At 60.1% G+C, this 57504-nt stretch carries 46 protein-coding genes, 2 rRNA genes, 1 other RNA gene and 1 pseudogene (2 of these 50 cut by a window edge); 28 read left to right on the forward strand and 22 right to left on the reverse strand.

Translation table 11 applies throughout. The features are described from left to right. The 8 genes from AB9L16_RS03125 to AB9L16_RS03160 form a co-directional block, all read left to right on the forward strand. A 23S ribosomal RNA gene (locus tag AB9L16_RS03125) occupies positions 1-2330 on the forward strand (it extends 564 nt beyond the left edge of the window). A gap of 154 nt (positions 2331-2484) precedes the next feature. Continuing rightward, positions 2485-2600: ribosomal RNA gene (rrf, locus tag AB9L16_RS03130) — 5S ribosomal RNA — on the forward strand. A 153-nt stretch (positions 2601-2753) separates the two neighbouring features. Beyond that, positions 2754-6206: an exodeoxyribonuclease V subunit gamma gene (gene recC, locus AB9L16_RS03135; protein WP_375123095.1), complete on the forward strand. Its 3453-nt coding sequence runs from the start codon at positions 2754-2756 to the stop codon at positions 6204-6206. After that, positions 6203-9889 (forward strand): exodeoxyribonuclease V subunit beta, encoded by a 3687-nt coding sequence (gene recB, locus AB9L16_RS03140; RefSeq protein WP_375123096.1) that lies wholly within the window; start codon positions 6203-6205, stop codon positions 9887-9889. The genes recC and recB overlap by 4 nt, the downstream gene beginning before the upstream one ends. Then, a complete protein-coding gene (gene recD / locus AB9L16_RS03145; RefSeq protein WP_375123097.1) occupies positions 9886-11994 on the forward strand; it encodes an exodeoxyribonuclease V subunit alpha in 2109 nt (702 codons plus the stop codon). Before recB ends, recD begins: the two co-directional genes overlap by 4 nt. Positions 11995-12113: 119 nt before the next feature. Continuing rightward, entirely contained in the window at positions 12114-12683 is a 570-nt protein-coding gene (locus tag AB9L16_RS03150; RefSeq protein WP_041477864.1) for a YfiR family protein, read from the forward strand. Beyond that, the gene (locus AB9L16_RS03155) at positions 12680-13948 is read left to right on the forward strand and encodes a diguanylate cyclase domain-containing protein (RefSeq protein WP_375123098.1); all 1269 of its coding nucleotides are present in this window, start codon (positions 12680-12682) and stop codon (positions 13946-13948) included. The genes AB9L16_RS03150 and AB9L16_RS03155 overlap by 4 nt, the downstream gene beginning before the upstream one ends. Beyond that, complete coding sequence (locus AB9L16_RS03160; RefSeq protein WP_191622424.1) at positions 13948-14448, forward strand: OmpA family protein; 501 nt, start codon at positions 13948-13950, stop codon at positions 14446-14448. The genes AB9L16_RS03155 and AB9L16_RS03160 overlap by 1 nt, the downstream gene beginning before the upstream one ends. Here the strand turns inward: AB9L16_RS03160 and AB9L16_RS03165 are convergent. After that, positions 14445-15392: a LysR family transcriptional regulator gene (locus AB9L16_RS03165; protein ID WP_016771799.1), complete on the reverse strand. Its 948-nt coding sequence runs from the start codon at positions 15390-15392 to the stop codon at positions 14445-14447. The genes AB9L16_RS03160 and AB9L16_RS03165 overlap by 4 nt on opposite strands. Positions 15393-15541: 149 nt before the next feature. Here AB9L16_RS03165 and AB9L16_RS03170 point away from each other — a divergent pair, with 149 nt between their 5' ends. Together AB9L16_RS03170 and mmsB are read left to right on the forward strand one after the other, a co-directional pair. After that, positions 15542-17068 (forward strand): CoA-acylating methylmalonate-semialdehyde dehydrogenase, encoded by a 1527-nt coding sequence (locus AB9L16_RS03170; protein ID WP_375123099.1) that lies wholly within the window; start codon positions 15542-15544, stop codon positions 17066-17068. A 10-nt stretch (positions 17069-17078) separates the two neighbouring features. Further along, positions 17079-17966: a 3-hydroxyisobutyrate dehydrogenase gene (mmsB, locus tag AB9L16_RS03175; RefSeq protein WP_016770578.1), complete on the forward strand. Its 888-nt coding sequence runs from the start codon at positions 17079-17081 to the stop codon at positions 17964-17966. Between the two features lie 200 nt (positions 17967-18166). On the opposite strand, the gene AB9L16_RS03180 is transcribed toward mmsB, so the two are convergent. Both AB9L16_RS03180 and AB9L16_RS03185 read right to left on the reverse strand, forming a co-directional pair. Continuing rightward, complete coding sequence (locus AB9L16_RS03180) at positions 18167-18517, reverse strand: cupin domain-containing protein (RefSeq protein ID WP_016770579.1); 351 nt, start codon at positions 18515-18517, stop codon at positions 18167-18169. Between the two features lie 41 nt (positions 18518-18558). Beyond that, on the reverse strand, positions 18559-19497 hold the full coding sequence (locus AB9L16_RS03185; protein ID WP_375123100.1) for a LysR substrate-binding domain-containing protein: 939 nt from the start codon (positions 19495-19497) through the stop codon (positions 18559-18561). 216 nt (positions 19498-19713) lie between these two features. On the opposite strand from AB9L16_RS03185, the gene AB9L16_RS03190 reads away from it, so the two are divergent. Further along, positions 19714-20478 (forward strand): sulfite exporter TauE/SafE family protein, encoded by a 765-nt coding sequence (locus AB9L16_RS03190; protein ID WP_375123101.1) that lies wholly within the window; start codon positions 19714-19716, stop codon positions 20476-20478. On the opposite strand, the gene AB9L16_RS03195 is transcribed toward AB9L16_RS03190, so the two are convergent. Then, a complete protein-coding gene (locus tag AB9L16_RS03195; protein WP_130927351.1) occupies positions 20468-20782 on the reverse strand; it encodes a putative quinol monooxygenase in 315 nt (104 codons plus the stop codon). The genes AB9L16_RS03190 and AB9L16_RS03195 overlap by 11 nt on opposite strands. 181 nt (positions 20783-20963) lie before the next feature. Between AB9L16_RS03195 and AB9L16_RS03200 the strand changes: the two genes are divergently transcribed. From AB9L16_RS03200 to AB9L16_RS03230, 7 genes are all read left to right on the forward strand, one after another. Further along, on the forward strand, positions 20964-21554 hold the full coding sequence (locus AB9L16_RS03200) for an NAD(P)H-dependent oxidoreductase (protein ID WP_315435343.1): 591 nt from the start codon (positions 20964-20966) through the stop codon (positions 21552-21554). Between the two features lie 108 nt (positions 21555-21662). After that, on the forward strand, positions 21663-22574 hold the full coding sequence (locus tag AB9L16_RS03205; RefSeq protein WP_252887289.1) for a LysR family transcriptional regulator: 912 nt from the start codon (positions 21663-21665) through the stop codon (positions 22572-22574). Between the two features lie 103 nt (positions 22575-22677). Next, positions 22678-23571: an NAD-dependent epimerase/dehydratase family protein gene (locus AB9L16_RS03210; RefSeq protein WP_252885290.1), complete on the forward strand. Its 894-nt coding sequence runs from the start codon at positions 22678-22680 to the stop codon at positions 23569-23571. Positions 23572-23936: 365 nt separating this feature from the next. Continuing rightward, the gene (locus AB9L16_RS03215) at positions 23937-25286 is read left to right on the forward strand and encodes a GntP family permease (protein ID WP_056786729.1); all 1350 of its coding nucleotides are present in this window, start codon (positions 23937-23939) and stop codon (positions 25284-25286) included. A gap of 16 nt (positions 25287-25302) precedes the next feature. Beyond that, positions 25303-26163, forward strand: a complete 861-nt coding sequence (locus AB9L16_RS03220) for a MurR/RpiR family transcriptional regulator (protein ID WP_375123102.1) — start codon at positions 25303-25305, stop codon at positions 26161-26163. Position 26164: 1 nt separating this feature from the next. After that, complete coding sequence (locus AB9L16_RS03225) at positions 26165-27622, forward strand: amidohydrolase family protein (RefSeq protein ID WP_375123103.1); 1458 nt, start codon at positions 26165-26167, stop codon at positions 27620-27622. Positions 27623-27798: 176 nt separating this feature from the next. Next, entirely contained in the window at positions 27799-28167 is a 369-nt protein-coding gene (locus tag AB9L16_RS03230) for a glyoxalase superfamily protein (protein WP_016771789.1), read from the forward strand. Positions 28168-28419: 252 nt separating this feature from the next. Here the strand turns inward: AB9L16_RS03230 and AB9L16_RS03235 are convergent, their stop codons facing one another. Further along, a complete protein-coding gene (locus AB9L16_RS03235) occupies positions 28420-28785 on the reverse strand; it encodes a DUF6124 family protein (RefSeq protein WP_375123104.1) in 366 nt (121 codons plus the stop codon). Between the two features lie 479 nt (positions 28786-29264). Continuing rightward, positions 29265-30281 carry an AraC family transcriptional regulator gene (locus AB9L16_RS03240; RefSeq protein ID WP_310220351.1) on the reverse strand — a complete coding sequence of 339 codons (1017 nt, stop codon included), beginning with the start codon at positions 30279-30281 and terminating at the stop codon, positions 29265-29267. A 188-nt stretch (positions 30282-30469) separates the two neighbouring features. On the opposite strand from AB9L16_RS03240, the gene AB9L16_RS03245 reads away from it, so the two are divergent. The 3 genes from AB9L16_RS03245 to AB9L16_RS03255 are packed head-to-tail and all read left to right on the forward strand — an operon-like array spanning position 30470 to position 35213. Continuing rightward, entirely contained in the window at positions 30470-32074 is a 1605-nt protein-coding gene (locus AB9L16_RS03245; RefSeq protein WP_375123105.1) for an FAD-binding oxidoreductase, read from the forward strand. Next, positions 32071-33666: a glycerol-3-phosphate dehydrogenase/oxidase gene (locus AB9L16_RS03250; RefSeq protein WP_375123106.1), complete on the forward strand. Its 1596-nt coding sequence runs from the start codon at positions 32071-32073 to the stop codon at positions 33664-33666. Before AB9L16_RS03245 ends, AB9L16_RS03250 begins: the two co-directional genes overlap by 4 nt. Further along, the gene (locus AB9L16_RS03255; protein ID WP_375123107.1) at positions 33663-35213 is read left to right on the forward strand and encodes an FGGY-family carbohydrate kinase; all 1551 of its coding nucleotides are present in this window, start codon (positions 33663-33665) and stop codon (positions 35211-35213) included. The genes AB9L16_RS03250 and AB9L16_RS03255 overlap by 4 nt, the downstream gene beginning before the upstream one ends. Before the next feature lie 478 nt (positions 35214-35691). On the opposite strand, the gene AB9L16_RS03260 is transcribed toward AB9L16_RS03255, so the two are convergent. The 13 genes and pseudogenes from AB9L16_RS03260 to AB9L16_RS03320 all read right to left on the reverse strand — a co-directional run bounded on the left by AB9L16_RS03260 (position 35692) and on the right by AB9L16_RS03320 (position 48970). Then, positions 35692-36555 carry a methyl-accepting chemotaxis protein gene (locus tag AB9L16_RS03260; protein WP_370593494.1) on the reverse strand — a complete coding sequence of 288 codons (864 nt, stop codon included), beginning with the start codon at positions 36553-36555 and terminating at the stop codon, positions 35692-35694. 42 nt (positions 36556-36597) lie between these two features. Continuing rightward, positions 36598-37476: pseudogene (locus tag AB9L16_RS03265) on the reverse strand (methyl-accepting chemotaxis protein); the annotation flags it as partial. Between the two features lie 282 nt (positions 37477-37758). After that, positions 37759-38346, reverse strand: a complete 588-nt coding sequence (locus tag AB9L16_RS03270; protein WP_375123108.1) for a GNAT family N-acetyltransferase — start codon at positions 38344-38346, stop codon at positions 37759-37761. A 238-nt stretch (positions 38347-38584) separates the two neighbouring features. Further along, positions 38585-39433: a hypothetical protein gene (locus AB9L16_RS03275; protein ID WP_375123109.1), complete on the reverse strand. Its 849-nt coding sequence runs from the start codon at positions 39431-39433 to the stop codon at positions 38585-38587. Continuing rightward, entirely contained in the window at positions 39430-39642 is a 213-nt protein-coding gene (locus tag AB9L16_RS03280) for a hypothetical protein (RefSeq protein ID WP_156388155.1), read from the reverse strand. Before AB9L16_RS03280 ends, AB9L16_RS03275 begins: the two co-directional genes overlap by 4 nt. A gap of 358 nt (positions 39643-40000) precedes the next feature. Beyond that, positions 40001-40389, reverse strand: a transfer-messenger RNA (tmRNA) gene (ssrA, locus tag AB9L16_RS03285). Between the two features lie 95 nt (positions 40390-40484). Further along, positions 40485-40760 carry a hypothetical protein gene (locus AB9L16_RS03290; RefSeq protein WP_016771781.1) on the reverse strand — a complete coding sequence of 92 codons (276 nt, stop codon included), beginning with the start codon at positions 40758-40760 and terminating at the stop codon, positions 40485-40487. A 207-nt stretch (positions 40761-40967) separates the two neighbouring features. Continuing rightward, entirely contained in the window at positions 40968-41249 is a 282-nt protein-coding gene (locus tag AB9L16_RS03295) for a hypothetical protein (RefSeq protein ID WP_056782851.1), read from the reverse strand. A 112-nt stretch (positions 41250-41361) separates the two neighbouring features. Continuing rightward, on the reverse strand, positions 41362-44172 hold the full coding sequence (locus AB9L16_RS03300; protein ID WP_375123110.1) for an FAD-binding and (Fe-S)-binding domain-containing protein: 2811 nt from the start codon (positions 44170-44172) through the stop codon (positions 41362-41364). Next, a complete protein-coding gene (locus tag AB9L16_RS03305; RefSeq protein WP_375123111.1) occupies positions 44169-44840 on the reverse strand; it encodes a lactate utilization protein C in 672 nt (223 codons plus the stop codon). Before AB9L16_RS03305 ends, AB9L16_RS03300 begins: the two co-directional genes overlap by 4 nt. Continuing rightward, positions 44837-46294 carry a LutB/LldF family L-lactate oxidation iron-sulfur protein gene (locus AB9L16_RS03310; RefSeq protein WP_150636049.1) on the reverse strand — a complete coding sequence of 486 codons (1458 nt, stop codon included), beginning with the start codon at positions 46292-46294 and terminating at the stop codon, positions 44837-44839. The genes AB9L16_RS03305 and AB9L16_RS03310 overlap by 4 nt, the downstream gene beginning before the upstream one ends. After that, the gene (locus tag AB9L16_RS03315) at positions 46291-47115 is read right to left on the reverse strand and encodes a (Fe-S)-binding protein (protein ID WP_056782857.1); all 825 of its coding nucleotides are present in this window, start codon (positions 47113-47115) and stop codon (positions 46291-46293) included. The genes AB9L16_RS03310 and AB9L16_RS03315 overlap by 4 nt, the downstream gene beginning before the upstream one ends. A gap of 160 nt (positions 47116-47275) precedes the next feature. Further along, complete coding sequence (locus tag AB9L16_RS03320) at positions 47276-48970, reverse strand: lactate permease LctP family transporter (RefSeq protein WP_375123112.1); 1695 nt, start codon at positions 48968-48970, stop codon at positions 47276-47278. Between the two features lie 263 nt (positions 48971-49233). Between AB9L16_RS03320 and AB9L16_RS03325 the strand changes: the two genes are divergently transcribed. Next, positions 49234-50001: an FCD domain-containing protein gene (locus AB9L16_RS03325; RefSeq protein ID WP_016771775.1), complete on the forward strand. Its 768-nt coding sequence runs from the start codon at positions 49234-49236 to the stop codon at positions 49999-50001. Positions 50002-50118: 117 nt separating this feature from the next. On the opposite strand, the gene smpB is transcribed toward AB9L16_RS03325, so the two are convergent. Next, positions 50119-50601, reverse strand: coding sequence for an SsrA-binding protein SmpB (gene smpB / locus AB9L16_RS03330; RefSeq protein WP_007953781.1), 483 nt, complete (start codon positions 50599-50601; stop codon positions 50119-50121). A gap of 119 nt (positions 50602-50720) precedes the next feature. Between smpB and AB9L16_RS03335 the strand changes: the two genes are divergently transcribed. The 3 genes from AB9L16_RS03335 to AB9L16_RS03345 are packed head-to-tail and all read left to right on the forward strand — an operon-like array spanning position 50721 to position 52873. Continuing rightward, on the forward strand, positions 50721-52124 hold the full coding sequence (locus AB9L16_RS03335; RefSeq protein ID WP_095180346.1) for a sodium-dependent transporter: 1404 nt from the start codon (positions 50721-50723) through the stop codon (positions 52122-52124). 7 nt (positions 52125-52131) lie between these two features. Next, positions 52132-52566, forward strand: a complete 435-nt coding sequence (locus tag AB9L16_RS03340; RefSeq protein WP_016771773.1) for a type II toxin-antitoxin system RatA family toxin — start codon at positions 52132-52134, stop codon at positions 52564-52566. Then, positions 52559-52873 carry an RnfH family protein gene (locus tag AB9L16_RS03345; protein ID WP_150636053.1) on the forward strand — a complete coding sequence of 105 codons (315 nt, stop codon included), beginning with the start codon at positions 52559-52561 and terminating at the stop codon, positions 52871-52873. Before AB9L16_RS03340 ends, AB9L16_RS03345 begins: the two co-directional genes overlap by 8 nt. Before the next feature lie 61 nt (positions 52874-52934). Here AB9L16_RS03345 and AB9L16_RS03350 read toward each other — a convergent pair whose 3' ends face one another. Continuing rightward, positions 52935-53462 (reverse strand): outer membrane protein assembly factor BamE, encoded by a 528-nt coding sequence (locus AB9L16_RS03350; RefSeq protein ID WP_016771771.1) that lies wholly within the window; start codon positions 53460-53462, stop codon positions 52935-52937. A 97-nt stretch (positions 53463-53559) separates the two neighbouring features. Between AB9L16_RS03350 and fur the strand changes: the two genes are divergently transcribed. After that, positions 53560-53964, forward strand: coding sequence for a ferric iron uptake transcriptional regulator (fur, locus tag AB9L16_RS03355; RefSeq protein WP_016771770.1), 405 nt, complete (start codon positions 53560-53562; stop codon positions 53962-53964). A gap of 76 nt (positions 53965-54040) precedes the next feature. Here fur and recN read toward each other — a convergent pair whose 3' ends face one another. Beyond that, positions 54041-55714, reverse strand: coding sequence for a DNA repair protein RecN (gene recN / locus AB9L16_RS03360; RefSeq protein WP_016771769.1), 1674 nt, complete (start codon positions 55712-55714; stop codon positions 54041-54043). Between the two features lie 240 nt (positions 55715-55954). Here recN and grpE point away from each other — a divergent pair, with 240 nt between their 5' ends. Both grpE and dnaK read left to right on the forward strand, forming a co-directional pair. Further along, the gene (gene grpE, locus AB9L16_RS03365; protein ID WP_039759570.1) at positions 55955-56521 is read left to right on the forward strand and encodes a nucleotide exchange factor GrpE; all 567 of its coding nucleotides are present in this window, start codon (positions 55955-55957) and stop codon (positions 56519-56521) included. A 102-nt stretch (positions 56522-56623) separates the two neighbouring features. Continuing rightward, a protein-coding gene (dnaK, locus tag AB9L16_RS03370; protein WP_042608859.1) for a molecular chaperone DnaK crosses the window boundary here: on the forward strand, positions 56624-57504 show its start. Its footprint extends 1036 nt past the window's final position; the window shows 881 of its 1917 coding nt (coding positions 1-881); it begins with the start codon at positions 56624-56626; its stop codon lies off the right edge, out of view.

The following is a 57504-nucleotide window of genomic DNA, read 5'->3' on the forward strand; positions in this document are numbered from 1 at the left end:
AATGGGTCAGCGACTTATTTTCAGTGGCGAGCTTAACCGAATAGGGGAGGCGTAGCGAAAGCGAGTCTTAATAGGGCGTCTAGTCGCTGGGAATAGACCCGAAACCGGGCGATCTATCCATGGGCAGGTTGAAGGTTAGGTAACACTGACTGGAGGACCGAACCGACTACCGTTGAAAAGTTAGCGGATGACCTGTGGATCGGAGTGAAAGGCTAATCAAGCTCGGAGATAGCTGGTTCTCCTCGAAAGCTATTTAGGTAGCGCCTCATGTATCACTGTAGGGGGTAGAGCACTGTTTCGGCTAGGGGGTCATCCCGACTTACCAAACCGATGCAAACTCCGAATACCTACAAGTGCCGAGCATGGGAGACACACGGCGGGTGCTAACGTCCGTCGTGAAAAGGGAAACAACCCAGACCGTCAGCTAAGGTCCCAAAGTTATGGTTAAGTGGGAAACGATGTGGGAAGGCTTAGACAGCTAGGAGGTTGGCTTAGAAGCAGCCACCCTTTAAAGAAAGCGTAATAGCTCACTAGTCGAGTCGGCCTGCGCGGAAGATGTAACGGGGCTCAAACCATACACCGAAGCTACGGGTATCATCTTCGGATGATGCGGTAGAGGAGCGTTCTGTAAGCCTGTGAAGGTGAGTTGAGAAGCTTGCTGGAGGTATCAGAAGTGCGAATGCTGACATGAGTAACGACAATGGGTGTGAAAAACACCCACGCCGAAAGACCAAGGTTTCCTGCGCAACGTTAATCGACGCAGGGTTAGTCGGTCCCTAAGGCGAGGCTGAAAAGCGTAGTCGATGGAAAACAGGTTAATATTCCTGTACTTCTGGTTATTGCGATGGAGGGACGGAGAAGGCTAGGCCAGCTTGGCGTTGGTTGTCCAAGTTTAAGGTGGTAGGCTGAGATCTTAGGTAAATCCGGGATCTTAAGGCCGAGAGCTGATGACGAGTGTTCTTTTAGAACACGAAGTGGTTGATGCCATGCTTCCAAGAAAAGCTTCTAAGCTTCAGGTAACCAGGAACCGTACCCCAAACCGACACAGGTGGTTGGGTAGAGAATACCAAGGCGCTTGAGAGAACTCGGGTGAAGGAACTAGGCAAAATGGCACCGTAACTTCGGGAGAAGGTGCGCCGGTGAGGGTGAAGGACTTGCTCCGTAAGCTCATGCCGGTCGAAGATACCAGGCCGCTGCGACTGTTTATTAAAAACACAGCACTCTGCAAACACGAAAGTGGACGTATAGGGTGTGACGCCTGCCCGGTGCCGGAAGGTTAATTGATGGGGTTAGCTAACGCGAAGCTCTTGATCGAAGCCCCGGTAAACGGCGGCCGTAACTATAACGGTCCTAAGGTAGCGAAATTCCTTGTCGGGTAAGTTCCGACCTGCACGAATGGCGTAACGATGGCGGCGCTGTCTCCACCCGAGACTCAGTGAAATTGAAATCGCTGTGAAGATGCAGTGTATCCGCGGCTAGACGGAAAGACCCCGTGAACCTTTACTATAGCTTTGCACTGGACTTTGAATTTGCTTGTGTAGGATAGGTGGGAGGCTTTGAAGCGTGGACGCCAGTTCGCGTGGAGCCATCCTTGAAATACCACCCTGGCAACTTTGAGGTTCTAACTCAGGTCCGTTATCCGGATCGAGGACAGTGTATGGTGGGTAGTTTGACTGGGGCGGTCTCCTCCTAAAGAGTAACGGAGGAGTACGAAGGTGCGCTCAGACCGGTCGGAAATCGGTCGTAGAGTATAAAGGCAAAAGCGCGCTTGACTGCGAGACAGACACGTCGAGCAGGTACGAAAGTAGGTCTTAGTGATCCGGTGGTTCTGTATGGAAGGGCCATCGCTCAACGGATAAAAGGTACTCCGGGGATAACAGGCTGATACCGCCCAAGAGTTCATATCGACGGCGGTGTTTGGCACCTCGATGTCGGCTCATCACATCCTGGGGCTGAAGCCGGTCCCAAGGGTATGGCTGTTCGCCATTTAAAGTGGTACGCGAGCTGGGTTTAGAACGTCGTGAGACAGTTCGGTCCCTATCTGCCGTGGACGTTTGAGATTTGAGAGGGGCTGCTCCTAGTACGAGAGGACCGGAGTGGACGAACCTCTGGTGTTCCGGTTGTCACGCCAGTGGCATTGCCGGGTAGCTATGTTCGGGAAAGATAACCGCTGAAAGCATCTAAGCGGGAAACTTGCCTCAAGATGAGATCTCACTGGAACCTTGAGTTCCCTGAAGGGCCGTCGAAGACTACGACGTTGATAGGTTGGGTGTGTAAGCGCTGTGAGGCGTTGAGCTAACCAATACTAATTGCCCGTGAGGCTTGACCATATAACACCCAAGCAATTTGCTGACCTGAAAAGGCACCAGATTGCGGTGTGTGAAGACGAAACGAACCGAAAGTTCGAAATTCACAAACACCTAGCTGTCACATACCCAATTTGCTGAAGCGAGGCCGTCTGGTCCCGAGTCAGTACCCGAATTTCTTGACGACCATAGAGCGTTGGAACCACCTGATCCCATCCCGAACTCAGCAGTGAAACGATGCATCGCCGATGGTAGTGTGGGGTTTCCCCATGTGAGAGTAGGTCATCGTCAAGATTAAATTCCGAAACCCCAATTGCGAAAGCAGTTGGGGTTTTGTTTTGCCTGCGAGAAAGTTCTTACAGCCTTCGCAGACCTCGTCCGGCTGTCACAGCCGGCCGACAATGCTAAGGTTCTGCCTCGGCTTTAGCGATTTTCCAAGGAATCCATATGTCGGACGCCCAGTCCCTCAACGCTGCATTCATGGTGGTTCAGAGCAACAGTCTCGATGAGTTGCGCAGTCTTGTGGTCAGCATCATGCGGCGCTACCCACTGGCACCCCTGGAAAACGAAATCGCTTTGGTGCAAAGCAACGGCATCGCCCAATGGCTCAAACTGGCATTGGCCGAAGATCCTGAAGACGACGACCTTGGCGGTTGCGGGATCGCTGCGGCGATTGACGTTCAACTACCCGGCAGTTTCATGTGGCAGCTGTATCGCATGGTATTGGGACGAGAAGAAATTCCGGCGAAATCCCTGCTCGATAAAGCTCCGCTGACCTGGCGTCTGATGCGCCTCTTGCCACAGGTAATCGATCGCCCCCATTTCGAGCCGCTGCAACGCTTCCTCACTCACGACAGCGATCTGCGCAAGCGCTATCAGTTGTCAGAGCGTCTAGCCGATCTGTTCGACCAATATCAGGTCTACCGGGCTGACTGGCTGGAAGATTGGGCTGAGGGGCGTCATCAACTGCGCAATGTCAGAGGTGAAATAAAGCCGCTGCCAGCGACCAGTTGCTGGCAGGCAGAGTTGTGGCGAGCGCTGCTGGATGACGTCGGCGAACAAGGCATGGCGCAGAGTCGTGCCGGCGTGCATCAACGCTTCATGGAATGCATCAACATACTCGACAAGGCCCCGGCTCCGCTGCCGCCGCGCGTGATCGTCTTTGGCATTTCTTCATTGCCCGCACAAGTTCTTGAAGCGCTCGCCGGTCTGGCACGTTTTAGCCAGGTATTGCTTTGCGTACACAATCCCTGTCGCCATCACTGGGCCGATATCGTCGCCGACAAGGACCTGCTGCGACATCAATACAAGCGGCAACAACGCAAAAGCGGGATGCCAGTTGTACTTGATGCCGAGACCCTGCATCAGCACGCACATCCGTTGCTGGCCGCTTGGGGCAAACAAGGTCGCGACTATATCAACCTGCTCGACAGCTACGACGATCCCAACAGCTACCGCGCAGCCTTTCGTGACGGCCGCATCGACCTGTTCAGCGAAGCCCAGCCGCACAACATGCTTAACCAGCTTCAGGACGACATCCTCGAATTGCGCCCCCTCAACGAGACTCGTGCGCTCTGGCCCGCTGTCGACCTGACGCAGGACCAATCGATCCGGTTTCACATCGCCCACAGTGCCCAGCGTGAAGTCGAAATCCTGCACGATCAACTCCTGGCGCGTTTCAGCGCCGACCCGGCTCTACGCCCACGGGACGTGATCGTGATGGTCCCTGATATCGACAGCTACGCACCGCATATCCGCGCGGTTTTCGGTCAGCTCGATCGATTTGACCCGCGCTTCATTCCGTTCACTTTGGCGGACCAGGGCCAGCGAGGACGTGATCCATTACTAATCGCCGTCGAGCACCTGCTCAAGCTGCCGGACAGCCGTTTCCCGGTCAGCGAGATTCTCGACCTGCTCGATGTTCCAGCTCTGCGTGCTCGCTTTGGCGTAGAGGAACGTGACCTGCCAACCCTACACCGCTGGATCGAGGGCGCCGGCGTGCGTTGGGGCATGAGTGCCGAACAACGGGCCGGTCTCGGATTGCCTGAGGAACTGGAGCAGAACAGCTGGCATTTCGGTCTACGCCGAATGCTGCTGGGCTACGCCGTCGGCAGTGCCGATGCATGTGCAGGTATCGAGCCTTACGACGAAATTGGTGGACTTGATGCTGCCCTGATCGGGCCATTGGTGGCGCTGCTGGATGCCTTGGAAATCGCTCATCAGCAACTCACGCAACCGGCTCAACCGAAAGAGTGGGGGCTGCGCTTGCAGGCGCTGATGCAAGTGTTCTTTCAGGCGAGCAACGAGCACGACGACTACCTGCTGACCCAGCTCGAAGAGCTTCGCGAGACCTGGCTGGAAACCTGCGAGGCGGTCGGCCTGACTGACGAATTGCCGCTGACTGTCGTGCGCGAAGCCTGGCTCGCCGGGCTGGATCAGGGCCGATTGTCGCAACGATTCCTCGCCGGTGCGGTGAATTTCTGCACCTTGATGCCGATGCGTGCCATTCCTTTCAAACTGGTATGTCTGCTGGGCATGAACGACGGCGATTATCCGCGCGCCCAGCCACCGCTGGACTTCGATCTGATGGGCAGCGATTACCGACCTGGGGATCGCTCACGACGTGAAGACGATCGCTACCTGTTACTCGAAGCGCTGTTGTCCGCACGCTCTCAGCTCTATATCAGTTGGGTCGGTCGCAGCATCCGTGACAACAGCGAACGACCTGCCTCGGTGCTCATCGGCCAGTTGCGCGATCACCTCGCCAGCGGCTGGCGTTCAATCGACCCAAGCCAGGATCTATTGGAAACGCTGACCGAAGAACACCCCCTGCAGCCTTTCAGTGCCCGCTATTTCCACGAAGGCGAGCAACTGTTCAGCTACGCCAGCGAGTGGCAGGTGTTACATCAAGAGAAACCGCAGCAAAGCGAAGCACCGTTACTCGCGCCATATGTTCAAGAGGAACCGTTGACGCTGGCATTTCTACAGGACTTTCTGCGTAATCCGGTTCGGCATTTTTTCACACAACGTCTCAAGGTCTATTTCGAGGCGGCGCAAGCGCCGTTGGCAGATGAAGAACCTTTCGTGCTGGACGCCCTACAGCGCTACACGCTGAGCGACAGTTTGCTGGAAGCCGCACTCAGCCAGCCGGACAATATCGATCAGGCGCTGCAAGCCCGGGCGCTGCGCCTGCAAAACAGTGGTCTGCTGCCTATGGCCGGTTTTGGCGAATGCCTACAGCGTGAACTGATCGAACCGCTGCCGGATCTTCTGCAACGTTATCAACAGTTGCTGACGTTATGGCCGACGCCGTTGACCAGTGCGATCCCGGTCAGTCTCGACCTGCAGGGTTTGCGGCTGGAGGGCTGGCTCGCAAACCTGCATCAACGCGCCGATGGCGGCCTGCTGTCGGTCACGACCATTCCCAATAGCATCGGCTCGATCAAAACTCGCAAGTGGCATCGGCTGACCAAATCGTGGGTTACCCATCTGGTCGCCTGCGCCAGCGAGCATGCTCTGACCACGGCATTGGTCGCCAGTGACGACACGTTGTTGCTTGAGCCAATGGAGCGAGACCGAGCGTTGCGTTTGCTCGGTGACCTGCTTCTTGCGTGGCAATCAGGCATGCGCCAGCCCTTGCCGATTGCGATAAAAACCGCGTTCGCCTGGTTGTCTCAAACTGACCCGGTCAAAGCCGAAGCCGCTGCGCGAAAAGCCTATGACGGTGACGGCCAGACCAGCAACGGCGAGCGGCGCGAAAGCCCGGCACTGCTCCGGCAATATCCCGACTTCGATGCATTGTTGGCAGACGAAACCTTCACCGGCTGGTGCGACGCCTTGTACCGCCCATTATTCGAAGCGCCGTGGCGTTCCTCGTCCAGCGAAGGTGCGCGCGCATGAGTACCAAAGCACCGTTGGCTCTGGCCTTCCCGCTGCGCGGCAGTCAGTTGATCGAAGCAAGCGCAGGCACCGGCAAAACCTTCACGATTTCGGCACTTTATCTGCGGTTGATTCTCGGCCATGGCGGCGAGACAAGCGGTTTTGCACGCGAGCTGCTGCCGCCGCAAATCCTCGTAGTGACGTTTACCGACGCTGCTACCAAAGAGTTGCGTGAACGCATTCGGACACGCTTGGCTGAGGCCGCGCGGTTCTTCCGCGATGAAATTACTGCCCCGGACGGATTGATTGCCGAGCTGCGCGATCAGTTCGATCCGCAGCAATGGCCGGGCTGCGCCAACCGCCTCGATATTGCCGCGCAGTGGATGGACGAAGCCGCCGTCTCGACCATTCACAGCTGGTGTCAGCGCATGCTGCGCGAGCATGCGTTCGACAGCGGCAGCCTCTTCACGCAATCCCTGGAAACCGATCACAGCGATCTGCTTGGCGAAGTGTTGCGCGATTACTGGCGACTGTTCTGCTACCCGATGCAGGGCGATGCGCTGAACTGGGTGCGCAGCAATTGGGGTGGCCCCGCAGCGCTGTTGCCTCGGGTACGTGGCTTGTTTGCCAGCGAGCGTGACACCGATGAAGGCAAGGCGCCTGCGGAGCTGATCGCCGAGTGTTTACTGGAGCGGCGGGCGGCGTTGGTCGAACTGAAAGCGCCTTGGCGTGACTGGGCAGACGAGCTGCTTGCTCTCTGCCATGAAGGCGTCGCCAGCAAAACCGTCGATGGCCGCAAAATGCAGGCGCGTTATTTCGAGCCCTGGTTCGAGAAACTCAAGACCTGGGCGGAAGACGAGTCGCTTGAGCAACTGGACATTGGCACCGGCTTCACCCGATTGACGCCCGATGGCATGGCCGAGGCCTGGAAAGGCCAGGCTCCCAGTCATCCGGGGCTGGACGCCATGTCCGGACTCAAGTCGAGCCTGGATACCTTGCCGACGCCCGATGCTGCTGTTCTGCAACACGCTGCCAAGTGGGTCGGCGCGCGTTTTGAAGAAGAGAAGCGCCGTCGCGCAGAAATGGGGTTCGACGACATGTTGCTGCGTCTGGATGCCGCGCTGCAATCGGAGGGCGGCGAGCGTCTGGCAACGCTGATCCGCGAGCAGTTCCCGGTCGCGCTGATCGACGAATTCCAGGACACCGACCCGGTTCAGTACCGCATCTTCGAGAGCATTTACCGCATTGAAGACAATCACCCTGACACCGGCCTGTTCCTGATCGGCGACCCCAAGCAGGCGATCTATGCCTTTCGTGGTGCCGACATCTACACCTATCTGCGCGCACGTCAGGCCACTACCGGCCGTTTGCATACACTAGGCACCAACTTCCGCTCCAGCCACGGCATGGTGACAGCGGTCAATCACGTGTTCGAACGCGCCGAGTCCCGAGAGCAGGGACGAGGCGCGTTTTTGTTTCGCGAAAGAAATGGCGAGAACCCGGTACCGTTCCTCCCGGTCGAGTCTCAGGGACGCAAGGAAACGCTGCGGATTGCCGGGCAAGACGTCGCGGCACTCAATGTCTGGCTACTGCCTAGCGATCAGCCGCTGTCCGGCGCGGTTTATCGCCAGCAAATGGCCGCCGCCTGCGCCAGTCAAATCACCGCACTGCTCAATGGCGGGCAAACCGGCAGCGCTGGTTTCTTTCAAGCAGACGACTTCAAAGGTTTACGCCCTTCGGACATCGCGATCCTCGTCCGCGACGGTAAGGAAGCCCAAGCCGTACGCGCCGAACTCGCCGCCAGAGGTGTGCGCAGTGTTTATCTCTCGGACAAGGATTCGGTGTTTGCCGCCCAAGAGGCGCACGATCTGCTGGCATGGCTGAAGGCTTGCGCCGAACCCGATGTCGAACGCTCGCTCAAGGCTGCGCTGGCTTGTACCACATTGAACCTGCCGCTGATCGAACTGGAGCGCCTGAACCAGGATGAAATGGTCTGGGAAGCCCGGGTCATGCAGTTCCGCGGCTATAGAGAGCTCTGGCGTAAACAGGGCGTGTTGCCGATGTTGCGACGCCTGCTTCACGACTTCCACCTGCCGCAAACCCTGATGCAGCGCAGTGACGGCGAGCGCGTGCTGACCAACCTTTTGCACCTGTCGGAGCTGATGCAGCAAGCCGCTGCTGAACTGGACGGCGAGCAAGCGTTGATCCGCCATCTGGCCGAGCTGCTGGCACTGTCCGGTCAGGCCGGTGAAGAGCAGATTCTGCGTCTGGAAAGCGACGAGCAACTGGTTAAAGTGGTGACCATCCACAAATCCAAGGGGCTGGAATATCCGCTGGTGTTCCTGCCATTCATTTGCTCGGCGAAACCGGTGGATGGCAGCCGTTTGCCGCTGCATTACCACGACGTTGCGGGCAAGGCGCAGATCAGCCTCAAGCCGACCCCCGAGTTGATCGCGCTGGCTGACGATGAGCGTCTGGCCGAAGATCTGCGTCTTCTGTATGTCGCGTTAACCCGCGCGCAGCATGCCTGTTGGCTGGGCGTCACTGATCTCAAGCGCGGCAATAACAACAGCTCGGTGCTGCACCTGTCGGCGTTGGGTTATTTGCTCGGTGGCGGTGCCGCTTTGGGCGAGTCCAGCGAACTGAATCGCTGGCTGCGGGATCTGCAGCAAGACTGCCCGGCCATCGGCATCGGCGAAATGCCTCAGCCCACTGACGAGCATTACCAACCGCCGCGCAATGAAGCAGTGCTACGAGCGACGCTACGGCCCAAGCGCAAAGCCAGTGAAAACTGGTGGATCGCTTCCTATAGCGCTTTGCGCATCAGCGACATATTGAGCGTCGGCAGCGATGAAGCACCGGACAGTCCGCAGGCGCAAAAGCTCTTCGACGACGAGCGCCTCGATCCCGACGCGCCACATGAAATCAGCAGCGGTGGCGCCGATATCCACCGTTTTCCTCGCGGACCGAATCCCGGCACGTTTTTGCATGGCTTGCTCGAATGGGCGGGCGCTGAAGGTTTTTCGGTTACCCGCGAAGCGCTGGAAGATGCAATTGCCCGGCGTTGCAACCTGCGCGGCTGGCAAGGCTGGATCACCACGCTGACTGACTGGCTGCAGCATTTGCTCAAGTCACCGTTGCCGATCGCTGGCGGGCAACCGCCGGTGGTTCTTGAGCAGTTGAAGCAATACCGCGTCGAGATGGAGTTCTGGTTTGCCAGCCACAAAGTCGACGTGCTCAAGCTCGACGAACAGGTGCGCCAGCACACCCACAATGGCGTCGCCCGGGTGTCGGCGGAGCCGGTACAACTCAACGGCATGTTCAAGGGCTTTATCGACCTGACCTTCGAGCACGCTGGCCGCTATTACGTCGCCGATTACAAATCCAATTGGCTCGGCGTGGATGATCAGGCCTACACGGTGCAGGCGATGGAGCAGTCGATCCTCGACAACCGTTATGACCTGCAATACGTGCTGTATCTGCTGGCACTGCATCGCCAGTTGAAGGCGCGGCTGGCGGATTACGATTACGACCGTCACATCGGCGGGGCGCTGTATCTGTTTCTGCGCGGTACGCGTGCGGAAAGTCGTGGCATGTACTTCGTGCGTCCGCCACGGGAATTGATCGAACGCCTCGACCGGATGTTCCAGGGCAAACCCGAACCCAAGTCCGAACCCGCCTGGGAACAGGGAGTCCTGCTATGAGCCGCACATTCGCCGATCTGCTGCCGACGCCGCTGGAAGCGGACAGCCTGTCGAAACTCTCGCCGCTGACCCGCGCCGATGATTTGCTGTTGTTGCTGAGCCGTTGGGTCGAGCGCGGCTGGCTGCGCGCGCTGGACCGCGCCTTTGTCGCGTTCCTGCATGAACTCGAGCCCGAGACCGATCCGCTGGTGTTGCTCGCGGCGGCGTTGACCAGTCACCAACTCGGCCATGGTCATGTGTGTCTGGACCTGTTTGAAACCCTCAAGGCGCCGGATTTTGCACTGTCATTGCCGCCCGAAGGCGACGTGCAGGGCGGTGTGTTGCTGCTGCCCTCGCAACTGCTCGAAACGCTCGATGGAGCCCATTGGTGCAAAGTGCTGGCAAGCAGTCCATTGGTGGCCCTGGTCGCTGACCCGAGTGAAACAGCGCAGACACGTCCGCTGGTGCTGTCCTCGAAACGCCTGTACCTGCGCCGCTACTGGACCTACGAACGCCGCATCGATGCAGCGTTGCGCCAACGCTTGATGCAGCAGGAGCCGACGCCGGATGATCTGCCGCAGCGTCTGAACGAATTGTTCGGCGGCGCGGAATCCGCAGCTGTCATCGATTGGCAAAAACTCGCCTGCGCCATCGCTACGCGCAGCGCCTTCAGCATCATCACTGGCGGCCCGGGCACCGGGAAAACCACCACGGTGGTGCGCTTGCTCGCGTTGCTGCAGGCACCGGCCGTCGAGGCTGGCCATCCGCTGCGCATTCGTCTGGCGGCACCGACCGGCAAGGCCGCTGCGCGTCTGACCGAGTCGATCAGTCAGCAAGTGCAATCACTGCAGGTCGCCGAAGCGGTGCGCGCGGCGATCCCCAGCGATGTGACCACCGTGCACCGTCTGCTCGGCAGTCGACCGGGCACCCGGCATTTCCGTCACCATGCCGGCAACCGCCTGCCGCTGGATGTGCTGGTGGTCGATGAAGCGTCGATGATCGACCTGGAAATGATGGCCAACCTCCTCGACGCCATGCCGGCCCATGCTCGGCTGGTGCTGCTGGGCGACAAGGATCAGTTGGCCTCGGTCGAGGCGGGCGCGGTGCTGGGCGATCTGTGCCGTGACGCCGAGGGCGGTTGGTACAGCCCGCAAACGCGACAATGGCTGGAGTCTGTCAGTGGCGAGTCGTTGCAGGGTAGCGGTTTGCATGAAGACTGCGACGGCACCCATCCGTTGGCGCAACAAGTGGTGATGCTGCGTCACTCGCGCCGCTTCGGCGAGGGCAGCGGTATCGGTCAGCTCGCGCGCCGGGTCAATCAGCAATTGGCCGATGAGGCGCGACAGTTGCTCGCCGCTGGCGGCTACGACGACGTGTATTCGCTGCCGCTCAAAGGCGAACACGATCACAAGCTCGAACGCCTGTTGCTCGAAGGTCACGGCAACGGCCCGCAAGGTTACCGCCATTACCTGAGCGTATTGCGCGATCAGCGTCCACCGTCAACGCGGCCACTTGAGCATGCGGACTGGATCGATTGGGCGCGCGAAGTCTTGCAGGCGTTCGACACGTTCCAGTTGCTGTGCGCGGTGCGCAAAGGGCCATGGGGCGTTGAAGGTCTGAACCAGCGCATTACCACTGCATTGCTCAAGGCGCGTCTGATCGAGAGCGATCAGCAGTGGTATGAAGGTCGGCCGGTGCTGATGACACGCAACGACTATGGTCTGGGCCTGATGAACGGCGACATCGGTATCGCCCTGAAACTGCCCGAGCGTGAAGGCGCAGAAATCGGCAAAACGGTTCTGCGCGTGGCCTTTCCGCGTAACGATGGTCAGGGCGGCGTGCGCTTCGTGTTGCCGAGTCGACTCAATGATGTCGAAACCGTGTACGCCATGACGGTGCACAAGTCCCAGGGTTCGGAGTTCGCCCACACGGCGCTGATCCTGCCGGATGCGCTGAATCCGGTACTGACCAAGGAGTTGATCTACACCGGAATCACTCGCGCCCGGCACTGGTTCACCTTGATCGAGCCGCGTGCCGGCGTGTTTGAAGAGGCGGTGCTGCGCAAGGTCAAGCGGCTGAGCGGGCTGATGCTGGAGCTGGAGGAGGGTGCCGAGCTTCGGGGATGAACCGCTGGATGATCAGCAACGATTACTGACCAACCGGTCAGAGGCAGGCGCCTCGCTGGCGTTTCGGCGCTGTGCTATCGTTGCGGCATCATTTCGTTACGCTCCAAGAGAATCACTCCATGAAGGTGGCCGTCTGGGCGACACAGCGTGTGGTGGCCTGCCAGCACGCATTGCTGATCGTTTTGCTCTGGTTGTTCACGGGCAGCGCCATCGCCCAAGCGCAAACCGGGCCGGCCGAGCAACGGGCCAAAGCGGTCACACAAGTGGTTCTTGGCATCCTCAGTTATGCACGCTGGCCGGTGGAACCAGCGCAATTGCGTCTGTGCATCGTCGGCCCCACCGAATACACCGATGACCTGGTCAAAGGCACCACCCAAGCCACGGGGCGACCGGTGGCTGTGCGGCGCCTGCTGGCAGACAACCCGGCCATCGTCAGCGAATGCGATGCGGTGTACATCGGCAAGCTGACCGCCGACGAACGCAGTCGCCTGTTCGCATCGTTGATCGGGCATCCAGTGCTGAGCATCAGTGAAGCCGACGATCAATGCACCGTCGGCAGTCTGTTCTGCCTGCGCGTCGGCGATGAACAAGTGTCGTTCGAGGTCAATCTCGACTCCGTGGCTCGCAGTGGTGTGCGCATTCACCCCAGCGTGTTGCAGTTGTCCCGTCGCAAAGCGGCGGCGCCATGAAGCTGTTCAGTTGGAAGGCTCGCCCGACCCTGGGCTCGGTCATTGGCCGTGGGCATTTGATTGTCGCGCTGGTGGCGGTAGCGATGGCCAGTGTTTCGCTGACCTTGCTGGGCGTGCTCGCGCTGCGGGTGTATGCCGATCACAACCTGCATTTGATCGCCCGTTCTATCAGCTACACCGTCGAAGCGGCCGTCGTGTTCAATGACAAAGCGGCGGCAACCGAGGCGCTGGCGATCATCGCCGCCACCGAGGAAGTAGCGGATGCCCGAGTGCTCGACGCGCAAGGCCAATTGATCGCGCAATGGCAGCGCGCCGAAACCGGCTTGTTCTCCGAGCTGGAAATGCAGATCACCCGCGCTCTTCTGGAAAAACCGGTCAGCCTGCCGATCGAGCATCAGGACCGCGAAATCGGTCGCGTCCTGCTCATCGGTCACGGCGGCAGCCTGATGCGCTTCCTGCTCAGCGGCCTGGCCGGGATTGTGCTCTGCACCGCGATCAGCGCCTGGGTCGCGCTCTATCTGGCGCGGCGGCAGTTGCGCGCGATCATCGGCCCGTTGCACAGCCTCGCCGCCGTCGCCCACGCCGCGCGCAGTGAGCGAGCGCTGGATCGGCGCGTGCCGCCGGCGCAAATCGCTGAACTGGATAATCTGGGCAATGACTTCAATGCCTTGCTCGGCGAACTCGAGTCGTGGCAAACCCATCTGCAAAACGAAAACGAAACTCTCGCTCACCAAGCGACCCACGACAGCCTCACCGGTTTGCCCAACCGCGCGTTTTTCGAAGGCCGCTTGATGCGCGCCTTGCGCAACGGCAAAAAACACGATGAGCGGGTCGCCGTGCTGTTTCTCGACAGCGACCGCTTCAAAGGTATCAACGATAACTTCGGCCACGCCTCGGGCGACGCCGTGCTGGTGGCCATCGCCAATCGCGTGCGAGCGCAATTGCGCGAGGATGATCTGGTCGCGCGGCTGGGCGGCGACGAGTTCGCCGTGCTGCTTGCGCCACTGCACACGGTCGAAGACGCTGAGCACATCGCTGACAAGATTCTCGCCAGCATGGACATGCCGATCACCCTGCCCGGCGACAGCAGTGTGGTGACCTCGCTGAGTATCGGCATCGCCGTTTACCCCGATCATGGCGCCACGCCGGGTGCCTTGCTCAACGCAGCCGACGCGGCAATGTACCAGGCCAAGCGCCTGTCGCGTGGCGCGCAATTCACCGCCGGGTCGGAGCGCCCGGTCGATTCCGTTCACACCAGGAGCTGATGTCCGTGTTCACTCTTCCCGTTCGACTTTTTTCCGCATTGCTGATGATCGCCGCGCTGACCCTGAGCGGTTGCCAGACCGCCCCGCAGAAAGGCCTGACACCGGCGCAGGTCGCCGTGCTCAAACAGCAGGGTTTCGAGTTGACCGACGACGGCTGGGAGTTCGGCTTGTCGGGCAAAGTGCTTTTTGGCAGCGATGTCGAAAGCCTGAACGCAGCCAGCACGGAAATCGTCGAACGCATCGGCAAGGCGTTGCTCGGCGTGGGGATCGAGCGCGTTCGGGTAGATGGCCACACCGATGCGTCCGGCAAGGAAACCTACAATCAGCAACTGTCGCTGCGCCGGGCCAAGAGCGTCGCCAACGTCCTCGGCACGGTCGGCATGAAGCAGGAAAACATCCAGCTGCAAGGCCTGGGCAGCAGCGAACCGGTGGCTTCCAACGACACCGCAGCGGGGCGCACGGAAAATCGCCGGGTGTCGATCGTGGTCAGCGCCGACTAATCGGCAAAGCGCATCTCCCGCGTTTCACCCATCAACAACGCCTGATTACGTTCAGTCACCTCACGGATGTAATCCCACAACAACGTAATCCGCTTCAACTTGCGCAAATCCTCCCGGCAGTACATCCAGAACTGCCGGGTGATGTCGATTTCCTCCGGCAGCACCGGCAGCAATCGCGGGTCTTGTGCGGCGAGAAAGCACGGCAGGATCGCCAGCGAGCGCCCCTGCTGTGCGGCGACGTATTGCGCGATCACGCTGGTGCTGCGCAAGTTTGCGCTGGCGCCGGGCAGCACGTTGGCCAGGTAGAGCAGCTCCGAGCTGAACGCCAGGTCGTCCACATAACTGATGAATTGATGCTTGCTCAAATCGGCCGGGCGGCGGATCGGTGGGTGTTTGTCCAGATAGTCCTGGGTTGCGTACAGCTGCAAACGGTAGTCGCAGAGTTTGCAGCAGACGTACGGCCCGTGCTCCGGCCGCTCGAGGGCGATGACGATGTCGGCCTCGCGCTTGGACAGGCTGATGAAGTGCGGCAGCGGCAGGATGTCCACCGAGATTGCCGGGTAGGCGTCGACGAAATGGCTCAGTTGCGGGGTGATGAAAAAACTGCCGAAGCCTTCGGTGCAGCCCATGCGCACATGGCCGGACAGGGCCACGCCCGAGCCCGAAACCTGCTCGCAAGCCATGTGCAATGTGCTTTCGATCGACTCGGCATAACCGAGCAAGCGCTGGCCTTCAGTGGTCAGGACGAAGCCGCTGGTGCGGGATTTCTCGAACAGTAATGTGCCGAGCGCCGCTTCCAGCGAACTGATCCGTCGCGACACCGTGGTGTAGTCGACGGCCAGGCGTTTGGCGGCGGTGCTGGCCTTGCGGGTGCGGGCGACTTCGAGGAAAAACTTCAGGTCGTCCCAGTTCAGCGAGCCTAGCGAGGTGATGTTTTTTTGCATGATGGTCGGGCTTATATGTGCGTTCTTATTAGAAGTTTGCACATCTATACTCCAAAAACAGTCCGACAACCAATTCGCGACACACGCCTCATCTCAAGGCGAACCTTTCGCCTTGGCTCCTACGATAAAAACAAGTTCTGGAGACCAGCATGAACGCATCGCTTACGCCCAACGACACCACGCTGCAAAAGGTCAAACTGCTGATCGACGGCGAGTGGGTCGAGTCGCAGACCACCGAGTGGCACGACATCGTCAACCCGGCCACCCAGCAAGTGCTGGCCAAGGTTCCGTTCGCCACCGCCGCTGAGGTCGATGCCGCTGTCAGCGCCGCCCAGCGCGCGTTCCAGACCTGGAAACTGACCCCGATCGGCGCGCGGATGCGCATCATGCTCAAGTTGCAAGCGCTGATCCGCGAGCACTCCAAACGCATCGCCGTCGTCCTGAGCGCCGAGCAGGGCAAGACCATTGCTGACGCCGAAGGCGATATTTTCCGTGGCCTGGAAGTGGTCGAACACGCGTGCTCGATCGGCACCCTGCAAATGGGTGAATTCGCCGAGAACGTCGCCGGCGGCGTCGACACTTACACTCTGCGCCAGCCGATCGGCGTCTGCGCCGGCATCACGCCGTTCAACTTCCCGGCGATGATTCCGCTGTGGATGTTCCCGATGGCGATCGCCTGCGGCAACACCTTTGTCCTGAAGCCTTCGGAACAGGATCCGCTGTCGACCATGTTGCTGGTGGAGCTGGCGATCGAAGCGGGCGTCCCTGCTGGCGTGCTCAACGTGGTTCACGGCGGCAAGGATGTGGTCGATGGTCTGTGCACGCACAAAGACATCAAAGCCGTGTCGTTCGTCGGTTCGACCGCTGTCGGCACCCACGTTTATGACCTGGCCGGTAAACACGGCAAACGCGTGCAGTCGATGATGGGCGCGAAAAACCACGCTGTGGTACTGCCGGACGCCAATCGCGAGCAAGCGCTGAATGCCTTGGTCGGCGCCGGTTTCGGTGCGGCCGGGCAACGTTGCATGGCCACGTCGGTGGTGGTGCTGGTCGGTGCCGCAAAACAGTGGCTGTCAGACCTGAAAGCGCTGGCGCAGAAGCTCAAGGTCAACGCCGGCAGCGAGCCGGGCACCGATGTCGGTCCGGTGATTTCGAAAAAGGCCAAGGCGCGGATTCTCGAACTGATCGAAAGCGGCATCAAGGAAGGCGCCAAGCTTGAACTCGATGGTCGCGACATCAGTGTGCCGGGCTACGAGCAGGGCAACTTTGTCGGCCCGACCCTGTTCTCCGGTGTGACCACCGACATGCAGATATACACCCAGGAAATCTTCGGCCCGGTGCTGGTGGTGCTGGAAGTCGACACCCTCGACCAGGCGATTGCGCTGGTCAACGCCAATCCTTTCGGCAACGGCACTGGCCTGTTCACCCAGAGCGGTGCGGCGGCGCGTAAATTCCAGACGGAAATCGACGTCGGTCAGGTCGGTATCAACATCCCGATTCCGGTACCGGTACCGTTCTTCAGCTTCACCGGCTCGCGCGGTTCGAAACTCGGCGACCTCGGCCCGTACGGCAAGCAAGTGGTGCAGTTCTACACGCAGACCAAAACGGTCACGGCGCGCTGGTTCGATGATGACAGCGTCAACGACGGCGTGAACACCACCATCAACCTGCGCTGAGGATTCGATCATGAAAATCGCATTTATCGGGCTGGGCAACATGGGCGCGCCGATGGCGCGCAACCTGATCAAGGCCGGCCACTCCCTGAACCTGGTCGACCTGAACAAAACCGTGCTGGCGGAACTCGAGCAACTGGGCGGCACCATCCGCGCTTCGGCCCGCGAGGCGGCGGAAGATGCCGAACTGGTGATCACCATGCTCCCGGCCGCGGTGCATGTGCGCAGTGTCTGGCTGGGTGAAGAGGGCGTGCTCGCTGGCATTCGCCAAGGCGTGCCGGCGGTGGATTGCAGCACCATCGATCCGCAGACCGCCCGCGATGTCGCAGCGGCCGCCGCCAAACACGGCGTGGCCATGGCCGATGCGCCGGTCTCTGGCGGCACTGGCGGTGCGACGGCCGGGACCTTGACCTTTATGGTTGGCGCTACCCCAGAACTGTTCGCCACCCTGCAACCGGTGCTGGCGCAGATGGGCCGCAACATTGTGCATTGCGGTGAAGTCGGCACCGGCCAGATCGCCAAGATCTGCAACAACCTGCTGCTGGCAATCTCGATGGTCGGCGTCAGTGAAGCGATGGCGTTGGGCGATGCGCTGGGGATCGACACCGGTGTGCTGGCCGGAATCATCAACAGCTCGACCGGCCGTTGCTGGAGTTCGGAGATGTACAACCCGTGGCCGGGCATCGTCGAAACGGCGCCGGCCTCGCGCGGTTATACCGGTGGTTTCGGCGCGGAGCTGATGCTCAAGGATCTTGGGCTGGCGACGGAAGCGGCGCGGCAGGCGCATCAACCGGTGGTGCTCGGCGCGGTGGCGCAGCAGTTGTATCAGGCGATGAGCCAGCGCGGTGACGGTGGGAAAGACTTCTCGGCGATCATCAACAGCTATCGCAAGCCGCAGTAACGCGATCAGCCCTTTGTGGCGAGGGGATTTATCCCCGTTGGGTTGCGCAGCAGCCACCTGGATTGTGTCAGGTAAACCGAGTGCTCAGGGTTTGCGACTGCTGCGCAGTCGAGCGGGGATGAATCCCCTCGCCACAGGTTTTAGCAACGCCGGGACATTTGCCGGGAAATCACGTCGGGTGATTTCCCGGCTTTTTTGCATCAGGCGAAGACGAAATACTTGCGCACGGTCTCGACCACTTCCCACGTGCCCTTCATGCCCGGCTCAACGACGAAGATATCGCCGGCGCGCAGGTGGATCGGCGCCATGCCGTCCGGGGTGATCACGCAGTAGCCTTCCTGGAAATGGCAGTACTCCCACTTCACATAATCGACGCGCCACTTGCCCGGTGTGCAGATCCAGGTGCCCATGATCTTGCTGCCGTCTTCGCTGGTGTAGGCATTGAGGTTGACGGTGTGCGGGTCGCCTTCGAGTTTTTCCCATTTGCAGGCGTCGAGCACTGGCAGCGGGTGGGTGTCGCGCAGAACGGTGATAGGGGCGGTCGCGGTCATGGGGACTCCGGGCAGGTGGACTTGAGAATTGAAGTCGCACCCTATAGCGGCCGGTCGCCGCTCAGTTGTCTGGGGTCGACATCGGAGTGCTCAGAAACGCGCGCAGCGCTGAGCGCTTGTAACAATGCCTGGGCATAACCCGGCAGCGCGGCGAAGTCTCTCGCGCAGAGCAATAACGTGCGGCGCGCCCACGGTTCATTGAGCGCCACACATTTGAAGCGTTCGACCGTCGCGCGTTCGACAGCGGCCAAGGGCACGATGGCCAGTCCCGCCCCTCGGGCGACCATACGCATCGCGCCATCAAAACCATCGGCGCGAATGCGCACCTGCATCCGCGCGCCGCTGTGCAGCGCCTGTTCTTCCAGATAAATCGCCAATGCGCTGTCGGCGCTCAATCCGACAAAATCGTGCTGCAACGCGTCGCTGAAACTGACCTCGGCAACGTCAGACAACGGGTGATCAAGCGGCAGAATCAGCACCAGCGGATCATCACGAAACGCCTGGGTCTGCAGGCCGTTGGTGTCGACCGCGTCGGACACAATCCCCAGATCCGCTGCGCCTTCACGCAAGGCATGAGTAATTCGCGCACTGGGCAGTTCCTGTAGATCGATGTCGAGATTGGGATGGCTGCGCAGGAAATCCGCGAGCACTTCCGGAAGGTACTCGGTAATCGCCGTGGTGTTGCATAACAGCCGCACCTGGCCTTTGACGCCATGCGCATAATCGGCCAGATCCTGCTGCATGCGTTCGGCCTGTTGCAAAAGAATGCGCGCATGGCGGGCGAGGGCTTTACCGGCCGGGGTCGGGGTGACGCCACGCCGACCACGTTCGAGGAATTCGGCGCCCAGCGAGGCTTCCATCGCGCGGATTCGGGCGCTGGCGGCGGCTAGGGACAAGTGGCTGCGGGCGGCGCCGGCGGTGATGTTGCCAGTGTCGAGAATGTGCAGGTAGAGGCGCAGGTCGGTGAGGTCGAAGTGCATGGGGTTTGCCTGTGGTTTCGCGGTGGCTGGGCTGGCCCTTTCGCGAGCAGGCTCGCTCCCACAGGGACTTATGTACAGCGCAGATCCCGTGTGGGAGCGAGCCTGCTCGCGAAGAGGTCAGATGCCTCAAAGCCGATGTCAGCCTCTTGCAAAGGAAGAGGCTGCCTAAGTATATGGCAGATTTTCCCCCAGCCCGGATCAGTGCACATTACCCCAATGCACACACTGACCGACTTCTACCAAACCCTCGGCCTGACCCTTTCTCTACTGGTCATCGCCACCTTCCTCCTCGCCGGCACGGTCAAAGGCGTGATCGGCCTCGGCCTGCCCACTGTCGCGATGGGCCTGCTCGGTCTGGCTATGGCGCCGGCGCAGGCAGCCGCGCTGTTGATCATTCCGGCGACCCTCACCAATTTCTGGCAACTGGCCTTCGGTGGTCACCTGAAAAGCTTGATCAAACGCCTCTGGCCCATGCTGCTGCTGATCTTCCTCGGCACCGGCATCGGCACCCTCTGGCTCGGCATGGCCGGCGGCCATTGGGTGGTGCGCGGACTTGGCGCGGCGCTGTTGCTGTATGCATTGAGCGGATTGTTCTTGCCCACGCTACACGTCAAATCCGCGCATGAATCGTGGCTCGGCCCGCTGAGTGGCCTGATCACCGGCGTCATCACCTCCGCCACCGGCGTCTTCGTGATTCCGGCGGTGCCGTACCTGCAAGCGCTGGGGCTGAGCCGCGATGAGCTGGTGCAGGCGCTCGGCCTGTCCTTCACCGTCTCGACCCTGGCGCTGGCCGCTGGGCTGCTCTGGCACGGCGCACTCGGCGGTAGCGAATTGAGCGCCTCGCTGCTGGCGCTGATCCCGGCCATGCTTGGCATGTGGCTCGGTCAGTGGCTGCGTCAGCGCATCAGTGCGGTGCTGTTCAAGCGGGTGTTCTTTATCGGACTGGGCGCGCTCGGCGCCCATTTGCTGATCAGCGGCTAGCCGACGATTCGCTGAGCATGTCGATCGCGCGGATATCGAAATCGCGCTCCAGATAGTCCATGCGCCTGGCGAAAAACGCTTTCATGTGCGGCAATGCCGAGTGCTCATCCAGATGCGCCTGGCTGGCCCAGATCTCGTAGAAGATAAACAGTGTCGGATCCTGCTGGTCGCGCAGCATGTGGTACTCGATGCAGCCCGGTTCGGCGCGGCTCGGCTCGACGTAAGCGCGGAACAGCGCTTCGAATTCGGCGGCTTTTTCCGGGCGGGTCTTGGCGTGCAGGATAAAACCCTGGCGTTCACTCATCACAACTTCCTCAAAAGCAGAAAGCGGCGATGCTACGGCAACAATTGGCGATCGATTCGTGCGTTTTGATCAAATGTATTTTGCGTCGATGTGGCTGTTTCCGCGCGAGATCGATGGTTAATCTGCGGCCATTCCAATTCTTGATTCAATCCAGCCTCAAAGGCTGCGCCGAGGTTTTCCGATGAAGAAAGTGCTGTTGCTCAATGGCGGTAAAAAATTCGCCCATTCCGATGGCCGCTACAACGCCACCTTGCACGAAACCGCGCTGAGCGTGCTCGATCGCGGCGGTGTCGACGTCAAGACCACGTTTATCGACGAGGGCTATGACGTTGCCGAAGAAGTGGCGAAATTCCTCTGGGCCGACGTGATCATTTATCAGATGCCGGGCTGGTGGATGGGCGCGCCGTGGACGGTGAAAAAGTACCTCGACGAAGTCTTCACCGAAGGTCACGGCAGCCTCTACGCCAGCGACGGCCGCACCCGTTCCGATGCTTCGCAGAAGTACGGCAGTGGCGGTCTGATTCAGGGCAAGCAATACATGCTGTCGCTGACCTGGAACGCGCCGCAGCAAGCCTTCGATGACCCGACTGATTTCTTCGAAGCCAAAGGCGTGGACGCGGTGTACTTCCCGTTCCACAAGGCCAACGAGTTTCTGGGCATGACCGCGCTGCCGACCTTCCTCTGCGTCGACGTAATGAAGCGTCCGAATATCGAAAACGATGTGGCGCGTTATGAGCAGCATCTGACTGAGGTGTTTGGCCTCAAGGCTTGAGGCTTTCAGGCTAATATCGGGGTCACAGCAAAAGATCGCAGCCTTCGGCAGCTCCTGCAGAGGGCATGGCGATTGGTTGCGATCTTGGCGATTCCAAAGAGGACACCCGTGAAAGCCAGATCCGATGAGTTGCAGATTTTCGTCTGCGTGATCGAGTGCGGTTCGATTTCCGCCGCCGCCGAGCAGGTCGGCCAGACGCCGTCGGCCGTCAGTCGCACGCTGTCGAAGCTCGAAGCCAAGCTCGACACCACGCTGATCAACCGCACCACGCGACGCATGGACCTGACCGAGGAGGGCAAGTATTTCTTCGAACAGGCCAAGTTGATTCTCGACCAGATGGATCAACTCGAAGAACGCCTGTCCTCGCGCCAGCAGACCCCATCCGGGCGCCTGCGCATCAACGCTGCCTCGCCGTTCATGCTCCACGCCATCGTTCCCTACATCGACGAATTCCGGCAGCTGTACCCGGACATCCTGCTCGAACTCAACAGCAATGACCTGATCATTGACCTGCTGGAACAAAGCACCGACGTCGCCATCCGCATCGGCACCCTCGCCGATTCGACGCTGCACGCGCGTTCGCTCGGTTGCAGTCCGTTGATGATTGTTGCCAGCCCCGCCTATTTGAAAAAGCACGGTGCGCCACGACAAGTGGCGGATTTGAGCGAACACACGTTGCTCGGCTTTACCCAGAACGAAGGCCTCAACCAGTGGCCGCTGCGCTATGTGCATGGCGACCGTTGGCCGATCACCCCGGCAATCAGCGCCTCCAGTGGTGAGACCGTGCGCCATTTGGCACTGGAAGGGCAGGGCATTGCCTGTCTGTCGCACTTCATGACCATCGACGACATCCGCGCCGGACGCCTGAAAGTCCTGCTCGGTGAATTCAACAGTGGCTATCGCCAGCCGATCAACGCCGTGTACTACCGCAACTCGCAACTGGCGTTGCGCATTCAGTGTTTCCTCGACTTTATCCAGGGCAAACTCGCCGCCTATGCCAGCGCCGAATTCAAGGGCTGATTCGTGATCCCTGCGCAAGAGTGAATTGGCCGAGGGCGGGTTTTTCGCCGGGTTTCATCGGCCGATACTCGCTGCATCACTTATTCACGCAGGGAGTTTCTCCATGAACGTATTCGTCACCGGCGCTGCCGGTTTTATCGGCGGTTCCATCGCCACCGGCCTGGTGCAGGCCGGGCACACAGTTACAGGTCTGGTGCGCAGCGCCGAGCAGGCTGATGAGCTGAAAGCATTGGGCATGAACGCGCTGATCGGCACCCTTGATGACAGCCAGTTGCTGGCGCAACAGGCGCGTGCCGCCGATGCGGTGATCAATGCTGCGAGCAGCGATCATCGCGGTGCGGTTGAAGCGTTGCTCGACGCTTTGCGCGGTTCTAATAAAGTCTTTCTGCACACCAGCGGTTCGAGCATCGTTGGCGATGCCTCCGGCGGCAAATCCAGCGATGTCATTTATTACGAAGACCACCTGCCGGAACCGACTGTCGATAAGGCCGATCGCGTAGCCATCGACAACCTGGTGCTCGCTGCGTCGAAGGATGGCGTGAACTCGGCGGTGATCTGCAACACCTTGATTTACGGCCACAGCCTGGGCGTCAAACGCGACAGCGTGCAATTGCCGCGACTGCTCAAGCAGGCGCGCAAAAGCGGCGTCGTTCGCCACGTCGGGACAGGGCAGAACATCTGGTCCAACGTGCACATCGAAGACGTCGTCGCCTTGTATCTGCTGGCGCTGACCAGGAATGTGCCGGGCACTTTCTACTTTGTCGAGAGCGGTGAAGCCTCGTTCATCGACATGACCACCGCCATGGCCGAAGCCCTCGATCTGGGCAAACCGCAAGACTGGCCATTGCCTGACGCCGAAGCCGAATGGGGCTACGAAATGGCCAACTACGGCCTCGGTTCCAACAGCCGCGTACGCGGCAAACACGCCCGGGAACTGCTGGGCTGGACGCCGAAGCGCACGTCGGTGGTTGAATGGATTCGTAACGAAATGGTGTGAGTCCAGCGCGCACCGAGTGAAGCCATTCGCGAGCAGGCTCGCTCCCACAGGTGACCGCGTTCTGCCTGGAAAAATGTAATTCCTGTGGGAGCTGGCTTGCCAGCGATAGCGGTGGATCAGTCGCCACCCATGTTGAACGTGGCGCCGTCATCGCTGGCAAGCCAGCTCCCACAGGGACTTTGTGGTGGCCAGGAAGCCATGAAAATCCCGCCCTCCGATTTTCATTAATCACGACACCCCATACCCATCAGCGACACCTCTTGTCTCTCCACGAAAATTACTTTCATGCGGTTTGAAATCTCTATCTCGAAATGATTTATGAGTTTCACAACCCATTCGAACGTGACCCTTTCGAGGAGTACCGCATGACGCCTTCCTTCGGCTATTGGCTGCTGGTCTACGCCGCTGTGGCCATCATCGCGCTGATCGTGTTGATCGCCCGTTACCGGCTCAATCCGTTCATTGTCATCACCCTGATTTCCCTGGGCCTGGCGCTGGTGGCCGGGATGCCGCCGTCGGCTGTGGTGGGTGCGTATGAGGCGGGTGTCGGCAAGACGTTGGGGCATATTGCGCTGGTGGTGGCATTGGGGACGATGCTCGGCAAGATGATGGCCGAGTCCGGCGGCGCCGAGCAGATGGCGCGCACGCTGATCGACAGATTCGGCGAAAAGAACGCGCACTGGGCGATGGTCTGCATTGCGTTTCTGGTCGGTCTGCCGCTGTTCTTTGAAGTCGGTTTCGTCCTGCTGGTGCCAATCGCCTTCACCGTCGCCCGCCGCGTTGGCGTGTCGATTCTGATGGTCGGTCTGCCGATGGTAGCCGGCCTCTCGGTGGTGCATGCGCTGGTGCCGCCGCACCCGGCGGCGATGCTCGCGGTGCAGGCCTATCAGGCCTCGGTCGGGCAGACCTTGCTGTTCGCCATCGCGATCGGCATTCCGACCGCGATCATCGCCGGGCCGCTGTACGCCAAGTTCATCGTGCCGCGCATTCAATTGCCGGCGGACAATCCGTTGGAAAAGCAATTTCTCGAGCGCGAGCCGCGCGACAGATTGCCGGGTTTCGGCATCACCATGGCAACCATTCTGCTGCCGGTGGTGCTGATGCTGATCGGCGGCTGGGCCAATCTGATTTCCACCCCTGGCAGCGCTTTCAACCAGTTCCTGCTGTTCATCGGCAATTCGGTGATCGCGCTGTTGCTGGCGACTTTGCTGAGCTTCTGGACGCTAGGGATTGCCCAAGGTTTCAACCGCGAATCGATCCTCAAATTCACCAACGAATGCCTCGCGCCCACCGCCAGCATCACCTTGCTGGTCGGCGCTGGTGGCGGCTTGAACCGGATTCTGGTGGATGCCGGCGTCACCGATCAGATCGTCGGCCTCGCTCACGAATTCCACCTGTCGCCGCTGATCATGGGCTGGTTGTTCGCTGCGCTGATGCGCGTTGCCACTGGCTCGGCCACCGTGGCGATGACCACCGCATCAGGCGTTGTCGCGCCGGTGGCCATCGGTCTGGGTTATCCACACCCTGAGCTTTTGGTGCTGGCGACCGGCGCGGGCTCGGTTATCTTTTCCCACGTCAACGACGGCGGCTTCTGGTTGATCAAGGAATACTTCAACATGACGGTCGCGCAGACGTTCAAGACCTGGACTGTGCTCGAGACGCTGATTTCGCTGGTCGCTTTCGCGCTGACCGTCGGCCTTTCCTACCTGCTGTAACCGGAGCCCGCCGCCCATGGACATCCTCTACCAGATCCGCGCCCGCCAGGACTCCTTCAGTGCCGGCGAGGGGCGCATTGCGCGGTTGATGCTCGACGATGTCGGCTTTGCCGCCAGCGCGAGCCTCGAAGACCTCGCACAACGCGCAGAGGTCAGCACCGCTACGCTGTCGCGCTTTGCCCGCACGGTCGGCTGCCGCGACCTGCGTGATCTGCGCCTGCAACTGGCCCAGGCCAGCGGCGTTGGCAGCCGTTTTCTGGACCCGGCGGGCACGCCCGAGCAGTCGGCGTTCTACGGGCAGATTGTCGGCGACATCGAAACCACGCTGCGCCAGCATCTGGCCGGTTTCGATGAATCGCGCTTCGCCGACGCAGTGAAATTGCTCAGCCAGGCGCGGATGATTCACGCGTTCGGCATGGGCGGTTGCTCGACCCTGTGCAGCGATGAATTGCAGGTGCGTCTGGTGCGCCTCGGTTACCCGATCGCGGTGTGCCACGACGCGGTGATGATGCGCGTCACCGCCGCCAGTTTGAACGCCGAGCAAGTGCTGATCGCCTGCTCGCTGACCGGCATCACCCCGGAGCTTTTGGAAGCCGTGGAGCTGGCGCGCAATTACGGCGCGCGCATTCTCGCCATCACTCGCGGCGATTCACCACTGGCGGAACTGGCCGACGTCGTCCTGCCGCTGCAAGGCGCGGAAACCTCGTTCATCTACAAACCGACGGCGGCGCGCTACGGCATGCTGTTGGCCATCGACGTGCTCGCCACCGAACTGGCGCTGGCCAGCCCTGAAGACAATCAAGAACGTCTGCGGCGAATCAAACTCGCCCTCGACGAATACCGTGGCGGCGACGATCACCTGCCGCTGGGAGACTGACATGCAGTACGACACCCTGATCCGCAACGCGCTGGTTATCGACGGCAACAACACGCCGGGCTACCGCGCAGACGTGGCGATTCTCAATGGCCGCATCGAGCGCATTGGTGGCCTGACTGACGCCCGCGCCAGCGAAGAAATCGACGCCGCCGGCCGGGTGCTGGCGCCGGGTTTCATCGACGTGCACACCCACGACGACACCGTGGTCATCCGCCAACCCGAGATGCTGCCCAAGCTCAGCCAAGGCGTGACCACGGTGATTGTCGGCAATTGCGGCATCAGCGCTTCGCCGGTCACTTTGAAGGGCAATCCGCCGGACCCGATGAACCTGCTCGGCAGCGCAGCGGCGTTCGTTTACCCGCGTTTCAGCGACTACCGCGCCGCCGTCGAAGCGGCCAACACCACGCTGAACGTTGCGGCACTGGTCGGCCACACCGCGCTGCGCAGCAACCACCTCGACGACTTGTTCCGCACTGCAACGCCCGGCGAAATCGCCGCCATGCGCGAGCAACTGCGCGACAGCCTCGAGGCCGGCGCGTTGGGCTTATCCACAGGCCTGGCCTACGCCAGCGCCTTTAACGCCTCCACTGATGAAGTCATGCAACTGACCGAAGAACTGACGGCGTTCGGCGCGGTGTACACCACCCATTTGCGCAGCGAATTCGCCCCGGTGTTGGAGGCGATGGACGAAGCGTTTCAGATCGGCCGCCACGCGCAATCACCGGTGATCATTTCCCATCTCAAATGCGCCGGCGTCGGTAACTGGGGGCGCAGTCCGCAATTGCTCGAAGCTCTGGAAGAGGCAGCGAAAACCCACCCGGTCGGCTGCGATTGCTATCCCTATGCGGCGAGTTCTTCGACCCTGGATTTGAAGCAAGTCACCGACGCGCACCGCATCACCATTACCTGGTCAACACCGCATCCGGAAGTCAGCGGGCGCGACCTGATCGACATCGCTGGCGAATGGAAACTGTCGCTGGAAGAAACCGCGAAACGGCTACAACCGGCGGGCGCGGTGTACTACGGCATGGACGAGGCCGACGTCAGAAGAATCCTCGCTCATCCGCTTTCGATGGTCGGCTCTGACGGACTGCCCGAAGACCCGTTCCCGCATCCGCGCCTGTGGGGCGCTTTCCCACGGGTGCTGGGCCATTTCAGTCGCGACGTCGGGTTGTTTCCGCTGCACACCGCCGTGCATAAGATGACCGGCCTGTCGGCGGCGCGTTTTGGCTTGCAGGAAAGGGGCGAGATTCGTGAAGGGCATTGGGCGGATCTGGTGTTGTTCGATCCGGCGACCGTGCGTGACGTGGCCGATTTCAACGAGCCGCAGCGGGCGGCGCAGGGGATTGAAGAGGTGTGGGTCAACGGCGTTTTGAGTTATCGCGACGGACAGGCGAATGGCAGCAGGGCAGGGCGGTTTCTGGCTCGCGAAGGTAATTTGCGCGAAGGATTTTATTGATGATGATGGCGCCAAAAGATCGCAGCCTTCGGCAGCTCTTACAGGAGATCGAAGGCTGCGATCTTTTGATCCATGTCTCATAGTGGCACTGTGCAATTAAAGAAAGCCATCCACAAGCCGATTTGCTGACATCCTCCCCGTCTACATTGTGGGGCCATTCAGTCAGGGAGCACCCCATGAGCTTCGGCAAAACCACCCCGATCCTGCGGATCTTCGATGAGGCCAAGGCTGTCGAGTTCTACGTCGATTTTCTCGGTTTCAAGATCGACTGGCAGCACCGCTTCGAAGCGAATTTTCCGCTGTATCTGCAGGTGTCGCGCGGTGAGTGTGTGCTGCATCTGTCCGAGCATCACGGCGATGCCTGCCCGGGTTCGGCGCTGCGTATCGAGACCGATGAGCTGGAGGCGTTTCAGCAGCAACTGATGGCCAAGGATTACAAGTTTTCCCATCCGCAGATTCAGGCGATGCCTTGGGGGAGTCAGGACATGACCATTGCCGATCCGTTTGGCAATCGGTTGGTGTTTACCAATGCGATCAGTCTTTGATCTGCATGCCTGAGATCAAAAGCCCCTCACCCTAGCCCTCTCCCGGAGGGAGAGGGGACCGACCGAGTTGACCGTGCTTCAAACGTCTACCTGAACGACCGTGTCGAATATGGATTCACAGCGATCATTTCAGGTCGGCGTATTTCGTGAGCATCGCACGGTCGGCCCCCTCTCCCTCTGGGAGAGGGCTGGGGTGAGGGCAATCCCTGACACCCCACCAAAATCAGCCCACACCAAATCCCCCAAAAACCCTCAATCAGTCGGCACCAACCGATCCAGCACCCGATTCACCGCCATCTCCGCGACCATCACAATCTGCGCAATGCCCTGCAACGTCTTGCGCTGCGAGCCGTTCACCAGCCCCGCCTGATCGTTGAGCATCACCGTCGCCGACCCCAGGGTTTCGCAGGCATCGGCCAGCAGCGATTCGTTGTCGGCCTCGGGATTGGCCATGTACAGCGTGTTGGATTTGTAGGGCGGGGCCATGAATTCGGCGCTGGATGGGCCGAGGTAATGGTCGAGGGCGCGGTCGGCGGCTTCGTGGAATTTCTTCGAGTCGACGGATTCGTAGGGGGATGCCGGGTCGGTGGGTGGCGGGTTTGGGGTTACTTTGAACATGAATGCTTGCCTCTTATGAAGCTGCATCCGTTTCGCCGCTAAGCAAAGGGAGGCAGCTGTGCGCAAGTTAGCGGACCGGTAAGCATTCAACCCGGTGCATCCGAAGATGCCATGCGCACAGCCACCATCGAGTGCAGGCGTGAGCCTGACCGGATTGGACTTGTACAACCGGAATGCTGTCCGAGCCGCTAAGCTCGATCACTGAGAAATCAGTGACCGAATCAAGTTACCGGCAGGCCCCAAGGCGCACAAGCCGGCGGATTCTGGCGCAGGCGTAGGCAGGGGCGCAAGGAATTGTGGGTGGTTTCGCTGAATGTCTGGCGGCTTTAAACAGTTGTGCCAAGGCGTGTTTAATTGGTGTGGCGAATGACGCCTTCGCGAGCAGGCTCGCTCCCACAAGGGGGCTGCGGTGAACTCGGAAATGCAGGCAACCGAGAACTACTGTGGGAGCGAGCCTGCTCGCGAAGAGGCCATCAGCATCACCGCCGATTCCGCAGCCGAAACTCCCCCGGCGGCATCCCGCGCCAGCTCTTGAACGTGCGATGAAACGAGCGCGGCTCGGTGAAGCCCAGATACTGCGCAATGTCCTGAATCGGCAACGTGCTGTTGAGCAAATAATGCTCGGCCAGTTCCTGACGCAGCTCATCGAGAATCTGCTGATACGACGTCCCGGCCTGCTGCAATTGCCGCTGCAACGTGCGCACCGAGACGCTGAGCTGCTCCGCCACTTGCTCCTTGCGCGGCAAGCCCTCCTTGAGCAAACCGCGCAGGATGTTTTTCACCTGCTGCGCCAGCGACGCATCTTCCAGCGTCGCCAGCAAACCCATCGCGTGTTCTTCCAGGGTTCGCAGCAATTGCGCATCGGCCTGACGCAGCGGCAATTGCAAATACGCCAGCGGCACCACCAGCGCCGAATACGCCTGATCGAATAGCACCGGGCAACCAAAAAACGCCTCGTACTCGGCCAGCGTCACCGCATCCGGCCGCCCATGCTCCAGCCATACGCAGGCCGGCGACAGCTGCGTGTCGGCGATCCAGCGCGCATAGTGCAGCCACGAACCGAGCACATTTTCCACCAGATGCCGACGAATCCGTGGCCGCTGGTAACGGCAGGCCCAGATCAGATGCACGTGCTCGCCCTGCACCTCGGCGCGGCTGACGCCCATGTCGCCGACGAGTTTTTCGAACGGCATGATCCGGCTCATCGCATCGCCCAGCGTCGCGCAATTCATGGTGATGTAACCGAGCACGCTCCACGAATTGGGCAGGACGAAATTCGCCGCATGCAGCCCGAACAACCCATCGCCGGAGTGCTCGCAGAAATAATCCAGCAAGCGCTCGTGAACCTCACCCGGCAGGCGCAAGGTGTTGTCGCTCAACTGCTGCGCCTGCAACCCGGCCGCCGCCAATGCAGGCTCGATGGCCATGCCCAACTGTTCGGCATGACGCAGGTATTTGAGCAGCGGCGGAACGGAAGTGAAGCCGAGCGATGGCATGGTCGCGGTCCTTTGATCGACGGCGCGTGAGCGAATGAATGCCGCAAGGTAAGTGGATTGCCCGGCGAAAGTAAATGCCCGGACGTTTGGCGCCATTCGCTACATGATCTGGCCGGATGCGACCGTGACAGATCTCCAGCGCTGACTAGTATGCAAGCTTGATCCAACGGCAGAAAAAGGACACACGCATGCGACGCTGGAACGGCTGGGGAGAGGCAGGCACGGTGGTCGAACTGCCGGCCCAGGGCGCGACATTTCTCCACGAACGCTTGGGCGCTGGCCGGGCATTGCCCGATGCGACCCTGGCAGCGGCGTTGGCGCAAGTGCCGACCTCGCGTCTGGTGCCGCATCGCTTGTACAGCGTCGATACTCACGATCGCCTGCTGCACGCTCGCGGCCAGAGCCTGCCGGATTGGTTGGCATTACGCGAAGGCGCGCTGGGTACTTATCCCGATGCCGTGGCGTTTCCCGAAACCGCCGAGCAGATCCGCCAATTGCTGGCCCTCGCCCACGATCAGGACCTCTGTCTGATTCCCTATGGCGGCGGCACGTCGGTGGCCGGACACATCAATCCGCCAAACTCCGCGCGCCCGGTGCTGACGGTGTCGCTGGCGCGGATGAATCGTCTGACCGACCTCGACGAACAGAGCCTGCTGGCGACGTTCGGCCCAGGCGCCAGCGGGCCGCAAGTCGAAAGCCAATTGCGCGCGCGCGGCTACACGCTGGGACATTTCCCGCAGTCATGGGAGCTGTCGACGCTGGGCGGTTGGGTGGCCAGTCGTTCCAGTGGCCAGCAGTCGTTGCGCTACGGGCGGATCGAGCAATTGTTTGCCGGCGGCACCCTGGAAACGTTCGCCGGGCCTCTGCAGATTCCAACCTTTCCCGCGTCGGCGGCAGGTCCCGATCTGCGTGAAATGGTGCTCGGTTGCGAAGGCCGTTTCGGGATCATTTCCGAGGTCAAAGTGCGAGTCAGCGCGTTGCCGGCGGACGAACGTTTCTACGGTGTGTTCCTGCCCGACTGGCCGCACGCGCTGCAAGCAATCCGGCAACTGGCGCAGGCGCGCGTACCGCTGTCGATGCTGCGCCTGTCCAACGCGGTGGAAACCGAAACGCAACTGGCGCTGGCCGGCCATCCGCAACAGATCGCCTGGCTGGAGAAGTACCTCAAGCTGCGCGGCGCCGGCGACGGCAAATGCCTGCTGACCTTCGGCGTCACCGGCAATCGCCAGCAAAACGCACTGTCACTGAAACACGCGCGCCAGCATCTGAAAGCCTTCGGCGGCGTGTTCACCGGCACCCTGCTGGGCAAGAAGTGGGCGCAGAACCGCTTCCGTTTTCCCTACCTGCGCGAGAACCTGTGGAACGCTGGTTACGTGGTCGACACCCTCGAAACCGCCACCGACTGGAGCAACGTCGACCACTTGCTCAGCCTCATCGAAAACAGCCTGCGCGACGCCTTGGCCGCCGAGGGCGAGCGCGTGCATGTGTTTACTCATCTCTCGCACGTTTACGGCGAAGGCTCGAGCATTTACACCACTTACGTGTTTCGCCCGGCAGCCGACTATGCCGCGACGCTGGCGCGCTGGCGGATGCTCAAACACGCGGCCAGCCAAACCATCGTCGACAACCACGGCACCATCAGTCATCAGCACGGTGTCGGCAAGGATCACGCGCCGTATCTGCTGCGCGAAAAAGGCCCGCTGGCGCTGCAGACGTTGCAGGCGTTGAGCGAACATTTCGACCCGGAAAGGCGCCTCAATCCCGGCACGTTATTGCCAGAGTCGCGGCCATGACGGCGGAATGGAACGCGCAATGGCGCGAGCAGATGCTACCGACGCTGGCGGATGAAACCTGGGACCTGATCGTCATCGGCGGCGGCATCAGCGGCGCCGGGATCGTCCGCGAAGCGGCGCGCCGGGGCTGGCGTTGTCTGCTGCTGGAGCAGCGCGATTTTGCCTGGGGCACCTCCAGCCGATCGTCGAAAATGGTCCACGGCGGTTTGCGTTACATCGCCAAGGGCCAGTGGCGCCTGACCCGCGATTCGGTGCGCGAGCGTCAGCGTTTGCTTGATGAAGCGCCGGGGCTGGTCGAGCCGATGAGTTTCATGATGCCGCACTATCGCGGCGGCTTTCCCGGGCCGCGCGTCATGGGCGGCTTGCTGTCGGTGTACGACGCGCTGGCGGGGCGGCGCAACCATGCTTTTCATGACGCCGAGCAACTGCGTTTTCTCGCCCCGGGGGTGAAGGAAAACGGCCTGCTCGGCGGCAGCTGTTTTGTCGATGCGCTGACTGATGACGCGCGGCTGGTGATGCGCGTACTGCGCGAGGCTCGGGCCGATGGCGCGGTGGTGCTCAATGGTGTGCGCGTCACGCAACTGCTGCGTGAAGGCGGGCGGGTGTGCGGGGTTCAGATCGAAGATGGCGAGAGCGGGGCGACGCTGCAATTGCGCTCTGGCGTGCTGGCCGTGGCTACGGGCGCTTGGGCTGAGCGCTTGCGTCCCGTTGAGTCAGTGAAGCAATTGCGACCGTTGCGCGGCAGTCATCTGTTGCTGCCTGGCTGGCGTCTGCCGGTGGCGCAGGCGTTCACTTTTCTGCATCAGCGCGATCGGCGCCCGGTGTTTGTCTTTCCCTGGGAAGGCGCGACGGTGGTCGGCACCACGGACCTCGATCACCGCGAGGACCTCGACCACAGCGCGCGCATTTCCAGCGACGAACTCGACTACCTGCTCGCCGCGTGCCAGCAGCAATTTCCCGGCGCCGAAATAGGCGTCGACGATGTGCTGTCGACCTGGTCAGGCGTGCGTCCAGTGGTCGGAAGCGCGGCGGGTGCGCATCAAGACAAACCATCGAACGAAACCCGCGAACATGTGCTGTGGCAGGAGCCCGGTTGCGTGACGTTGGCCGGTGGAAAACTGACCACATTTCGCCCGCAAGCGATCGAAGTGCTCAAGGCTTGTGCGGCGATGCTTGGGCGTTCCTTTATCGATGACGGCGCGCCGGTGTTCGCCGCTGTGCCGCCGCTGACGATTGCGGGACTGAGCGGCAATCAATGGCGACGCCTGGCCGGACGTCACGGTCGAGACCTGCCGAGGCTGGCGCAATTGCTCGGCGAACTCGGTCTGGAAACGGTTGGCGTCACCGATACTTTGTGGGCAGAGCTGGCGTTCGCCTGCGAGGCGGAAATGATTCTGCACCTGGATGATTTGCTGCTGCGTCGCACCCGTTTGGGCCTGTTGCTGCCGCGCGGTGGCGAGGATTTTTTCCCGGCGATCCGCACGCTGTGCCAGCCACGATTGGCCTGGGACGATGAGCGCTGGCAGGCGGAAATCCAGCGCTACCGTTTGCTGTGGCTGCGCGATCACGGCTTGCCGGAGATCACGCCATGAAATACCTACTGGCGATCGACAACGGCACCCAGAGCGTGCGCGCGCTGCTCTTCGATCTGCAGGGCAATCTGCTCGGCAAAGGCAAAGTCGACTTGCAGGCGTACTACTCGACGCAACCCGGTTGGGCCGAGCAGGATCCGGAATATTACTGGGCGAAACTCGGCGAGGCCTGCCAGCAACTCTGGCAGCAGACCGGCATCGACCGTGCGCAGATTGCCGGCGTGTCCCTGACTACCCAGCGCGGCACAGTGATCAACGTGGACGCCAAGGGCAAACCGCTGCGCCCGGCAATTGTCTGGCTCGATCAACGTCAGGCTGAGGTCGAGGGCAGCATCAAAGGGCCGTGGGGCTGGCTGTTCAAACTGGTCGGCGCCCAAGCGACGGTGGATTATTTCCGCGCCCAGGCCGAGGCCAACTGGATCGCCCGGCATCAGCCCGAGGTGTGGGCGGCGACCGACAAGTATTTACTGCTTTCAGGCTTCCTCACCCATCGCTTGTGCGGGCGCTTCGTCGACTCCATCGGCTGCTGCGTCGGCTATCTGCCCTTCGACTTCAAACGGCTGAAATGGGCGGCGCCGCGCGACTGGAAATGGCAGGCACTGGCGGTGCGCCCGGAGCAGTTGCCGAGCCTGCACAAACCCGGCGAAACCCTCGGCTACATCAGCGCCGAAGCCGCCCGGCACACCGGCATTCCCGAAGGCCTGCCGCTGATCGCGGCGGGCGCGGACAAGGCCTGCGAAGTGATCGGCTCCGGCGTGGTCGACGCACGCACCGTGTGCCTGTCTTACGGCACCACCGCGACGATCACCAGCACCCGCTCGCGCTACCTGGAAATCGTCCCGCTGATCCCGCCGTACCCCTCGGCCGTGCCCGATCAGTACAACTGCGAAGTGATGATCTATCGCGGCTACTGGATGGTCAGTTGGTTCAAGAACGAATTCGGCCTGCGCGAGATGCAGCAGGCGAAAGCCCAGGGCATCGAGCCGGAGCAACTGTTCGACGCGCTGGTCAACGAAGTGCCCCCGGGCTCGATGGGCCTGATGCTGCAACCCTACTGGTCACCGGGCATCCGCGAACCGGGCGTGGAAGCCAAAGGCGCGATGATCGGCTTCGGCGACGTACACACCCGCGCGCATATCTACCGGGCGATTCTCGAAGGACTGGCCTACGCGCTACGCCAAGGCATGGAGAATATCGAGCGACGCTCAAAAGTCTCGATCCAGCGCCTGCGCGTCGCCGGCGGCGGCTCACAAAGCGACGCCGCCATGCAACTGACCGCCAACATCTTCGGCCTGCTGGCAGAACGCCCGCATGTGTATGAAGCCTCCGGGTTGGGGGCGGCGATATGCTGCGCGGTGGGGTTGGGACTGCACAGGGATTTCCCATCGGCCATTGCGGCGATGACTCGGGTTGGAGCGGTCTTTAACCCACAACCCGAGGCGCAGGAGATTTACCAGCAACTGTACAAAGACGTCTATCTGCGCATGTACCGGCAGCTCAAACCGCTGTACCAAAGCATCCGCAAAATCACCGGGTATCCCGAATAGTCCTGACACCATAGACCCCTGTGGGAGCGAGCCTGCTCGCGAAGGCGGAGTGTCAGGCACTGTTGATTCGCCTGACCCACCGCTTTCGCGAGCAGGCTCGCTCCCACAGGGATTTTGCTGTGCGCTCAAAATCCGGTGAGTCACACAAATCCAAATGTGGGAGCGAGCTTGCTCGCGAAGGCGCAGCGTCAAGCAATGTTGATTTGATTGACCCACCGCCATCGCGGGCAAGCCCGCTCCCACAGGGGTATTGCGGTGTGCTCAAAATCCAGCGACCCACACAAATCCAATGTGGGAGCGAGCCTGCTCGCGAAGGCGCAGCGTCAAGCAATGTTGATTTGACTGACCCACCTCCATCGCGGGCAAGCCCGCTCCCACAGGAATTTTGCTGTGTGCTCAAAATCCAGCGACCCACACAAATCCAATGTGGGAGCGGGCTTGCCCGCGATTCGGTTTCAGCCTCAGCGCAAAACCAACGTCATACGCGGAAGTGGCTGACCATCTGCTGCAACTGACCACCCAACCGCGCCAGTTCAACACTCGACGCTGCCGTCTCATCACTCGCCGCTGCGGTCTGCTCGGACACGTCGCGGACGTTGATGATGCTGCGGCTGATCTCTTCGGCCACGGCGCTTTGCTGTTCGGCAGCGGCGGCGATCTGCTGGTTCATCGACTGGATGTTCGACACTGTACGGGTGATGTTTTCCAGCGAGGCGCCGGCCTTGCGCGTCAGGGCGACGCTGCTGTCGGTCAGCGCGCGGCTGTTGTTCATCACTGCCGAAACCTGCTGGGTGCCGTTCTGCAGACCGGCGACCAGACCTTCGATTTCCTCAGTCGACTTCTGCGTACGCTGAGCCAAACCGCGCACCTCATCGGCAACCACGGCAAACCCACGCCCGGCTTCACCGGCACGCGCTGCTTCAATCGCGGCGTTGAGGGCGAGCAGGTTGGTCTGTTCGGCGACAGCCTTGATCACGTCCATGACGCTGCCGATCTTGTCGCTTTCCTGTTGCAGCACGCTCATCGCTTCGGTCGAGCGCACCACTTCGCTGGCCAGACGCTCGATCTGTGCGATGGCCTCATTCACCACCTTGTCGCCTTCACGGGCTTCGCCATCCGCCGCGGCGGCAGCTTGCGACGCTTCCTCAGCATTACGCGCAACTTCCTGCACGGTGGCAGTCATTTCGTGCATGGCGGTGGCGACCTGATCGGTCTCGACTTTCTGGCTGTTCACACCGGCGCTGGTCTGTTCGGTTACAGCCGACAACTCTTCGGCGGCGCTGGCAATCTGCGTGACGCCGTCGCGGATGCCACTGATCAAATCACGCAGGGTCACGCCCATGCGCGCGATGCCTTGCTGCAACACGCCGAGTTCGTCGCGGCGGGTGACGGTGACGTTCTGGGTCAGGTCACCGCTGGCGATGCGCTCGACCACGGCCAGGGTGTCCTGCAACGGACGGGTGATCTGACGGGTGATGATTACGGCAGCAATGACGCCAACCAGCAGCGCCAGCAACGTGCTGATCAACTGGAAGGTGCGCGCCTGGGCGCTTTCAGCGTCACGACGATCGAGCTGGATCTGGTACAGCTGCTCGCTCAGGGCGACGATAGTGGTGCCCTGATCGGTCATTTCCTTACGCGCCTGCACCGCATCGGTGTTGGCGTTCTTGTACGCCATCAACGCACTGCGATAGCTGGTCAGCGCGGTTTCCAGTTGGCGCAGGGCATCCTGCTGAGACGCGGCAAATTGCGCATTCAGTGGCTTGAGACTGGCGATGGCCGCGTCGATCTGGCCGACGGCTTTCTGCTCGGTCTCGGCGTTGCTGGTCGCGGTGTAACCACGCACTTCATAGCGCGCGAGGATGAAGGCTTCCTTCGCTGCAGTAACCGCCTGGAACTGCTCGAAACGCTGATCGCTCAACTCCATCTGCTGCACGCGCTGGCTGATCGATTCGATCAGGTTGTACGCAGTCTGGGCATTGACGCTCATGGTGTCGCGGGCGCTGTTGCCGGTGCGATAGGCGTTGCGCATTTTGTTCAGCGAGGTCTGGTATTCAGCGATGGTCGCGGCCTGCTGCTTGAGCAGTTTGACGTTCTCCGGACTCTTGAATTTGCTGATCAACGCCTGCTGCTGAGCAGCGAAGCTTTCCAGGGTGGTCTGCACATTCTGCGCGGCGGTTTCGTCGCCATTGGTCAGCATGTATTGCAGGCGCACCACGCGCAGTTTGGTCAGGCCAGCGTTGAGCTGGGTGATGTCGCTCATCCAGTTGCTGCGGTCGATCAGGCCGCCGAGGCTGGTCCAGCCGGTCAGCGCCAGAACGCAGGTCAGGGCCAGCACGAGGCCGAAGCCCAGGCCGAGTTTCATGTTCACGCTGATGTTACCGAACCAGCTATTCATGCAAATCCTCCAGAAACGTTGGGTTTCTTGGTCGTCAGTTAAGCTGGAAGATTGTTGTTCTTTTGAGCCAGCAGGGGTGTTAGCAGGTCTGTATCGGCCGCAAACCCGAGAGCTGAAAGGATTTTTGTCTGACAGGTTTCGCGCAACTCAACCCAGGCGCCGCGACCAACGCTGATCCGGCGCCTCGAACCCCGGATTGACCAGCGCCGTCAGCACATGATCCTGCCAACGCCCGGCAATGTTCAGATACGCCTTCGCATAGCCCTCACGCTCGAAACCCAAACGCTCAAGCAACCGCGCACTGCGCTCATTGCCCGGAATGTAATTGGCCATGATCCGATGCAGATTCTGCACATCGAACATATAACCAATCCCCGCCTCCAGCCCCTCCTGCATCAAACCCAGCCCCTGATGCGCCTCATCGATGTGATAACCCAAATAACACGCCTGAAACGCCCCACGAATAATCCCGCTGAAATTACACGCTCCAATCATCTGCTGACCGTCCGACGACAGCAGCGCGAAATGCATGGCTAACCCGGCTTCGAAAGCACTGGCCTGGATCTCGAGGCGACGGCGGATGTTGGCGGTGGAGAAGTAATCGGTGGTGCGGATGGGCGACCACGGCGCCAGGTGGCGGAGGTTGCGCTGGTAGAACGCGCTTTCGAGCTCGGCTTGATCGGGAGAGAGGATCGCCAGCGTCAGGCGCGGGCAGGGCAGGGATAACAGCGGCATCGAGCGCTCCTTGGCGAGGGATCTGCTGGCAGAGTCGCGCATATGGTGGGGAGCGGCAAGATATGGAGAAGCCGAGGCGAAAAAAAGCCCGCTAGGAGCGCGGGCGAACCGTAGTTTCTTGAATGAGCGAGTGGACTTTACAGGCTGTCCCGGCTGGGCGCAGTGAAGAAAAATTCATGTCGCTTCTGCCAACCGGGTTGGTGTCCCGCCAGTCGATCTTCAGCGCACGATGAAAATATCAGCGCCCATACAGCACCGTGTTCATCAACGCATTGACCTGATTTGGCATCGTGTGGATGAACCAGTCGAAAGCAAGACCCGAGGTAAGCAGGTACGCGAGAACCAGCAGGATAGGCATGAAGATGATGTTTTTGCGCAGATTGGCGTACTTGCGGGTTTTTCTGGAAAGCCAAGGTTCGTGAGTACCGTTGTTATTGGCATGTGCACCCGCAACGATGAAGTAGGTTGAAAAAAGCATCATCCGAATGCTGGTATAGATAAACAGCATTACGCCTGTCAGGTGCAGCAGGAACCAGTGCATGTCTAGCAGGACGAAATATTTCTTTATTCCCGTCAGGCCCTGCTCATTGATGATCTGCTGGCTGTACTGAAAGTTTTGCGGCGCCAGGGTGGGCATAAAAGCTTCGTCGGTGACATACGTCGCGGCCACGCAAAATGCCAAGCAAAACAACAGCGCAACGACCCACTTAATGCCCGCGAAGAAGCCCCGGTAAAGGCTATGCAAGGTTCCGCCGGCCCACAGCGAAATGGTGAACAGCGTGATCCAGGAAAGCAGGTTGAGTATCTCGGCCCGGAAAAACACATAAATCAGCCCGGCGATCAGCATCATCATGCAGATGACTGGAGTCATATCCTGGCTCGTGCTGGCGGCGTTCACGCCCAGCGGTGGATTGACCACCGTGTTGAAGGTCAGGTTTACCGAATGGCCCGGCTGATTGGTGGATTGTGGAGAATCGCCTTTCAGTACCCGATCCAGAATGGCTCCCAGAATCAGGCCGAGGATGGTGAAGAACGCCGATATGTAGATATCGACTTCCTTGGATTGGATTGTTTCGATGAAGCTCATGGTTTATTGCCTTCCTTGTGCAGGTTGAGTTTCCACATGCGAACCGGTTTTCTCTGCGAGGCGTCCAGCCAGCCGCGGAATGGTAAGGGGATGGCTGTGGTTTTGCTATCACACAAGCGCAATCGTCTTACAGCCAAATTGGTTTCGTTTAATTGGAGAGTGAGCCGAATCGGTGCCGCCCCAGCGTCCTTTTGTACAACGTCGAACATTCACAGCCACCGGCAGGCTTGAGAATGTGAAGGAAATGGGCGGCCATTCGACTAACCCCAGATGCGACAAAGCCCGCACTGGGCGGGCTTTGTCGTTGAGAGTTGGTGGGTCTTTGTCCTTGGGCTTGGCGGCTTTGATTTTTAGGTCTGAAAGGCGTGTGGCTCGGGCTCCCATGGGTACTCCAACGCTGTTTGTGTATTCCAAAATTTACCAGTCACGGGCTTGGAATACGCCTTGGAATACAGTTCAAAATGGATCTGCCTGAAGCGCTGTGGAGCTCAATGGCCCTGAAACCCCCGTATTTACTGGATTTCAGGCACAAAAAAAGACGTCCGTGGACGTCTTTAGATGATTATTTGGTGGAGCCGGGGGGATTTGAACCCCCGTCCGCCAGTACTCCGCTGTCGGTACTACATGCGTAGCCGTGTCTATTAAGTTAACCCTCAGCGACCCGACGGGCAGGGTGCTTTGGGCGAGTTGTGTAAGTTTTAGCCGCTTCGTCCACAACGTACTGCACGGCGATTCTGTTCTATATGACAATCATTTCGGGTTTACAGACATCCCCTGATGATTGCTGGACCCGAAGGTACCAGGAGCATTGTCAGCTGCAATTAAGCAGCGAGAGCAACACCGTATTGGTCGTCATTGGCAACTATAAGTAGTTGCAACAGTGGATTTACGACTTCTGTTACCAAGTCGGCATGCACCTAGAGTTTCGCAACCGGCGTCGAATCCTAAACGGCCCCGAACTCATTGCCCGGTGAATCTGTTCGGGCAACAAGCGTGCACAGTGTACGTCAAAACGCTTGGCAGGCCAACCCGAAGGTTGGCCTGCGGGACATCAGTTACGCGTCGGGTTACGGATCTGCATCTTGCTGATGATGCCGTTGGTAACCTCGATGCATTCCTTGTCGTTGCCGGACGCCTGGGCCGCAGTGGCTTTTTCCTGTGCTTCCTTGATGTTATTCATGGAGCTTTCAGGAAGGGACGGCTGGCTGGTGACGAAATCTTTGATGCTTTGAAGATTCCCGGCGCAGAGGTCTTTGTCCGCCGCGAACACCGGCGAGGCCAGAAGTGCACCAGTGATAAACAATCCAGCAATTGCAGAATGCTTCATGGGTATCTCCTTGAACGATGGGGGCTCGGTGCTGCCGGACGGTTTGGCCGCGATGCCGAGGTCAAGACAAGCGAGGTCAGTATAGGACCTGTCTGGTTGACCGCTTCGCTGCGCAGGAATTCGGTTTTATTTGCAACGAATGTCAAAAGGCCAGATCGGTCTGGCCAGGTGCCGATGCAGCCGACCTGTAAAAGGTCGGCGCATAAATCATTTTTTGGTGTCACCGGTAGCGTTTTGAATGTCCAGCAGGGTTTGCTGGGTCTCAGCGACACAGTCATCAATCCTGCCTTGGTCCTTGAGTTTGCGGGCTTTGTTGACACTGGCCGATACGCGCGCATTCAGGTCTGTCGACGTCTGGTATTGGGATTTTGCGCTATCGATTCTCTGCAGATTGGCATCGCACAAATCGGCAGGTTTTTCAGCGGCGAACGAAGTGGACGCCATCATCGAGGCAGTGACAAACAGACCTAACATTACAGAGCGGTTCATGTGTATCTCCTTGAACTGAGGGTTCAGACTTCGCTGACCGTTGAACAGGCCCCGAATCGTCCGGGGCATGTGCAGTGGACTACCGCCTCGCTCAAGGGTTCTGATTTTTTCCTCAGCAGGCTTTCGCCCGTGTCACCCGATCCACCAGATAAACCAGCCCGTGGTAGTCGATGCCACCGTGCTGGGTCAGGCCGATTTCGCAGGTGCGGCTGGTGGAAATGCCCTCGCTGCAGTGCTGCACGGCGTCCTTGAGCGTACGCAGCGAATGGCTGTTCAGCTCCGGTGTGGTGAAGCCTTTGTCGCCGGCAAATCCGCAGCAATGTATGCCTTCGGGAATCACCACCGTGTTGCTGCATTTGCGCGCCAGATCGATCAGCGCTTGGCTTTCGCCCAAGTGCTGAGTGCTGCAGGTCACGTGCACGGCAATCGGTGCTTCCTGGGGTGTGAAGTCCAGACGATCCAGCAAATGCGTGCGGATGAAGCGCACTGGATCGTACAGATCCAGTCGCGTTTCGCCGATGTCTTGGACCAGCCGCAACGTACATGGGCTGGTGTCGCAATAGATCGGGTCGAGGCCGCCGCGACTGGCGTGGAGCAGGGCGCTGATCAGCTCCTGACGTTTGTGCTCGGCCTGTTCGGCGTAGCCTTTGGAGGCGAACGGCTGACCGCAGCAGAGGTTGTCCTGGTTGTCGGGAAAGACGACCTGATAACCGGCTTTTTCCAGCAGGCCACGGGTTTTGTCGTACAGCGACATCTGCTCTTTGTCACCCGCCGCCGGGCCCATGACCCGCGACACGCAAGCTGCCAGATAAACCACGCGCGGGCGCTCGTCGGCCACGCTCGGGCTGAAGCGAATGGCTTTTTCCGGCTGTGGCATGGCGTTGGTCCACAACGGGACTTGGCCTTTGGACAAGCGCGTCAGCGTCGCCGACAACTTCGCCAGACGCGGTGCGCCGAGCATCATTCGTGCACCGTTGGCGACGTGCAGGGTGAAGCGCGCGCCTTGCAGGGTCTTGGCGAAATTTCCTTCGATCCAGTCTGCGGTTTTCTGATGCGTGGCATGTCGGCCACGGAGCTTTTTCACCAGCTCGCCGGTGTTGATGCCTACGGGGCAGCGCTGCGCACACAGGCCGGTCGCGGCGCAGGTGTCGATGCCTTGGTAGTCGTAGGCTTTTTCCAGTTCGGTGGTGTCGACGCCGGCGCGCTTTTTCGCCTGGATATCGCGCCAGATCACGATGCGCTGGCGCGGGCTCAGGGTCAGGCCTTTCGATGGGCAGACCGGTTCGCAGAAACCGCACTCGATGCACTTATCCACAATCTCGTCCGCCGCCGGCAGCGGTTTCAGGTGCTTGAGATGGATCTGCGGATCTTCGCTGAGCACCACGTCCGGATTGAGAATGCCGTTGGGGTCGAGCAGGCGTTTGAGCTGCCACATCAGTTGATAGGCGTCGCTGCCCCATTCCAGTTCCACGAACGGCGCCATGTTGCGGCCGGTGCCGTGTTCGGCCTTCAGCGAGCCGCCGAACTCCACGGCGACCAGTTGCGCGACGTCGTCCATGAATGCTTGGTAGCGTGCGATTTCTTCCGGGCTGTTGAAGCCTTGGTTGAAGACGAAGTGCAGATTGCCTTCCAGTGCGTGTCCGAAAAGGATCGCTTCGTCGTAGGCATGTTTGTCGAACAGCTCGATCAGGCGATTGACGCCGATCGCCAGTTGTTCGACCGGGAAGGTCACGTCTTCGATGATTACCGTGGTGCCGGTTTTGCGCACGGCGCCGACGGCGGGGAAGGTGTCTTTGCGGATGGCCCAGAGGCGGGCGTTTTCCACCGGGTCTTCGGTGAAGTCGACCTGCTTCTCGACGGGGAAATCGCGCAGGGACGCCATGATTTGCGCCAGTTGTTCCTGCAGCAATGTTGACGAAGCGGCGCGGGATTCGATGAGCAGGGCGCAGGCATTTTCCGACAGCAGCTGTACGAAAGCGGGCATGCCTTTTTTGTCTTGCACCGAGCGCAGACTGCGTCGGTCGAGCAACTCCACCGCGGACACTGGTTGGCTTTTCAGCACGGTGACCGCGTTGCAGCAGGTCTCGACATCGGGGAACACGATCAGCGCCGAGGCCTTGTTCGGGTGATCGATGACGGTGTCGTAAGTCACCGCGCTGATAAAGCCGAGGGTGCCTTCGGAGCCGACCAGCAGGTGGCTCAGGATATCCACAGGCTCGTCGAAATCGACCAGGGCGTTGAGCGACAGGCCGGTGGTATTTTTCAGACGGTATTTGTGGCGGATTCTTGCGGCCAGTGCGGCGTTGGCGCGGGTCTCGCGGCCCAATGTCGCCAAGCGGTCGAGCAGGTCGCCGTGGCTGGAGCGAAATGCCGCGACGCTGGCAGGGTCTTCGGTATCGAGGCGCGTGCCGTCGGCCAGCACCAGCCGAATTCCGGCCAATGTGTGATAGGTATTCTGCGCAGTGCCGCAGCACATGCCGCTGGCGTTGTTAGCGACGATGCCGCCGATCTTGCAGGCATTGATCGACGCCGGATCCGGGCCGATCTTGCGTCCGAACGGCGCCAGCCAGGCGTTGGCCTGCGCGCCGATCACTCCCGGTTGCAGGCGGATCTGCGTGCCTTGGCCGCGAATCTCGCGGGCGTTCCAGTTATCCCCAAGCACGATCAGCACCGAGTCGCTGATCGCCTGCCCGGACAGGCTGGTGCCGGCAGCGCGGAAGGTCACCGGCACCTTGTCGCGCTGGGCCAGTTGCAGCAGCGCCACGACTTCGTCTTCAGACTCGACGCGGATCACCAGTTTCGGGATCAGTCGATAGAAACTGGCGTCGGTGCCAAAGGCCAGGGTCGACAGCGGATCGTCGAAGCGCCGGTCTGCTGGAATCAGTCGCTCGGCATCACGCAGGAAAGCAGCAGGAAGACTCATTGATCCTCCAGAATCAGCACGACCAGATCTTTCGGGCCATGCGCACCATACGCCAGCACCTGTTCAATATCGGCAGTCTTCGACGGGCCGGACACCAGCAGCGCGTTGGTCGGCATGCCTTGCGCCCATTCGAACTCCTGTTGCACCTGATAGAAGTTGTCGCGGATTTCGCTGGCCTTGAGCAGGGCGAAATGCACCGGCGGCACCAGACTCATCAAGCGCGGTTCCTCACGGGTTGGCCAGATAATCAGGCTCCCGGTCGCGGCGATGGCACCGAGGGTGCCAGTGAGGCTGGCCGGGGTGTCGTTGAACAGCTCGGCTTTCCACGCTTCCATTGGCCGGTCGTAGGACTTCAGTTCTGGCAGCTCGGGATTGTTCGCCCAGTGCTGTGCGATGCGTTGCCCGTGCGGTGTGGTCGGTGCGATCAGCAGGCTCGGCAATTGGCGGTCGCGCAGCAGTTGTGCCAGTAATGCCGGCCACTCCGCGCCCGAGGTCAGGTGGATTTCGGTGTGCACCGCCTCCATCAGTTTGCGCAGTTGCGGGATGCGTTGCTCGGCGCTGTAGGTGTAGGGCTCGGTGACCAGATCGACGTCGAAGTTGTCGGCGATTGGCGTGCTGCCGGTCAGACTTTTCCGCAGCTTGCCGAGGATATTTTGCTTGGCGCTCATCGATGCTCTCCCTGTTTGGCCAGATGCTCGCGGGCCATGTCATGCAACGAACGCGCGGCCGGTTTTGGCGCGCTGTGGTTTTGCGTCCATGGGCCGACATTGCTCGGCGTAAGGGCACGCAGGCGCGTGGCGAAAAAAGCGAACAAGCGGTACAGCGTCGGCGAGCTGTTGAGTCTGGCCCAGGCGTTCCAGATGAAGCGCTCCTTGCGCGAATATTTGCTGCCCTGGCCACGCATCACCTGATTCGGTGCGTCCGGGGCTTTGACGTTTTCCTCGCGCAGACGGCGCAGGATGGCGGGGATCGGAATCTTCACCGGGCAGACTTCACCGCAGGCGCCGCACAGTGAGGACGCGCTCGGGTGGTCCGGAACCTTGGCCAGACCGACCATGTGCGGGGTGATGATTTTGCCGATCGGGCCTGGGTAGACCTCGCCATAGGTGTGGCCGCCGACGCGGGTGTAAACCGGGCAATGATTCATGCAGGCGCCGCAGCGGATGCAGTTCAGGGTCTGGCGCAATTCACTGTCGGCGAAGGCCTGGCTGCGACCGTTGTCGAGCAGGACCAGATGCACTTCCTGCGGGCCGTCGAGTTCATGTTCCTTGCGCGGGCCAGAGATCATGTTGACGTAAGTGGTGATCGGAATGCCCAGCGCCGAGCGCGTCAGCAGTGACAGCAGCGGCACCACGTCGCGCAGGTTTTCCACGACTTTTTCGATGCCGGTCACGGCGATATGCACCGGCGGCACGGTGGTGGTCATGCGCCCGTTGCCTTCGTTTTCCACCAGCAGCAGGGTGCCGGTTTCGGCCACGGCGAAGTTGACGCCGGAGACGCCGATGTCGGCTTCGAAGAATTTCTGCCGTAGGACCCTGCGACCGATCTGAATGAGTTGGTCAACGTCCTTGGTGTATTCCACGCCAAGTTTGTCGTGGAACAAGGACGCGACCTGACCGGCATTCTTGTGGATCGCCGGCATAATGATGTGTGAAGGCTTCTCGTGGTCGAGCTGGACGATGTACTCCCCCATGTCGGACTCCAGACATTCAATGTCCCGAGCCTCGAGGAAATGGTTCATCTCCATCTCTTCGCTGACCATCGATTTGCCCTTGATCACTTGCCGCGCCTCGTGAGCGCGGATGATCGATAAGACGATGCCATTGGCCTCGTCCACCGTTTCCGCCCAGTGCACTGTCACACCGTTGCGGGTCAGGTTCTGTTCCAGTTGCTCGAGCAGGTCGGGCAACTTGGACAGCGCGCGGGCCTTGATCGAATTGCCCAGTGCACGCAAGTGTTCTCTTTCGTGGGCATCGCTGAAAGCCGCTGCCCGTTTGGTCATCAGTGAATCCATAGCAGTGCGGAAGTTGTTCCGCAGCTGCTGATCACCCAAGGCATTGTGTGCCCGGGTGCGGAAATCTTCTTCTACGGCGACCGTAGGAATAATCGTTGAGGTGCTCATTGTGCACCTCCGGTTCGCTGCCAGAGGAAGCTCGCCAGATGTTGCCCGCGTAACGCTTCCTGCTGTTTCTCCAGCGCGCCGTTGATGTTCATCAAACAGCCGCAGTCGGCACTCAGTACCTTGTGCGCGCCGGACTCCTTCAGTGCGCGGGTCTTGTCAGCGACCATCGCGCCGGAAATGTCTGGCATACGGACGCTGAATGTCCCACCGAAGCCACAGCATTCGCTTTCGTGGTCGTGATTGACCCGCTCCACATTGCTCAACTGCGCCAACAACTCGCGGCCGTGCAGGTGGGTGTTCATTTCGCGGCGTGCCGAACACGAGGTGTGCAGCGCGACTTTCACCGGTTCGCCGCTGTCCTTGAGCTGCACCTTGCAGACGAACAGCAGAAACTCGGCCAGCTCATAAGTGCGAGCCGCAAGGGCCAGCACCTGTTTCAACGTTTCCGGCTCGTCCTTGAACAAGTCGGCGTAATGCTCGCGCAGCATGCCGGCGCATGAACCCGACGGCACTACCACCGGATAATCCCCGGCAAACAGCGCCAGTTGTGAGCGCGCTACCGCCCGCGCCTGCTCGGTGTAACCCGAGGTGTAGGCCGGTTGGCCGCAGCAGCTCTGCCCTTGCGGATACTCGACCCGGATCCCTTCACGCTCCAGCAGATGGATCGCGTCCATCCCGGCTTCGGGGTAGAACAGGTCGACCACACACGTGCCGAACAGGTAGACCCGCGACGGTTTCTCGCCGGGGTATTGCCGAGGTTCGGGCAGTGGCGGTGCCACGCGGGTCGCGTTCGGCACAGCGTTGTAAAAAAGCTCGCTCATCAGGCGTGTCTCCGGGTAGGCCCGGTTATCCGTCTGCTGCGGCTGCCGAATATAAAGCGCATTGCTTTCAGCAGCCTTACAGACCCGGTGGTGAATTGCTGACGCCGGATCACGGGCCGGCGTCGGTTATTTCCGTCTTTCTTGTAGGCGTCTTGTAGGTTTAGTGCACCAGCATGCCGGTGAACCAGTAGGCCTGAGCCAAGGTGATCAAACCGACAATCGTTGCAAAGAATAGGCTGTGCTTGAGGGTGAAGCGGAACAGATCCGATTCCTTGCCGACCAGACCGGTCGCGGCGCAGGCCACGGCGATCGATTGCGGCGAGATCATCTTGCCGGTCACGCCGCCGCTGGTATTGGCCGCCACCAGCAAGGTGTCGTTGACGCCGATCTGGTGGGCAGTGGTCGCTTGCAACGAACTGAACAGCGCGTTCGACGAAGTATCCGAACCGGTGAGGAATACGCCCAGCCAACCGAGGAATGGCGAAAAGAAAGGGAACGCCGCGCCAGTACCCGCCAGCACCAGGGCCATGGTCGAGGACATACCGGAGTAGTTGGTGACGAAGGCGAACGCCAGCACCATGCCGATCGAGAGGATTGGCCAGCGCAGTTCGTAGAAGGTCTCTTTCAAAGTGGTCAGACCAGTTTTGAAATTGATCTTCAGTACCAGCATCGAAATCAGCGCGGAGAAGAAAATCGCCGTGCCGGTGGCGGAAATCGGGTCGAGTTTGAATACCGCTGGAATGGCGGTCGGGTTGGCCACGATTGGCGCAGTCTTGATCACCAGTTGATCAAGGTGCGGAATCGCGAAGTTGAACACCCAGCTGTACATCGAACCGCCGGCGGCGAACATCGCTTTGAAAGGCTTCAGCGTCCAGATCGTCACCAGCACAGTGAGGATCAGGAACGGCGACCACGCCTTGAAAATTTCCCCGAGGCTGTAGGGCGACGCGACGGTGGTGCGCTTCTGGCCGAAACCGCCGACGCTGGCGCTGACCACCGAAGCCGACACGGCGCCGACGATGTGCTGGCCGGCGGCACGGCACGGTTGCCAGACCTTGAGGAACAGGGTCAGGGAAATCAGGCTGGCCAGCGCCGAAGTGATGTCCGGCAGTTCCGGGCCGATGAAATTGGAGGTGAAGTATTGGGTGATGGCGAAACTCAGACCTGCCACCAGCGCGGCCGGCCAGGTTTCGCGCACACCGCGCAGGCCGTCCATCATGAACACCAGCCAGAACGGCACGAACAGTGACAGCAGTGGCAGCTGGCGACCGGTCATGGCGCCGATCTTGAAGGCGTCGATGCCAGTGACCTGGCCCGCCACGATGATCGGAATCCCCAGCGCGCCGAACGCCACCGGAGCGGTGTTGGCGATCAGGCACAGGCCGGCGGCGTACAGCGGATTGAAGCCCAGTCCTACAAGGAGTGCGGCAGTAATCGCGACCGGCGCGCCGAATCCGGCGGCACCTTCCAGAAATGCGCCGAAGCAGAAACCGATCAGCAACACCTGCAAGCGCTGGTCATCGGTGATCGACAGGACCGAGCTGCGGATGACCTCGAACTGACCGCTCTTCACCGTCAGTTTGTAGAGGAACACCGCCGCGACAATGATCCAGGCGATTGGCCACAGACCGTAAGCGAAGCCATATCCGGCTGCGGCGAAAGCCATGTCCACGGGCATCTGGAAGGCGAAAATCGCCACGGCAATCGAAAGCGCGAGGGTGATGCTGCCGGCCACATGGCCTTTGAGACGGAACACCGCCAGGGCGAGAAAGAAGAACACGATGGGAATGACGGCCGCGAGAGCGGAGACGCCGAGGCTGCCGAGCGGACTGTAGAGCTGTTGCCAGGTTTGCATGGTGGGGTGGCCCCTAATTGTTGTTGGTCAGGCACTGTGAGCAATCTTGGTTAATTGGTAAGACCAATTTACAAGCGCTGTCGGCTAGGGTAAAAGCCTTGGTAGCGGTGTGTCAATTTGCCGCTCTGAAACTTTCGTCGAAGATGCGGTGCAGAGGGCAACTGATCCGCTTTGGCGAAGTGGCGTCTGGCAGGTGTCGGCGGCGCGCGGATAGGCCAGAATAGACACCCCGGCGAGCGGTCGGGATCGTGGAGAAATGAGTTATGGGCTTTGATCAGATACGTCAGCGCCGTTTGTCTGACGATATTGTCGAGCGCCTCGAGGGGATGATCCTTGAGGGCACGCTGAAGTCGGGCGAGCGGCTGCCGGCCGAGCGCACGCTGGCCGAACAATTTGGCGTATCACGCCCGTCGTTGCGCGAGGCGATTCAGAAACTGGCAGCCAAAGGCTTGTTGGTCAGTCGCCAGGGCGGCGGCAATTATGTGGTGGAGGGCCTGGGTTCGACGTTCAGCGATCCGCTGCTGCAATTGCTTGAAAGCAATCCCGAAGCGCAACGTGATTTGCTCGAATTCCGGCACACCCTGGAGGCATCGTGTGCCTACTACGCCGCTTTGCGCGCCACCGATGTCGATCGTGAGCGCCTGACCGCTGCGTTCGAAGAGCTGCAGGATTGCTACTCGCGCCATGAAGAAGTCAGCCGGGCGGAAGAAGGCGCGGCAGATGCAAAATTTCATCTGGCGATTGCCGAAGCCAGCCACAACGCGGTGTTGCTGCATACGATTCGCGGACTGTTCGATCTGCTCAAGCGCAACGTCGTGACCAACATCGGCGGCATGTACAAACAGCGCACGGAAACTCGCGACATGCTGATCTCGCAGCACCGGGAATTGTATCTGGCGATTATCGAAGGGCGTGCCGAGCAGGCGAGGGAAGTGTCCAGCCGACATATTCTGTATGTGCAGGAAGTGCTGGAAGAGGTGCGTCAGGAGGTGCAGCGCATGGCTCGGGCGGAGCGGCGCAAGGGGATGTGATCAGGTGTGTTTGTGTTGATGCTGAAATAGCTTTCGCGAGCAGGCTCGCTCCCACCTTTGAAATGCATTCCAAGGTGGGAGCGAGCCTGCTCGCGAATTGGCGCTAAAGGAGGAAGATCAGTCTTCCTTGCCCTTGTTGCGCACCGCACGCTGCAATTCACGACCGGCATCGCGCTCGCGCTCGGTGTCACGCTTGTCGTATTCCTTCTTGCCCTTGCCCAGAGCGATCTCGCACTTGACCATGTGCTTGCTCCAGTACCAGGACAGGCAGACGCAGGCATAACCCTTCTGCTGCACGGCGGCGGCGAGCTTGTCCAGCTCGCGGCGGTTGAGCAGCAGTTTGCGCGTGCGCACCGGGTCGGCGATGACGTGGGTGCTTGCGGTCATCAACGGCGTGATGTGGCTGCCAAGCAACCATGCTTCGCCGTCCTTGAGCAGCACATAGCTGTCGACCAGCTGCAACTTGCTCGCCCGCAGACTTTTTACTTCCCAGCCGGCCAGGACCAGACCAGCCTCGAACTTGTGCTCGATGAAGTAATCGTGTCGCGCCTTTTTATTCTGCGCGATGGTCCCTGTTGGGTGTTTCTTCTGTTTAGCCATAGGGGCGGCATTATATGGAGTTGTTCGGCTGTCGGCTACGGTGTTGCTGCGTGCTTGAGCAGGTTGAGTGAATCCCGGACAATGCGGCCTCTTTTTCTAACGCTTGGGCGTGATAAACGATGTCGACAGACAAGGTTTCTGTCCACGGCAGTTGGGCTAGCCGCTGGGTATTTATACTCGCCGCGACCGGTTCGGCCGTGGGACTGGGTAGTATCTGGAAGTTCCCCTACATGGTCGGGGTCTACGGCGGCGGCGCTTTCGTGCTGATGTTCCTGGCGTGCATCGCGCTCATCGGCGTGCCGGTCATGCTCGCGGAAACCCTGATCGGCCGGCGCGCCCGGCAAAGTCCGGCGAACGCCTTGAAAGTGCTGGCACTGGAAGCCGGACACTCGGCCAAATGGTCTTGGGGCGCGTTTGCCGGGATGATCACGGCCCTGCTGATCCTGTCTTTCTACAGTGTGGTCGGCGGCTGGTCGCTGGACTACATCGTCGACATGGGTCGTGGCGATTTCCAGGGCGCGACGGCTGATCAGGTCGGCGCCTATTTCGGCAATGTCATTTCCAATCCATGGCGCCTGACACTTTGGCACACGATTTTCATGCTGCTGTCGGCCTTCGTGATCGCCAAAGGCGTGGTCGCCGGGCTTGAGCGTAGCCTGCGGATCATGATGCCGCTGCTGTTCGTGATGATTCTGGTGCTGCTGGGCTACAGCATGACCACCGGGCATTTCATGGAAGGCGTGCATTTCATGTTCGACTTCCACCCGGAAAAAGTCCTCGACGGTCTGCTGCCGGCGATGGGGCACGCGTTCTTCTCGCTGAGCGTCGGCGTTGGTTCGATCATGATCTACGGCGCCTACATGCCAAAGAACACCTCGTTGTCGGGCACGGTGGTCGGCGTTGCGCTGCTGGATACTTTCGTATCGCTGGTCGCCGGTCTGGCGCTGTTTCCGATTGTGTTCGCTGCCGGCCTGAACCCAAGCGAAGGCCCGGGGCTGATGTTCGTCAGCCTGCCATTTGCTTTTGGTAACGTCTTTTTCGGCCAGTTGATGGGCGTGGTGTTCTTTGTGCTGGTCGCGGTGGCTGCCTGGAGTTCGGCTATTTCGCTACTCGAACCGATGGTGGCTTACCTGGTTGAACGCACTAAAATCAGCCGCATCTGGGTGACGTTCTGGCTTGCGTTCACCTGCTGGTTCGTTGGTCTGGGCACGGTGTTTTCTTTCAATATCTGGAAGGAAGCCAAGTTTTTCGTGAACGAAGGCGGGGCGTTCAGCCTCTATCAATGGGGTGCGCAGAGCGGTCTCGACTTCTTCGGCGTGATCGATTTCTTCACCTCGCGGATCATGTTGCCCCTCGGTGGCTTGTGTTTCGTGCTGTTCGCGGGATGGGTGATGGGGCGTGAAGCGGTGCGGGATGAATTGTCTATCCGTAACCCGCTTCTGTTTGCTCTGTCCCTGTTCTTGATGCGCTACGTGGCGCCTATCGGCATTCTTGTAGTCTTTGCCGCTCAGCTCTGGAAGTAACGCTTACATGACGACACATATCCAACGATCCGCGCTCCTGCCGTACCCGGCGCAGTTTCTCTACGACCTGGTCAACGACGTCGCGCGTTACCCGGAGTTTCTGCCGTGGTGCTCGGAGGCTGAAGTGCTGGAAAGCTCCCCAGAACACATGCGCGCCAGTGTCGGCGTAGCGAAGGGCGGCCTCAGTCAGCATTTCGTCACGCGCAATACGCTGGTGCCGGGGCAGTCGATCGAGATGAATCTTGAAGAAGGCCCGTTCACTCAGTTGCACGGCATCTGGGTATTCAAGGCGCTGAACGAAAAGGCCTGCAAGATCAGTCTGGATCTGTCGTTCGATTATGCCGGGCCGCTGGTGCGCGCAACTCTGGGGCCATTGTTCAATCAGGCGGCCAATCAGTTGGTGGATGCTTTCTGCCAGCGCGCCAAGCAGATGCATGGTTGAGCCGGTGATCGAGATAGAAGTCGTGTACGCAGCGGTTGATCGGCAGGTTATGCGTGCGATCAGCGTGGCTGAAGGCGTTAGCATTCGGGCTGCGGTGCACGCATCGGGCATCGCGGCCGAGTTTCCTGAGCTGAATCTGGCGCAGTGCCCGCTGGGGATTTTTGGCAAGGTCGTGGCTGACGCGGATTCTCGCCCTGTTCAGGCGGGCGACCGGATCGAAATATATCGACCGCTGCTGGCTGATCCCAAAGAGGTTCGACGTTTGCGTGCGGCCAAGGCTGCCGAGGCCAAAGCACGCAATTCTTGATCAGGCCAAACGGCAGGCAATAAAAAACCCGGAATGTCCGGGTTTTTTATTGCCTCGCCTATTACTGCGGCGAGGTGTCCAGCGGCTCTGGTGTCGGAACCGGTACGGTTTCCACACCATCGACGTCCTTCTGAATCTGATCCAGCAAGGAGCCTGGTTTGGCTGGTTTTTCAGCTTCTGGCTTGTCGGCGTTTTCAGCAGGCGCGGTCACGGTAGTACCGCTGTCCTTGCCTAGAATGGCTTCGTCACGGCTCACGCCGGGCATGAAGTCACCGGACAGGCTGACAAGCTGGTCGTTGGAATTGAAGATAACGCTGATTCGTTCCTGCTGGCGTTCACCGCCACCCGGTTGCAGGCTGTACAGATAATCCCAGCGATCGGCATGGAACGTGTCGGCAAGCAGAGGGTTGCCCATGATAAACCGTACTTGCGGCCGGGTCATTCCCGGGCGTAACTGGTCTATCATGTCCTGCGTGACGACATTGCCCTGCTGGATGTCGATTTTGTAAACCCCGGGGAATGAACAACCGGCGAGTGCGAGCAGTCCCACAAAGGTGAAACTGGTTAGCAAGAGCTTGGTGTTTTGCATCGGTGGGCGACTTCCACTATCTTGGCTGGGACAACGTAAACGCCGATCATACCCGCATTAAGAGAAGCTGCGAAGCAGCATCGCGAGAAAGCTGACCATGGTTGAAAATAGCGAACTACGCAAAGCCGGCCTCAAAGTGACCCTGCCACGGGTCAAGATCCTGCAAATGCTCGACTCTACCGAGCAGCGCCACATGAGTGCCGAGGACGTCTACAAGGCGTTGATGGAAGCTGGTGAGGACGTTGGTCTGGCCACGGTTTACCGTGTACTGACCCAGTTCGAAGCGGCCGGCCTCGTGGTCCGCCACAACTTCGACGGCGGCCACGCGGTCTTCGAACTGGCTGACGGTGGCCACCACGACCATATGGTCAACGTGGAATCGGGTGAAGTGATCGAATTCTTCGACGAGGAAATCGAAAAACTTCAGAAATCGATCGTCGAGAAGCATGGCTTCGAGATGGTTGATCACAACCTGGTGCTGTACGTACGCAAGAAAAAGTAAGCATGTCGCGCGAATTTCACATTCGCTAAACGAACGAAGGCGACCCAAGGGTCGCCTTCGTGCTTTCTACTATTTATTACGCCTTGGCGGTCACCACCATTTTTTTCGCGTGAGCCAGGGATTCCTTGGTCAGATCGATGCCGCCGAGCATGCGCGCGACTTCTTCGATGCGCTCGTTCTTTGTCAGCTTCGCGACAGCGGTGTGAGTCGCCTTCTCGTCGCGAACCTTGTGCACGAACAGATGTTGATGCCCTTGCGCCGCCACTTGCGGCAAGTGCGTCACGGTCAGGACCTGGCCGCGATCACCCAGACGGCGCAGTAACTGGCCGACAATCTCGGCAGTCGGACCGCCAATACCTACGTCCACTTCGTCGAACACCAGCGTCGGCACACGGGAGGTCTGGGCGGTAATGACCTGAATCGCCAGACTGATCCGCGACAGCTCACCGCCGGAGGCGACTTTTGCCAGCGCCTTGAGAGGTTGACCAGGGTTGGCGCTGACCAGCAGTTCGACCTGTTCCAGCCCGTTTGGCAGCAACTCGTCGCTGCTGTTGGCTTTCAGTTCGATGGTGAATCGGCCGCCAGGCATGCCCAGGCGCTGGATTTCCTGCTCCACCGCACTGGCGAGGCTGCCGGCGGCTTGATGACGAAGGTCGCTCAGCTCGCGCGCTTTCTCCTGATAGTGGCGGGCGTAGGACGCCAATTCTTCACCCAGGCGTTCGATGGATTCATCGTTGGCGTTGAGGGTTTCGATTTCATCGAGCAGCTTTTGCTGCATCTCGCCGACTTCGGTCGGCTGAATACGGTGTTTGCGCGCCAGGGTGTAGATCGCGTCGAGGCGCTCTTCCAGGTATTGCAGGCGAGCCGGGTCGGCATCGAAGTTGTCGAGGAAGCGATTGAGCTCGCCGACTGCTTCTTCCACCTGAATCTGTGCACTGGTCAGCAGGCTGCTGGCTTCACCCAGCGCCCCCACCGAACTGTTCACGCTGGAAAGTCGATTGAGGCTGGCGGTCAGCGCATTCAGCACATTGCCGGAGTCGCTTTCGCTGCATTGCTCGACCACTTGCCGGCAAATGCCCAGCAAGGTTTCGGCGTTGGTCAGGTTCTTGTGTTCCTGCTCCAGCTGCTCCAGTTCATTTTCGCCGAGGCCGAGGTTTTCCAGTTCTTCGAGCTGATAGCTGAGCAGTTGGTGGCGTGCGCGCTGTTCGTCGCCGGAGTTGGACAGCCGCTCCAGTTCTTGGCGGGTCTGACGCCAGCGTTGCGCGGCAAGCTGCACCTGACGCGCCAGGTCGGTGGCGCCGGCGTACTCGTCAAGCAGGCGGCGATGAGTATCAGTTTTCAGCAGCGATTGATGTTCATGCTGGCTGTGGATATCGATCAGCAGCTCGCCGAGGGCTTTGAGGTCGCCAAGCGGGCAGGGCGTGCCGTTGATATAACCGCGCGAACGACCTTCCGAGGTGATGACCCGGCGCAGGATGCAAGGCCCGTCGTTTTCCAGATCGCGCTCGGCCAGCCAGGCGCTGGCTTCAGGGATATCAGCGAGATCGAAGGTGGCGAGAATGTCGGCTTTATCAGCGCCCGGGCGAACCACGCCGCTGTCGGCGCGATCACCCAGGGTGAGGCCCAGGGCATCGAGCATGATCGACTTGCCGGCGCCGGTTTCCCCTGTGATCACGCTCATCCCGCGATCAAGTTCGAGATCGAGATGTTCAACGATGGCGTAGTTGTGTACGGACAGGTGCACCAGCATAAAGGCAGCTCCCAGGCTTGAGGTCTGGTTATTTATACAGTGTTTTGTTCAGGCCTGACAATGCCCGCCCTTAGCTCGATTTGCTTGATCGAAAAGTTTTCTTAGCGCGTTCAAGAATGAGTATTCAGCACTTTTTTGTAGGGACAATTGTTTTCAGCCCTTGAAGCCTGATTTTGCGGCCCCATATATCGGGGCAGAAGCGCGAGTCAGGCTCGCGGACGAAATTGAAAGGAGAATTCTATGGCTGACGAACAGACAGTAGATACGCAAAACCCAGATGCCAATCAGGCGCCCGAAGGTTCGGGTGACGACCTGGCGACCCGTGTGCAAGTGCTCGAAGAGCAATTGGCCGCCGCGCAGGATCAGTCTCTGCGTGTTGCTGCCGATCTGCAGAACGTTCGCCGCCGTGCCGAGCAGGACGTCGAGAAGGCGCACAAGTTTGCCCTGGAAAAATTCGCCAGCGACCTGCTGCCGATCGTCGACAGCCTGGAGCGCGGCCTCGAGCTGTCGAGCCCGGACGACGAAAGCATCCGCCCGATGCGCGAAGGCATCGAGCTGACCCTGAAAATGTTCCACGACACCCTCAAGCGCTACCAGCTTGAAGCGATCGATCCGCATGGCGAACCGTTCAACGCCGTTCACCATCAGGCGATGGCCATGCAGGAAAGTGCCGACGTCGAGCCGAATAGCGTGTTGAAGGTTTTCCAGAAGGGCTACCAGCTCAATGGTCGCCTGCTGCGCCCGGCGATGGTCGTGGTCAGCAAGGCGCCGGCACCGGTTTCGCCTTCGATTGACGAGCAGGCTTGAAATTAGCCGCAAGGCCCCCATTTAGAAGTCAAGCGTTTAAGTGCTACCGCAGTCAGCCACCACTGCTGCGGCAACAAAATCCAAAGTTTCGGGAGAGTGAACATGGGCAAAATTATCGGTATCGACCTGGGGACTACCAACTCCTGCGTCTCCGTTCTGGAAAACGGCAAAGCCAAAGTTATTGAAAACGCTGAAGGCGCGCGTACCACGCCGTCGATCATCGCTTACGCCAACGATGGCGAAATCCTGGTAGGTCAGTCGGCCAAGCGTCAGGCTGTAACCAACCCGCACAACACCCTGTACGCAGTAAAGCGTCTGATCGGTCGTCGTTTCGACGAAGAAGTAGTGCAGAAAGACATCCAGATGGTCCCTTACAAGATCGTCAAGGCTGACAACAACGACGCCTGGGTAGAAGTGAACGGCCAGAAAATGGCACCGCCACAGATCTCGGCTGAAATTCTGAAGAAGATGAAGAAGACCGCCGAAGACTACCTCGGCGAGGCAGTGACCGAAGCGGTGATCACCGTTCCGGCCTACTTCAACGACAGCCAGCGTCAGGCCACCAAAGACGCCGGCCGCATCGCTGGTCTGGACGTAAAACGTATCATCAACGAACCAACCGCAGCTGCTCTGGCTTACGGTATGGACAAGGCCAAGGGCGATCACACCGTGATCGTTTATGACCTGGGTGGCGGTACCTTCGACGTTTCCGTGATCGAAATCGCTGAAGTTGACGGTGAGCACCAGTTCGAAGTGTTGGCCACCAACGGTGACACTTTCCTCGGCGGTGAAGACTTCGACATTCGTCTGATCGACTACCTCGTTGACGAATTCAAGAAAGAAAGCGGCATGAACCTCAAAGGTGACCCGCTGGCCATGCAGCGCCTGAAAGAAGCCGCTGAGAAAGCCAAGATCGAGCTGTCGTCCGCTCAGTCGACCGACGTCAACCTGCCGTACATCACTGCAGATGCGACCGGTCCTAA

Source organism: Pseudomonas sp. LW8 (assembly GCF_041956865.1).
Lineage (GTDB): Bacteria > Pseudomonadota > Gammaproteobacteria > Pseudomonadales > Pseudomonadaceae > Aquipseudomonas > Aquipseudomonas siliginis.

Bases quoted from the DNA above. Each gene is read 5' to 3' on its own strand.
- recC (WP_375123095.1), top strand. From the start codon at position 2,754: ATGTCGGACGCCCAGTCCCTCAACGCTGCATTCATGGTGGTTCAGAGC.
- recB (WP_375123096.1), top strand. From the start codon at position 6,203: ATGAGTACCAAAGCACCGTTGGCTCTGGCCTTCCCGCTGCGCGGCAGT.
- recD (WP_375123097.1), top strand. From the start codon at position 9,886: ATGAGCCGCACATTCGCCGATCTGCTGCCGACGCCGCTGGAAGCGGAC.
- AB9L16_RS03150 (WP_041477864.1), top strand. From the start codon at position 12,114: ATGAAGGTGGCCGTCTGGGCGACACAGCGTGTGGTGGCCTGCCAGCAC.
- AB9L16_RS03155 (WP_375123098.1), top strand. From the start codon at position 12,680: ATGAAGCTGTTCAGTTGGAAGGCTCGCCCGACCCTGGGCTCGGTCATT.
- AB9L16_RS03160 (WP_191622424.1), top strand. From the start codon at position 13,948: ATGTCCGTGTTCACTCTTCCCGTTCGACTTTTTTCCGCATTGCTGATG.
- AB9L16_RS03165 (WP_016771799.1), bottom strand. From the start codon at position 15,392: ATGCAAAAAAACATCACCTCGCTAGGCTCGCTGAACTGGGACGACCTG.
- AB9L16_RS03170 (WP_375123099.1), top strand. From the start codon at position 15,542: ATGAACGCATCGCTTACGCCCAACGACACCACGCTGCAAAAGGTCAAA.
- mmsB (WP_016770578.1), top strand. From the start codon at position 17,079: ATGAAAATCGCATTTATCGGGCTGGGCAACATGGGCGCGCCGATGGCG.
- AB9L16_RS03180 (WP_016770579.1), bottom strand. From the start codon at position 18,517: ATGACCGCGACCGCCCCTATCACCGTTCTGCGCGACACCCACCCGCTG.
- AB9L16_RS03185 (WP_375123100.1), bottom strand. From the start codon at position 19,497: ATGCACTTCGACCTCACCGACCTGCGCCTCTACCTGCACATTCTCGAC.
- AB9L16_RS03190 (WP_375123101.1), top strand. From the start codon at position 19,714: ATGCACACACTGACCGACTTCTACCAAACCCTCGGCCTGACCCTTTCT.
- AB9L16_RS03195 (WP_130927351.1), bottom strand. From the start codon at position 20,782: ATGAGTGAACGCCAGGGTTTTATCCTGCACGCCAAGACCCGCCCGGAA.
- AB9L16_RS03200 (WP_315435343.1), top strand. From the start codon at position 20,964: ATGAAGAAAGTGCTGTTGCTCAATGGCGGTAAAAAATTCGCCCATTCC.
- AB9L16_RS03210 (WP_252885290.1), top strand. From the start codon at position 22,678: ATGAACGTATTCGTCACCGGCGCTGCCGGTTTTATCGGCGGTTCCATC.
- AB9L16_RS03215 (WP_056786729.1), top strand. From the start codon at position 23,937: ATGACGCCTTCCTTCGGCTATTGGCTGCTGGTCTACGCCGCTGTGGCC.
- AB9L16_RS03220 (WP_375123102.1), top strand. From the start codon at position 25,303: ATGGACATCCTCTACCAGATCCGCGCCCGCCAGGACTCCTTCAGTGCC.
- AB9L16_RS03225 (WP_375123103.1), top strand. From the start codon at position 26,165: ATGCAGTACGACACCCTGATCCGCAACGCGCTGGTTATCGACGGCAAC.
- AB9L16_RS03230 (WP_016771789.1), top strand. From the start codon at position 27,799: ATGAGCTTCGGCAAAACCACCCCGATCCTGCGGATCTTCGATGAGGCC.
- AB9L16_RS03235 (WP_375123104.1), bottom strand. From the start codon at position 28,785: ATGTTCAAAGTAACCCCAAACCCGCCACCCACCGACCCGGCATCCCCC.
- AB9L16_RS03240 (WP_310220351.1), bottom strand. From the start codon at position 30,281: ATGCCATCGCTCGGCTTCACTTCCGTTCCGCCGCTGCTCAAATACCTG.
- AB9L16_RS03245 (WP_375123105.1), top strand. From the start codon at position 30,470: ATGCGACGCTGGAACGGCTGGGGAGAGGCAGGCACGGTGGTCGAACTG.
- AB9L16_RS03250 (WP_375123106.1), top strand. From the start codon at position 32,071: ATGACGGCGGAATGGAACGCGCAATGGCGCGAGCAGATGCTACCGACG.
- AB9L16_RS03255 (WP_375123107.1), top strand. From the start codon at position 33,663: ATGAAATACCTACTGGCGATCGACAACGGCACCCAGAGCGTGCGCGCG.
- AB9L16_RS03260 (WP_370593494.1), bottom strand. From the start codon at position 36,555: ATGGGCGTGACCCTGCGTGATTTGATCAGTGGCATCCGCGACGGCGTC.
- AB9L16_RS03270 (WP_375123108.1), bottom strand. From the start codon at position 38,346: ATGCCGCTGTTATCCCTGCCCTGCCCGCGCCTGACGCTGGCGATCCTC.
- AB9L16_RS03275 (WP_375123109.1), bottom strand. From the start codon at position 39,433: ATGAGCTTCATCGAAACAATCCAATCCAAGGAAGTCGATATCTACATA.
- AB9L16_RS03280 (WP_156388155.1), bottom strand. From the start codon at position 39,642: ATGTTCGACGTTGTACAAAAGGACGCTGGGGCGGCACCGATTCGGCTC.
- AB9L16_RS03290 (WP_016771781.1), bottom strand. From the start codon at position 40,760: ATGAAGCATTCTGCAATTGCTGGATTGTTTATCACTGGTGCACTTCTG.
- AB9L16_RS03295 (WP_056782851.1), bottom strand. From the start codon at position 41,249: ATGAACCGCTCTGTAATGTTAGGTCTGTTTGTCACTGCCTCGATGATG.
- AB9L16_RS03300 (WP_375123110.1), bottom strand. From the start codon at position 44,172: ATGAGTCTTCCTGCTGCTTTCCTGCGTGATGCCGAGCGACTGATTCCA.
- AB9L16_RS03305 (WP_375123111.1), bottom strand. From the start codon at position 44,840: ATGAGCGCCAAGCAAAATATCCTCGGCAAGCTGCGGAAAAGTCTGACC.
- AB9L16_RS03310 (WP_150636049.1), bottom strand. From the start codon at position 46,294: ATGAGCACCTCAACGATTATTCCTACGGTCGCCGTAGAAGAAGATTTC.
- AB9L16_RS03315 (WP_056782857.1), bottom strand. From the start codon at position 47,115: ATGAGCGAGCTTTTTTACAACGCTGTGCCGAACGCGACCCGCGTGGCA.
- AB9L16_RS03320 (WP_375123112.1), bottom strand. From the start codon at position 48,970: ATGCAAACCTGGCAACAGCTCTACAGTCCGCTCGGCAGCCTCGGCGTC.
- AB9L16_RS03325 (WP_016771775.1), top strand. From the start codon at position 49,234: ATGGGCTTTGATCAGATACGTCAGCGCCGTTTGTCTGACGATATTGTC.
- smpB (WP_007953781.1), bottom strand. From the start codon at position 50,601: ATGGCTAAACAGAAGAAACACCCAACAGGGACCATCGCGCAGAATAAA.
- AB9L16_RS03335 (WP_095180346.1), top strand. From the start codon at position 50,721: ATGTCGACAGACAAGGTTTCTGTCCACGGCAGTTGGGCTAGCCGCTGG.
- AB9L16_RS03340 (WP_016771773.1), top strand. From the start codon at position 52,132: ATGACGACACATATCCAACGATCCGCGCTCCTGCCGTACCCGGCGCAG.
- AB9L16_RS03345 (WP_150636053.1), top strand. From the start codon at position 52,559: ATGGTTGAGCCGGTGATCGAGATAGAAGTCGTGTACGCAGCGGTTGAT.
- AB9L16_RS03350 (WP_016771771.1), bottom strand. From the start codon at position 53,462: ATGCAAAACACCAAGCTCTTGCTAACCAGTTTCACCTTTGTGGGACTG.
- fur (WP_016771770.1), top strand. From the start codon at position 53,560: ATGGTTGAAAATAGCGAACTACGCAAAGCCGGCCTCAAAGTGACCCTG.
- recN (WP_016771769.1), bottom strand. From the start codon at position 55,714: ATGCTGGTGCACCTGTCCGTACACAACTACGCCATCGTTGAACATCTC.
- grpE (WP_039759570.1), top strand. From the start codon at position 55,955: ATGGCTGACGAACAGACAGTAGATACGCAAAACCCAGATGCCAATCAG.